We start from the raw sequence: 55014 nt of genomic DNA, 5'->3' as shown, positions 1-55014 counted from the left end.
GGTGTAGCGCAGTCCGGTTAGCGCACCTGGTTTGGGACCAGGGGGTCGGGAGTTCGAATCTCTCCACCCCGACGAAAGACTTCAATCAAACAGAAAAATACAAACACTTTTCGGGGTGTAGCGCAGTCCGGTTAGCGCACCTGGTTTGGGACCAGGGGGTCGGGAGTTCGAATCTCTCCACCCCGACGAAAAGTAGATACGGCACGTATCAAAAGCCTGTAAAACGTATGTTTTACAGGCTTTTTTGTTTTTATGTAATTCATAATATTCCAATATAATTTAAATTTCAGGTGAGTAATTCGGGAGTAAACTATTAATACTATATTTACTCACCAGAAAAGAACACAACTCCTAAACGTAGGAGTGCTTATTTCAGCGATAATTAGCGTATAAAAGGATATTTATTGCTTTTATACCTTAACATAACACTAGCGAGTCTGGTGAGTAGATCGGGAGTAAATGAAAAAAGTGGATTTTACTCACTGTAAAAGATCTAATTCATTATAAATACTGATTTGTATAGGTGTAGTAAAATGTTAATAAACCATTGGTTTTTGATTGATATTGATTGTTTTATTTCAAAATTTCATGACGCCAAACATGATATTTTGATTAGTAGTAATTATCAAAAACTATTGTATCATGACAACAAATCAACCATTCTCAGTCGCTCTTATTGCAAGAGCTGAAAAAAAAGAAAAAAAGAACGTAAGTATCTACGTTAGAATTACGGTTGGAGGAAAACGAGCTGAGTTTTCACTCATAAAATCTATTCCCAAAGAAGCATGGAATCCAATTCGGGAACGTATCGATAGTAAGTATAAAGATTTTCGTAATTCAAATGCCTACATTGACCAGGTAAGATCTAAGATTATTAATATCCACCGTGAGTTAACATTAAAACAAGAATTCATATCTGCGCTTATTATCAAAAATATCTTTTTCGGCAAACACGAACAAGGTAAAACCCTCATCGAGATTTTTGAATATCACAATACATCGCAGGTGAATATTCTTAGCCCTGGCACCCTAAAAAACTACTTTACTACTCAAAAATATATTTTGAAGTATTTAAAGGATATCAAGAAGGTTGATGACATCAGTCTAAGTTCATTGAATTATCAATTTATTACCGAATTTGATGCCTTTTTGCGTAATCATGTGCCTCTCGATCATCACAAGCCATTATCCAATAATGGGGTTATGAAACACCTTGAGCGTTTTAGGAAAGTCACATCAATGGCCATTAAATTAGATTGGCTTGAGAAAGATCCATTTGAAAAGTTTAAATTCTCCTTTGTAAAAGTAGAAAGGGAATATCTCAATGAGGATGAACTTGAGAAAATTAAGGCCAAATATTTTAGTATAGAAAGATTACAATACGTTAAGGATCTCTTTGTTTTTGCCTGTTATACCGGTTTATCTTATATAGATGTTCAGCAGTTAACAGATAAGAATATTACATTGGGTATTGATGGTGAGTATTGGATTCAAACAATAAGGCAAAAAACGGATATGAGTGTAAATATCCCTTTACTTCCAATTGCATTAAATATATTAAGTAAGTACCGGATGCACCCTAGAGCAATTCAGAAACAGCGATTGTTTCCAGCCATATCCAATCAAAAATTAAATAGTTATTTAAAAGAAGTTGGTGATCTATGCGGTATTGGAAAAAATATCACCTTTCATATGGCTCGGCATACTTTTGCAACCACAATTACGCTATCTAATGGCGTTCCAATCGAGACAGTTAGTAAAGTCTTGGGGCATTCAAATCTATCAACAACCATGATTTATGCGAGAGTGCTTAAAACTAAAATCAGTAGTGATATGCAGTCTTTAAAAGAGAAGTTACAAGATAGATCATCTGATAACCCAAATGAAAGAACAATAGCCGGCTAAATTAAGTAGATTAAAAATTTTATTATATTCAATATTGAATTTAAAAAATCTACACCCATATGTTTAGTCTTATTACTAAGATTGAAGACTTGGTTTGTAAAGATACCAAGTCTTCAAATTGCTTATTCTCCTTTCTATATTGCGAACTGAATAACACATCTAACATCAATAAAATTCAGTTTAAAGCTAAAAACGAACTCTTTCAAACGGTTAGCTTTGGTATAGCTCCTAAATTATTAAAAACACAAATTTGCACATTGCAAAAAAGACTCATTCGTATACTAAATCATTTTAATTCACTTACCCTTAGTTGTCAACATAATAGTAATTGTCAATTTCTGATTCACAAGTCTCTGATGGATATATTATATAATCTTTTGGAGTTCCTAGAGCATCAGTTCACCAAGTTCTTTGATAGTAAAGCCATTGCTCCGCAATTCTATGTTTGTAGAAAAAAAACTCACGATTTCGGAACAAGTTAAAAGTGTGATTGAGAACAGTAAACATATTCCCAATTTTCATTATGTAATGCAACCATTTACAGAGCTTGTTGAAAATAATAAGCTAACATATAGTTTTAATGACATTAAATATTTCCAATCATTCCTCTGTAAAATGTCCCAGGTAATTACGACTAAAAGCAGCTCCGCAGTGACTACCTATAGTCTTATTTCCCTGTTTGTTACCTATAATTACAATTCCCCATCTGCCTATACTTTTATTGTTCAATACATTAATAGTAAGGCTTTATCAAATGACAACAAGGGTATAGATGTAAGTATCCTTATTCAGTTTGAGAAGAATATCTCTCAAATGATGGAAAATAAACAATTTAGATACACAAAAGGTCACGATTCTTTGAAAGAAAATATTCTTAATTGGCTAAAAACTGAAATAACTTATTTTAAAGAACATGGCAACACACTAGCCATCAATATTGAACCTAACTTTAAACTCCCAAAAATAGAAACCAATTTATCAGTTCCCCAAATAGCTTGTTTTTTGCGTCAACTGATGGAGTCTAATATTATTCAATCCAAAACAAAGAAAGATACCCTTAATATATTTGCGCAAATACTTACCTCAACATCTAGTTCAGAAATATCTGGAAATAGCCTCTTAAAAAAGTACTACGATATTGATGATCATTCTGCAAAAGTGGTGAAAGAACTGCTCTTAAATTTGTATAATTCGTTTAATGCAGCCAAGCTGAAAAAATAATTACCGCATGTAAGTGGTTGATAATCATGGGGTGGTTTGGGGGTGGTGCCACCCCTTACCACTGTTTTCGTATTGTTTTTCTACTTTCCTTTGTATCAAATCAATATCAATCAAATATTATGGCACTAGAAGTATTAACAACAGACGATCTAAGAGAATTCAAAATCGAGCTTTTAGAAGACATCCAAAAGCTGCTAAAGAAAAACACTAACTCACCTGAAAAACGATGGCTCAAATCCTATGAGGTGCGAGAATTACTCAATATCTCTCCTGGCACTTTGCAGCATATGAGGGTGAGCGGTATATTACCCTTTACTAAAATTGGTGGCACCATCTATTACGATCACGGTGAGATAAATGAGCTCTTGCAGAAAAACAAACAATCATACTAGGGTATGAACTACATCAAGCATCAAACCACTGTTTTCGCTTTGATGGATGCGCATGCTAAGATAAAACCATTGCACATTAGTCTTTATTTAGCTTTGTTTAGAATATGGAATCGGAACCGTTTTGTGAACCCCATTATAATTACCCGTATGGAAATTATGAAAATGTCAAAGATCGGTTCACCAAATACCTATTCGAAGGCACTTAAAGCGCTTGAATTATATGGTTTCATACGCTATCATCCATCATTTGATCCTAATCAGGGAAGTAAGGTTGACCTGTACACTTTTGATACAGGTACCTGTACACCACCTGTATCAAAAGTGATACCTTTTAATAAACATATAAACAATACTCTCTCTATTATAGAAAATGAAGATTCTTTTTCTGATAAAAGAGAACCCCAAAAAAATACTGATATGAAAAATCTAAAATTCACACCCCCACCCATCGAACACATCAAAATCTATTTCCAACAAAAAGCACAATCCGATTCCGAGGCCGAACGCTTCTTCAACCATTACGAAAGTAACGGTTGGTTAGTAGGAGGCAAAACACCCATGAAAGATTGGAAAGCATCCGCACGCAATTGGATACTGAATATTCAAAAGTTCACCACCAAGGCAAGGGAAATATCGCAACAACGCTTTTTAAGCCAAAATAAAGCCCCAAATGGCTCTCAAAAAGCAAAACTCCGACCCATCTCCACTCCACCCTCATCCAACAACTACGATGAACCCCTCTGATAAATGCTATAATGCTAGTGCACGTGTCCCCACGTGTTAGCTACATCTGTTCTGAGCCACAATCCCACGCCATTGCGTCATTGCACGCATTAGCAATCTCAAGGCGACACGATCAATTAAAGCTGCAAATCATCTTTGTACTTTTGTCTTAATACTTGATACTAAAAAACTTCAGCCCTCAGTCTTCAGCCTAAAAACTAAAACACCATCTAATAATCTAAAAGTTATGTTCTACACCATCCAAAACAACACCATCATCTACGACTTCCAAAAGTCCCTTGCCCACATCTCCAATCAAGGCAAGCTCACCTACGGTTCACATTTCCGCTTGTACGATGAAGACATGCATATCATCAAAAAACTATTCGTCTATTTCATCAACGACCATAGTGGCTGTCAACAACACAATATGGATCCCCGCAAGGGAATCCTCCTCATCGGACCTGTAGGTTGTGGCAAAACCGCTTTGATGAAATTGATGCAAACCATATTACAAACACACCAACGCTATGCCCTCAAGGCTTGCCGCGATATCACCTTCGAATTCCAAAAAGATGGCTTCGAGGCCATTCACCGATACAGCAAAAAAAGCTTCACCATAAAACAAGGTAGCAGAATACCCAAAACACTTTGCTTGGATGACTTGGGAGCCGAATCTAACATCAAACACTTTGGCACCGAGTGCAATGTATTGGCCGAAGTCTTACTCAGTCGTTACGACCTCTTCATCAACAATCGCCTCATCACGCACGCCACCACCAACCTCAACGCCCAGGTCATCGAAAAACTCTACGGTCAAAGAGTCCGCAGCCGTATGCGCGAAATGATGAATGTGATTACTTTTCCAAAAGATGCTGTAGATAAAAGAAGATGATCTTTATTGATTCATCAATAGCTGAGTTTTCGATACATATTGAAAATGGAAGTTAATTTTTCATTTAAAAAAGGCGATTAATTTTTAATAAATTTGCTTTTATATTGATGTTTAAATTCATTGAGTTGCGATAAGTTTGTTTAATTTATATTTTTAAGTTGTGCTTAATTTTGCAATCTTGAACTAATTAAAAATATGAACGACATTTTAGATATATTTGACCTGGAGAGAATCTGTGATTATCGCGGAGAAACTTATCGCGTTCGAGACAATGGTTACATCTTTAGATGCAGAAAACAGGGGAAAAGAAAAAGACCTTTAGATGAAAAATGGACGTTAGGCAAACCAGATAGTCAAAAGGGATATTTGAACTTTTCATCTGAAACAGTTCATAGAATTGTAGCAACCGCTTTTCACGGTGATCAACCATCAGACAAACATATTGTTGACCACATTGATACGAATAAGAAAAATAATAGACCGGAAAATTTAAGGTGGATTACTAGATTGGAAAATATTTTACTGAATCCAATCACTCTTTCACGGATAATCTACAAATATGGAAGTATTGATAATTTCCTTTCTAATCCAGCAATACCAATAGATGGAGAACTGGAACAGGATTTTGCATGGATGCGAGCTGTCACAAAAGAAGAATCTGACAGTACTAGAAAAAATTTAATAAATTGGGCTAAAGAAGGCAAAGTGCCAGGTGGAGGACAATTAGGAGAATGGGTGTTTTTAAATACTGGTCATCAAAAAGAATCTCCCATAGAAGAAAATCAACTAACTGAATCACTTACAACAATCGCAATTCAAAAAAACTGGAAAACACAAAGTGAATTCCCAAATTGTCCAATTTCATTGTTAGAAGATTCAATTAAAACATATAAGGATAGTCTTTTAAAAGGAACCATATTTTCAAAAAATCAATACGGAGAATCTGTAGTTGAGAATTCAGAACTATCTGAAGATGAAAAAGAATTATTGGTTTTAACGACAAGTGATAATATGAAACCCTTTGCTCTTGCTAAAGTATATATTGAGAACGAAAAGCTCGTTCATGAAAGTTTAGGCGCATTTTTTACATTAATCGGCGGTCAAAAACAATTTAATTTAGCTTTAGGACTAGAATGGACTGGAGAAGATTCGATTGATGATTATTTATAAAAAAAACTAGGTCCATCGGTGTTCCTCATCCCTCGTCAGCAAAAGATCATGCCAGACTTCGCAGCATTATTTTAAACTTTAAACCCAAAAGCACTAAAATAACGCTGCTCACTAAAGTAGTTTTTCATTTGTTAGTTGTAAATCCCATTTATCATTTAACACTTATCACTATTGAAGGCTGTAAATCCTCATTAACAATTTATAATTAACAACTAACAATTAAAAACCTAGCCTGTCATGCCTTTTGCGTTCCCACGGTCTTCCTCACGGGTAGCTAACTCTATCCAGTAGGCACTTGCTTTGTCCGTAAACTCCCAAAACAAAAGCCTCCAGTTTATCGCTACCCCATATAGGCTCGCCTGCTAGTCGCTGCGGGCTTCGTGGCACAATAGTTTAAAATACATTCCTGCTATTCCACTGTACATGCCTCAAGTCGCTTCAAAACATTCCACTTCATGATAATCGTACTTTGCTACCGCAAGCACAATTACCATTACGTTTCACTTATTATCAGCAGCTTTCAGCATCCCAAAACAAAAGCGTGGAAAAACACACTTTTTTAAATTTTGGGCAGCTCCATTAGCCTCCATTGTATTTCAAACTATTGCACCCCTCGTGTGGCTCGCATTAGTTGTCATGGTTTTTGTGTAGAAAGCCTATTACAATAAGCAAGCTGTAAATTCCTAACAGCAAATAACTCCCAACCAACACCTATTCAAACAAAAACACACGCCAACTAACACGGCAACATATGCCATTTTCCATTCGCTTCGCTCTCTCCCAATCTGCCACCCTTGCTCCACTCGCAGCCGGCTCGACGCACAATTCCACCGCAAACCATTCCGCTTCCATTCCTTCCGCTAGCTGTAGGCACCTGGCCCTGCCGGGTAGCTCCGCAAACAAACAATTATTCAATTACTTAACCCTAACAACTAGCAACTAAAGCGTAGCGTCCTAAAAACTAACACCTAACAATTAAACTCAAATCCTCTCACAAAATTCTCCCAGTTTAGCAAAAAGTAAAGGTCAAGCCCTGCGGGTTCAATACCATTTTTTGATTATACGCTTACGATAACCAAGCTGTAAATCCCCTAATAGCTACTAGCTAATAACCAACCCCTGTTAGGGCATCAAAAAATAGCATCTAAACCTTGACTCATTTTGCCCAACTGTAAAAAGGGATGTTTAAGCCTTTAAGCTCAAATTTATATTTAAACAAACAAAAGTAGATCAATAGATTTCATGAGATACAACTTGAATATTTACATAATTTTAATACTTTTATTAACCACAGAAAAACCTGAATCATAAAAATATAATTTAGGTATTTCTAAAAACAAGTTAAGGGCAATAATAAAATGGAGCATGAGTGTTACAACTGATGGAATAAAAGGATATGAATATCAATACAAAATAACAGTATTGATTGCTTTAATAACTAATGCGGATAAAATAAATTTATTCGTTGAAAAAGAAGATTGTGAAGATGCTTTATTGGTTATTGAATTGGATGGAATTAAACTAAGGGTTGAAATACAGGTAAAAAGAGAGAATAAACCTATTGATATTCCCAAAATCGTTAGTTGGTTAAGTCACTTTCATGAACGTAAATCAGACAATAATTTATTACAAAAGTTGATTAGTGATACGCACTGCTATGCATTATTTGTAACACATTCACGATGCTCTGATTCAACAGTAAACCTAAAGACTAATTTTCTCAATATTAAGAAACATGATTCTATCACATTCTCTCAAGAATGGTGTGAAAAATTTAAAAATGCACTAAAGAATCTAAAATTTGGTAGTACCAAACTAATGAAACAACGAGAAGGTTTCTGTAAAATACAGGCTGATAAGTTTAAAAATAAAGCCGATATAAATAATGTACTTGCACAGTGTTTAGTACTTGAAGAGTTTACTGATGAAAAAGTAGATAATTATATTGCTACACTATTAAACACCAAATTTTCAATTGCTCAATCAAGAATAGATATTATCTATCTACAACTTTTAGAGATTGTGAAATACGGCAGAGATACAGGTGAGGAAATTTTTAAAAAAACGATTGAACACATTCAATTAAATATGATTGGCACGCCAATCATTGACTCTCATTATAAAAAAAGGATTGAGGAAAATACCCTAATTGAATTACTTGAAGCTAATGGTGCTCTATTCTTAACAGGTATATCTCAATGTGGTAAAACTGAATTAGCTAAAACCATCGCAACTCATTTTGTATCCAACGGGTTTGATTATCAAATCAAAGATGATATTTCAGAGCTTAAACGTTTTCTAAATACAAACATTTCAGATAATAAAATTGCAATATTTGAAGACCCTTTTGGTCATGTTTCATTAAAAGAAAATCATTTTGACATTTTACGTAAATTAAAAGAGTTACTTGCGAATAAAGAAAAGCATCACCTTATAATCGTTTCTTCAAGAATAGAATTATTGTTTGATATTTTTGATTCAAAAGATATTTCAGACTGTAAAATCAAAGAATATTATTGGCAAGACTTGACAATTAAGAATAGTGAAACCATAAAATCATTTTGGGAATTAATTGCTTGTGATAATTCATTACCAAATGAATTTATTAGCAAAGTAAGTAAAGGTATCCTTGAAACTAGTAGTGATAATTTATTGCAAATTGGTCAATTGGCATATCTCGCTAATGAAGAAATAGAGCAAATATCCAGTAAAGCTTTCAATGAACTCGAACATATTGCAAGGAGAGATTCTGTTGAGATTGCTAAAAACTTAAAGCATTCAAATGAATTCGCTTCGGATATTTTTTCTATAATAAGTATTTGTTCAACCCCTATTCATTGTGTAAGTTTTAAAGACTTAACCTATATCTACTCAGATAAATCCGATTTATTATCTATTACTAAAACGGATACTTTTACTAGGAGTTTTGGAGATGATAAAATACCAATCTTTCCAGAATATCCAGATGGCCTAATTTTACGAAAAGATTTATTAAGTGCCTTTAATTATCTTGAAGAGAGAGGATTTGTAATCATAACTAATGAGACACTATTAATAACACACCCTAATTATTATGAAGCAGGTAGATATCTTTTTTTCGAGAAAGGTTCTATTAAGCAAAAATCAAAACTTAAATTATATAAAAAGTGTATTGGTTGTCTAAATCCTGTGACTTCCTACATGGCTACAAGAAATTACTCATTTATCTTTAACAAAATAAAAAGTGATTATAGAGATGAAGTTATTGATATCGCATTTCTTAGTTTAGATTCAATATTTCCATCAGTTGAAGATAGCTCTATTATTTTCTTAACAAATTTTATTCAAAAGGTGGAAGGCGAACAACACAACAAATTGGTTGGTAAAATTCAAAATGGAGGTACTAGTAGTTCAAACATTTATTGGAAAAATAGTATTCCGTTTATTTCAAATGGAGGAGGTTTTAGGAATCTTTTTGTTGAATTAGATTTATCTATTGTTAAAAAAACAGAAGACCAATTATCAAAGGGGATATTGCCAAATACTCATGACGCATGGATATATATTGAAGGGTTAAAGGATGGGAAGCTAGTTTCTCTGGAAAAGATACGCTTGCTTTTACAATTCAATGAAGGATTTATTCGTCAAAAGGTAATATATCAGATTTTTCAAAGACCTAATATTCTTAATAATGAAATAATCGAAGAATTATTTAATGACGAGCATCCTTCAGTAGTGTTCTCTGCAATTAGGGCATCATTAATTAATTGGTTTTCTCTAACGTTTGAAAATAGAACTTTAATTATAAATTTAATCATTCAATCATTTAATAAGAAGCAAGTTGCGATTAGAGCCTTTAGTCTAATCTCCACATTTTCAATCGACTATGGCTACGAGTCTGTTTTTAGACGTGATTTTAGTGAACCTCAAAAAAAGGAACTGTGGCAAGTCTGGGGTAAACTTTACTCAGCATGTGTTAGGAATGTTCCATTAGGTGTCCATATAAATTCTGCACGATTTGGTGCTACCATGGATACTGCAATAAAATATCTTGATATAGAAATAGGACTTGATGTTTTAGAATCTTGGTTTGAAAGAATTGATTACCAGGTTATAAACAACAAAATACTTGATGAATATGAGATGGCGATTGCAGATAATTTAATGAAGTTATCTTCAACAAATTTTGAAGCAAGAACAAAGTTATTCTATAAACTCGTTAGTTATAATGATACTAGATTTTTACTATCTAACTTAAAATGGATAGTTGAATTTTGGAACAAACTAGATAATTCTGAAAAAGATATAATAATAGCTCTTATAAATTCTAGTAGAATTGATGTTAGATGGATTAAAGCAGTTTTATTAAATTCATATTCTCCTCCAAAAGAAATAATAAATGAGATTTTAGGTGAAAAGGATTTATTCGAGAAAGGTATAGAACATATTCTAGAAATATTTCCCGAAAATCTTCTTAAAGATTGTTTAAATGTATTCTGTGGGTTTCCTCAGCCGCTTTGGTGGTTGGCAGTTCATCATAAGAATGACAAATTTTGGTTAAATATCATTAAGCATATATTATTAAATGAGAATCGTGTAGGTTTTGATATTTGTCTGCAAGAATATGTAAGTGATGGGGTTAATGGTTTTTCATTGTTTCGAAAGGATGGTGTCGATTTTTGGATTAAGATATGTTCAACAACAACAAATAAAGATGTATTAACAACATCTCTGATTAATAATATGGCGGATTGTTCATGTAGTATAAATTCTACTAAAGAAATGTGGTCCATATTAATAAAATCATACGAAAATGATTCGAAAATTGAAACCCTTGTAAAATGTATTCAAGAAAATATTGAACTAATCTTATACAGTAATAAAGAGGATTTTATTGAAGTGATTGATAGAAATTTTTTAAAGGAAAAGTTAATTCCCGCACTAGACTCGCTTGAATTAACTAACATGAGAATTGAAAAGGTTGGTAAAAAAAGAAAAGAAGAAGTAAAAATGATTTTTAATTATAAATTAGATAATTGGATAGGAATAAATTAAAGCCTATAATAATGTATAAAAATAATAGCCAAAATAGCAGTAAATTAAGGGTTTGTAGTCCGATTCAACTTTCTTGTAATTTGACAGTAAAGTGCCACACAGTCGGCTACATATTCTTATACGAAATGCTACGATATATTCCTATATCTCATCAATATAAGTAATATAAACACTTTCCCCCTTAAGCAAAGCATCTCTAATAATTGGATATATTCTCAAGTAAGCAGCGGTGCTGCTGCCAATAAAACCATGCTTTACCTGGTTATTGTTGGCCACATTTCCCAGGAGCAAACAACCTGCTGTATCATCCGCATCATTTCCAATATGGATGAGGATATCAGAGAATAATGGTACATTCATTACTTGCAGCATTCCCTTATGAAAAGCTGCACCAAAACGTTTCAAGTATTTCCAATGATGGCCTCCAAAACAACGTAGCTGGATTAGATACCTGCCTGCAGCTATTCTTGTTTTGCCGTATTCCTTAACAGCCTTATACTCATCCTCCAAAGTATAACAAGCAAAAAAACCATCAATAAATAAAAGCCCCAATGTACTTCCCCTAGAATCACTATATCGTAAAACCTTTAACTCCATAACACACTATTTTTTCAATCCACTTTTGCCTTCAGTCTAAACTACTACTGACTCAACTCCAAGCTGCAAATCCCACGCTATTGCGTCATTGCGCGCACAGCAAAGCAATCTCAAGGCGTCATGCTCAATTAAAAACTGTAAATCATCTTTATACTTTTGTCTTTATACTTGATACTATATAACCAAGCTGCAAATCACTTCTGCCTTCAGTCTACAACCTAAACTACCACAGCCTAACCACTAGCTTTCCCCATCATCTTACTCACCAATGGCCCAACATTCTTCACGGCACGCTCTCCAAATAAAAAGCCCAGAACCAAGAAGTTGATAATCCAAAAAGCCGATTCCAATCGCTCATTAGCATTTAAACTCCAACGCCCGGCAAATACCATATAATCCATAAAAGCCACGAAGTAACCCCACATAGGTCGCTGTGCGCCTCGTAAAAAAAGAACAACTTTTCCCATCCAACCCGTTTGGCTTAAATCACTCGCAGTACCCTCCAAATCTTTTATTCGTTGGTTAAACTCCTGCTCGGTTTCCAAGGAAAGCTTCAAGGCTTCCATTTCCTGTTTGTGTTGCAGTTCCAAAAGCATCGCTTTCGCCTCTTGCTTTTCAGCACCCGTTGTCACAAATCGATCGATGAGGTCTCCAACGTCCTTCACCAATCCACCGCCCAACAAAGCACTTATCCTCTCAAATAATTTCATAATCAAACCTTAAAAACTCTAAAATCATACCTAACACCTAAAGCCTAGCGTCCTAAGAGCTAGAACAAAAAAGCCCCAAGCTGCAAATCCACGTTATTGCGTCATTGCGCGCGCAGCAAAGCAATCTCAAGGCGTCATGCACAATTAAAAGCTGTAAATCATCTTGATACTTGTGTCTTGATACCTGATACTAAATCCCAAGCTGTAAATCCCTTCAGCCCTCAGTCTTCAGCCTAGTATCTAATCTACTGCCCCCAGCCTAATAACTAAAAACAAAGCCCCCGGACTAAGAATCCAAGGGCTACACCAAACACCATCAGTAGTCATTACCACTGAATCAACCTAACCAAACAACCAAATCTTTAAGCCCCTCTTTTTAGATACCTTTTAACGATATATTTCAGAAGACAGGATACGCCAAAGCTCACCACAGTACCTAAAACGGTATACACAATAGTTTCCACCATGCCCCCAATCGAAACGCCATGCAACACACTCACAAAAGTGCCTCCTAAAAATCCCGCTTTCCCATTCCGTGAAATTGCCGTATCCTCCATCTCCCTATTCTAAAATCCAATCCCTAATATCTAAGCTGTAAAAACCAACACCTAAAGCGAAGCGTCCTAACGGCTAATAACTATACAGTATCCACCGCCACAATTGTTAAAGCTCTACACTCCTGGTTATTGATGAGGTACAATTCGTCATTCACCTTTTGGTAATACTCAATACCTAAAACAATAAAAACAGGAAGCGTACTATCTGCAGAAATACTTGCCGATACAGATGAAGTTAAAGCATCCTTTGAAGCAATATCAATAGCATCCGACTGTGCCACATTTACTTCAAATTCTGCGCTCTCAAAATCAACAGCTGCAATACCAACAGTCATGCGCGCCACATCAGCACCCTCAATGGCAATAAGCTCTAATTGAGGGTTTGTAAACTCCGTATCTACAGTAACAGCCCCAGTAGTTCTGTCAAAACTCACAGATGAACTTGCAGACATAATCTCATCAAGACTAGCTTGCCCATTAAACTCAAAACCAAGCAACAAACCTAAGGCACCCTTAGCAACTGTTCGTTCTCCTCTACCATTAGTAGTATCGGATTGAGCTACTTTCAACATCTGAGTAGTTAATCTACTCGCTACTTTTTTATCAGCAGTCATTGCTATTGGAGCCTTAAAAACACCACGCAATAATTTGCTGGCTTTACCTGCTCTTCCAAACTCGGCTCCATTTTCACGTGTACGTGCAAATGCCGGATCTTTCTTAATTCTGTCACCATCAACACCACCTTTAGTGCGTGCTAAATAATCGCCACCACTCTTGTAAAAAGACAAATCACCAACACGTCCTTCAAACTTAATAACTCCCTTTTGCCTTGCCATAATCCCTTTTTTTAATGAATAAGAACTAATGTAATAGCAGTTTCAGAGCATTTCAAATATCGCTGTCCCATATGACCATTTATCGTATTTTTGGACCCAAAAGTCCTAGAATAAACCTTGTATTTAGTATATTACAAAGTGTAATAAAGCATACTTTAAGTATGGATAAAGTATAGATATAGTAATAATGGTATTATGAAACTGACACGAGTGTGCATTTATCCCAAGGATGTACAACGCATCACAGGTAAAAGCGAAAAAGCAAGTAGGAGACTCTTGCAAAAGATTAAAGACAATATGGGTAAAGAACAACATCAGTTTATTACAACTGATGATTTTGCTAACTACACGGGTATTCAAAATAGCCTGGTGCAAGAATACCTTACAGAGTAGTTAATTGCCCTTTAGTTAGAGTTTTATGTTGCCCAAATTGCATTAAATACATGTGATTTTGTTGCCATTTATAATAGACTAGCAGTAATTTATTACTGTTTTGTCAAGAATCAATTAGTTATAACTATCCCTTAAAGCTTAATTCATGGATGGTAATGTTGTTGCAATATCATACAAATAGAGGTATAACTTAAACGCATGTTTTTATACGCTGATATAATTTTGTAATGATGTTGGAAACCTATTTAGAATAAAGGTGATGTTTTTTTTAAAATAAGGGAACCTAAAACTGGTTCCCTTATGTGTTTTTTTTGCTAAATATTCAGCAGCTTAGTGCTTGATGTTTATTTTTTTAACATTGGTAAAGTTATTACCTTTTACTTTAATAATGTAAAGGCCATTAACTAAGTTAGTTACATTTACTGACGCACTAGTACTTTCAATATTTTGTGTTAAATATAATTTACCATCTAAAGAATAGATCTCAATAGTTGTTGTACCGTAATCTAGTTCAGCTGGTAAAATAACTTTTACAACATCAGAAGCAGGGTTTGGGTATATGTTTATATCTTCTGAAATTGCTGAATTAACAGATGTTGCAGTTTCATCAGCTGTATAAATATGATCGACATATATTTTAACCTTTGAAGGTGATGTTAGGTCAAAACGAGTGGCTTTATCCCATGTAAAATTATTGCTAAATTCGTCCTTAGATACGGCAACTTCATGCCATTGGTCTGCAGCAAATGTGGTACCCTCAGGATACGAGTCTCCAAGTCCTTTCCATCCTGTGTCTGAGTAGATGCCATCATACCATCTAACTAGGTTGATTACTGGTAGATCAGCTGCTGTAATAGTTTCTGTGGGATATATATTAACAAAAACTGTATTTCCTGAAGATAGATCTGCAAAAGATTCTTGATTGATCTGTACTTCCCAATTTCCATCTGCTTGTATAGGCTCTATTTCAAGAGAAGTACCAGAAACTGCAAATTCGCTGCTTGCAGGGATTCCTCCTGATTCATTTTTGATTGAATTCTCGTGTATATAAACTCTTGAATGGTATGTGTCATTATCTGCATCTTGGAAAAAGAAAGATTGTGCACTTAGTGCCGATAATACGAAGGTAAAAGCTAATGTTAAAATGTAATTTTTTTTCATTCTGTTAGTTTTAAATATTAGAAATATATCCTTGTTAACTAACCATGGTCGTATTCATTAATATATTTTAAATGAATTATTTTTTAATTAACAAGAGGATGATTTAAGTGTGCTAGCTTTACAAATATATTTAATCAGATAAATAGCCTGCTATTATCATATACATAACAATTTCTTAAGCTTTTTTTTCTTGTTATTTAACTACTTAAACGCTACTCAACCTTATAGAGGTGCGTATGTAAGGTGTTTGTAGATAGGTTTTTATTGCGGATGCTGTAATTGTGTTGCGTTATGTTTTAATTTAGATGTTTAATGATGTGTCGCTGTTTGTAATCTAAAATTATATTTATATAACACTACTTTAAAAATGAATTTGCTTTGTAGATTAATAGATTAATATGTTTTGTGATGATTGTATCATCTTGCATAAATGAGCACATAATATCAACACGCGAGTTTTTTCGAAATACCCTTTTGAAGTAAATAATCAATTTGATATTATCTGGGTTAAACAGTTTCTGTCTGTACGGTAATAGACACTAATATTAATAAGTATGATAAAAGGGCTTCATATAATACCAATTTTGTTATGGCATTATATGAAGCCCTAAATTAATTTCATCTGTAACTAAAAAACTTTGTTTTGCCAATTACATTATAGAGATAGTAAAAATTCTGTTAGGTTAGTTTCTGAATCTAAGGATAATCTTTTTCTCAAACGATATCGATGATTTTCAACAGCTCTTACAGTAATACCTAGCATTGGTGCAATTTCTTTTGATGTGAGATTTATTCTTAAATAGGCACATAACCTAAGATCGCTTTGTGTTAACTCTGGGAATCTAATCATTAGATTTTTAAAAAACGACTCATGGGTTTGAGTAAAGTTAGTTTCGAATATTTTCCAATCGTCTTGACCAGATATATTCTCCTCAATTTTTTTAACAATATCATAATAATATTTGTCAGGATAGCGTGTGCCAAGTTGTTCCTTTTGTTTTTCTATTTTATCTTTTAAACTTAGGAGTAACTCGTTCTTTTTAATAATACCTAAAGTTGAATTGGCAAGTTGTTGACTCTTAAACGAAATTTCACCTTTTAACTTAGCATTTCGGAGTTCTATTATCTCTTTTTCTTTAATGAGTCTATTTTGTTTTTCTTTATTAATAATTTGCTTTGTTGATATAATCTTGATTAAGTATATGATGATGAGTATAAAAATTAAATAAGCAAACTTGGCATAGTTGGTTTCGTACCAAGGGGGTAATATTTTAATAGTGATCTGATTTATGTCAGATTCTTTTCCCCATCCGTTTATTGTTTTAATGTTAATTGTGTAAGTTCTAGGTGATAGTCGGTTTAATTCTATCTTGGGTTCATCTTGAGGCTCAGACCAAGCATTGCTTAGTCCTTCTACTTTGTATTTGTATTTTTTTGTATTATTCGAGTAATAGGGGGAACTATAAATTAATGATATATTGTTATTATTATGAGCTAGTTCATAATAGTTAGTGTCAATGTTTAATTTCTGGATGTTATTTTGATTATCATAAGTACTGAATGAACGTAGATATATTTTTTTACCAAGAATTTCACTACCCTCTTCTATTGTTGTTGTATTTAATATGGCATAACCATTTTCTAAACCAACCAAAGCGTTGTTTTTATCTAAAGCACTAATGTTCTTAAATCTAGGTATGAGTTGATTCTCAAATAATTCTACCGGAAATTCTTTAATTAATGAAACGTTTAATCCATTTATAGTAAAGCAAGCCACTCCATTTGTACCTATAAACCAGTAATGATTATTCGGAGCTTTTATAATTTGTGTGGCATTTTTATGTATCCCCAAATTCTCGTTTAAAGATGTGTAAGCAATAATCGAATCTTTTATATCATCATAAGTATACAATCCTTTATGGGATGTAAAAACAATTCGATTTTCTATTTTGTAAACATAGTTGCTACCTCCTTTCGAATTATATGTGTTGTTAGGGTTATAGTGCGTGATGCTTGTTGTTGAGTCGTATTTACTAGTCAAATTTATTTTAAATATACCTTTGTAGAAATGACTGGCCCATAGGTTCTGTACATGATCAAACTCAAGGTGGTTAATTAGATTGTAAAAACCTTTGTTTGTACCTATTTTTTCAAGTCCTATGGGTGTTTTTTTATACAAAACAAGATCAGAGTAGGTAGATTGAATATATGTGTAATCAGACTCAGGAATTTTTGTGAAGGCATTTCCACCTGTATTATCCGATATTTTTCGAATTTGATTATCCTTTATAACAAAAGTACTGTCTGTATGACCAACCACTAATTCGTCTCCCACTACTTTACAGTTCCAAACTTGGCCACCTTCGGTTCCCTTAAGTAATTTAAATTTCGGCTTACTCTCATTCCAAGGTGAATAAAAGAGCCCTTGATTTGTGCCTAAGTATAATTGCTTATTATGCAGAGCCGCACAATATACGGCACCGATATTTGCATTCTTAATTTTTCGATATGCTAATTTAGATTGATGGGACACAAAATCGATCCCTTTGTCCGAAGCTATCCAAAGATTACTGAAATTATCTATGCTAATATCATATACATTATTACTCTGTAATCCATCACTAGTGTTGATTTTATACATTAACTCTCCCGTTTTAGATAAAATCTCTAGTCCCCCAAGTATTGTTCCAATAGCTATGTCACCATTCTTAAGATCAAATCCTCTATTGATTTTGTTTTTTGAAAGAGCATCATTATTTGGGTTATGCCATTGGCTTATGTTCTGAGTTGCTTTATTAATTATAAATAAGCCATGCGATCGTGTACCTATGATTAACTCATTTTTGTTTTCCCCCGAGATTACAAATACAATAGATTTATTATTGAAAAATGACGATTCGATTAATGGTTCAAACTTGAGATCATTAATGGTATAAATTCCATGTCCGTGTATTGAAAAAATAACCGTATCATCAATTACTGTAGTGTAATTTACAAAACCAAATAAATTTATTTTATCAAATTTATTGTCTTTATATCTGAATAAATTAGAAAACGAATGAAAATATAAAGCATCATCGGATTGTAATATTGTCCAAAATTCTTCATTTTCTAATAATTGATCTTCAATAGAAGGTGTTAACGAAGTATAATGTAATTCACCCTTTACATCTTTCTCCCAATAACCAATTTCTCTAAAACCACAGGAGTAAATTCTACCATTCTCATTAATTGAGATGGCTCGCATAGTCGAATTATTAGGAGTTTCATTCAATGACCAATTTGACCCATCAAATGATAATAAACCGTAATCATTGGCAAAATATAGTTCATTCTGTTTTCCATGTGTTATCGACCAATTTTTACTTGCTCCATTGTATTGGTCTTTTTTAAAATTTGTTATCTGGATTGATTGTCCATTTAGATCAAAAATACCTAGTGTAATAAATAAGTAAACATATATATGCTGCAATTTGGAAGCAGTTATAAGGCTTTTTAAAATACGGAATATATATCCATTGGCCATAATAATATAGGTGTTAAATAATTATAATTGAAATTATCTTTTATGATCAGCAGGATTATAATAGGAATACACAAAACTAACAATAGAAACTATTTTTAGAAATAATTTGAGGTCTTATTTTGGGCTTTCTGATACCACTTCCTCTAATTTATTTTTAAATATAACACTTGTGGTGTTATGTGTTGTAATGCCTTTTATTACAGTGTTTAGTGTTTTTAAAAATATGTAATTGAGTAGTCTTTGAGTAGTGTGGTTTAATTTTTATCTATCCTTAAGAAGTTGTAGTGTAGGGTTTTCTTTTGTGGACATATAGACCTAAACTATTTTTAACACATCAAAACGATATTTAAATAATTACTTTATGAAAAAAGAAATCACATTAATATGGATTTGTCTAGTATTTAGTGTTTCAATTATTGCACAGAATAAGATAATTGTAAGCGGTAAAGTATCTGAAGAAGGAGGTGGAGCAATCCCTGGGGTTACTGTTATGACTGTAGGTGCAGGTAATGGAGGAATTACTGATTTCGACGGGAATTATTCAATTGAAGCAGGTGCTTCTGATACCCTACAGTTCTCATTTATTGGATTCGAAACTAAATTAGTACCTATTAATGGAAATATCCATCACAACGTAATCTTAGGAGAAAGTTTTTCGATGGTTGAAGAAGTTGTAGTAGTAGGTTATGGAGAAATGAAGGTCAAGGATCTAACCTCAGCCATTACTACAGTTAAATCGGACGTTATATCAAGCTCATCAACATCGCAAGCAATGCAATCATTACAAGGTAAAGTTGCTGGTTTGCAAATAACAAGTGCTGGTGCACCTGGTGAGAGTCCTAATGTGAGAATTAGGGGAGTTGGCTCGTTTCCTGGGGTAGGTGATGGGAATCCTTTGTATGTAGTAGATGGCGTGTTTTTCGATGATATTGGTTTCTTAAATACTAATGATATTGAATCAATGACTGTCCTTAAAGATGCTTCGGCTAGTGCTATATATGGTGTACGAGCGGCAAATGGTGTTGTTCTTGTGGAAACCAAATCAGGTACAAAAGGAAAAGGTCAAATTACTTACGATGGATACTATGGTATTCAGCGTGCCCAAAACGTTTTAGAAATGGCAAATACCGATCAGTATATATCTTTTATTGATGATGCTGGTTTGTTCGCACAAAAAGTGTCGATTAGAAATGCTATAAATAGATATGGAGCAAACCCAAATAATGCGAGTAGACCTAATGTAGATACAGATTGGTACAACGAATTATTAAGATTAGCTCCAATGCAAAATCATAGTTTGAGTTTTTCTGGAGGTAACGATAAGGCAACTTATTCTACAGGGATTAACTTTTTTAATCAAGAAGGTATATTAGATATGCCTAACAGCTTTCAGCGTGTTAACCTGAGAGGTAAATTTGATTTTGAAGTAAATAACTGGTTAAAAGTAGGTTCTAATGTTATGGCGAGTACTTCAAAACGTGAAAAGGATAATCCCTCAGCGTGGGATCAAGCGTATTATGCTGTACCTATTTTACCTGTATACGATGAACATTCATCCGATGCTTTTCCATTAAATCTTGGATCTGCTAGAAATATTGGTTACAGAAACGACCAAAACCCTTTTACTGCAACTAATTTTTATGAAGGTTTATTCGAAGAAAAGAAGTTTGTAGTGAGTACTTTTCTTGATGCTTCTATAATAAAAGATAAGTTGAAATTTAGAACAATGTATAGTATCGATCATGCTGCTCTAGAAGATCGAAATGCATCGCATAGTTATTCTTTAATTGATTTAACGGATGATAATAGAGATGATTTTTCAGCTCCATTAAATAGTCTTTCAAAATCGTTTCAAAATTTTGATAATACCACCTGGGATAATACGCTAACGTATACCGATAATGTTGGTAATAGTTCTTTCACTATTATGGCAGGTACTTCTTATCGTCAAGAAAAGAGATCATTATTGTTTGGCTCTGCATCTAATGTGCCACTTGACGATTTAGCCACTTGGTATTTAAATTTAGCAACAAATAAAAATGAATTAGGCTATGGCGATGATGGATATCGTTATGAGAACATGTCGTACTTCGGTCGTTTTTCATACTCATATAAAAGTAAATACTTATTGTATGGTACGGTAAGAGCTGATGGTACTAGTAAATTTCAAGAGCAATGGGGCTATTTCCCTACAGTTGGAGCAGGATGGGTGATCTCAGAAGAATCATTTATGAATAATATAAATGCTCTCGACTATTTAAAAATTAGAGGTAGCTGGGGACAATTAGGTAATAATAAAGTAAACCCTAGTGATGGAGCCCGATCATTAAGTGTTATACAAGGAATATTTGATGGCCAATTTATACCTGGATTTACTACCTCAAATACATTTGAGTGGCTCGATTGGGAGGTTAATGAGGTCTCAAACATAGGTATATCTGCTAATTTCTTACGAAATAGGTTGTCACTTGAGCTGGATTATTTTAAGCGTCTTACAAAAAATGCCATTATCCCTGTTTCATTACCTGTTATCGGAGGTTCGATTCGCAAAAATGTTGGTACTATTCAGAATAAAGGTTTAGAAGTGGTACTTAATTGGTCAGATAAAGTGAACGATAACTTTAGTTATTCAATTGGAGGTAATGTATCAACACTTGATAATCAGGTGACTGATTTGTACGGAGAGCCGTATTTAGATGGTGGTGAAACTGAGTTTCAACAAAGATCAGTTGTGGGTCAGCCTATAATGTCATTTTTTGGTTACCAAGTAGAAGGTGTTTACCAAACACAAGCTGAGATTAATAACGATCCAATTGCAAGAAGTAATGGTTTAGCTCCTGGTGATTTAAAGTTTAAAGATCAAGATAACAATGGAGTGATAGATGGTGATGATAGAGTTTTTCTTGGCTCTCCTATACCCACACTTACCTATGGTGTAGATCTTAGTATTCAATATAAAAGATGGGACTTAGCAGCTAGTGTTATCGGACAAATGGGTAATAAAATATTAAACAGAAAACGTGGTAATATTATATGGACAAGTGATGTAAATATTGATGCTGACTTAGCTAAAAATGTTTGGAATGGCGAAGGTACTTCTAATTCGTATCCTTCAGCAGCAGGTTTATACAGAGGATGGAATCAAAATATGAGTTCTTTCTTTGTTGAGGATGGCTCATTTTTCAGAATACAAAATGTAAGATTGGGATATGATTTTAATAATATGAACATAGGTGGTGTTGATTTACCTGATATGAAATTCACCTTATCTGCCGAGAGACCTCTTACCTTATTTGGTTATAACGGGTTTACTCCTGAGGTTGATAACGGTGTTGATAAAACCACCTACCCTGTGCCTGCAATCTATACCGTTGGAGTTAATATTAAATTTTAAGAGTATTTGTTTAATGCATTAATACTTGCGCATAATTACTGCGTTGGTTGTAAAATATTAAAGTATGAAAATTACAAAAGCTATAAAACAACTTGCAATAGCAATATTAATAGTTGTATCCATGGTTGCTTGCCATGATAATTTAAACGTACATCCAGAAAATACCGTTTTGGATTCTCAGGTTGATTATACAACTACTGAACAAATGGAAGGTTTGTTAGTTGGTGCCTATGCCGAATTTCAATATAGATGGGAAGGTTGGGTTTGGAAAGATTGGTCTGTTTATTTATTAACAACATTGCGGGGCGATGATGTTGAAAAAGGAGCTAAGGGAGATCAGAAGCCCTTAGGTGACACTGATTCCTTAAAATATAGTAATACTTTTTGGATGTATAACGATGTTTGGGAGCGTTTATACACTAAAGTATATGCTGTCGAAAATGCATTAGATCATTTCAATATATATAAAGAGTATGGTACTGGGCTTGATGTTGTAGATCAATATATTGCAGAAGTTAACGTATTAAAAGCATATTCATTATATCAATTGACTCAGGTGTGGGGTGATATTTTAATCCCTGAATCTAATGCTGTGTACGACCTTGTTGATACCAAACTTACCCAAAGAGAGGATGTACTTAAGTATATTTCTGAACTAATGGCGGTTTCTATTCCTAATTTACCAGATTTACATCCCGTTGATAGAAGCGATTTACGAGGAGGGGTTACAAAGCATACAGCTTATGCCATTAAAGCAAAAGTAGATCTTGATCTGAAAGATTTTGATGCTGTGGTCGAGTCAACAAACGAAATAATTAAATCGGGGTGGTTCCAGTTAGAAGAAGATTATCGTAATTTATTTTTGCTCCAAGGAAAATTAAATAAAGAGAACCTGTTCGAAATGCAATACTTTGCCAATGGTAATGATGATGCATCACCAGTTATGCAATTCGAAGCTTTTGGACCAAATAACTGGGAGCCTGCAAGAGCCGGTGTAACCTGGGGATGGGGATATTACGAGCCAACAACTAAGTTTATTAAGCATATGATAGATCGCGAAGATTCGGTTAGATTAGAAGCGAGTGTACTATTTACAAATGCGGGGATAAATGAAATTAGAAAAGACCCGAATTACGCTGTTATACCAGATTATATTTCTTCTACTACACGATATGGTGATAAAATTATAGATAACGCACGTTCTAAATTTAATAGTGGTAAGCATTACTTGCCATCTGTCCAAATTCCTGATGGTAATACAAAATATGGAGCAGGCAAAAACCTAATTATTATTAGATATGCCGAAGTATTACTAATGCATGCAGAGGCTATAACTCAAGGAGCAAGTTCTACAGAAATGTCAGCCCTTGAAGCCATTAATTTAGTGAGAAAAAGAGCAAAAATTGATCCATTACTGAGTGTAACTCTAAACGATGTTTTAGACGAAAAATATGCCGAATTAGCCATGGAATGGGGAATACGCTATGCCGATATGGTTAGGTACAAAAAGTACGATGAATTGAGTTACGACGGTAGAGAATTTTCGGATGATAAACTGTATTTACCTTATCCTCAAAAGCAGATGGATTTGCTAAATGGATTACAATAATTATTAAATTTTACAATTAAATCAAATTGACATGAAAATGAAAAACATTTTTAAATTTATGATGCTTGCACTAGCAACTAGTGTAATGTTTACTGCCTGTAATAAAGACGATGATAAAGGAAACGATAATGGCGTCGACGATAATGGCGTCGACGATAATAACAGCGCCGCTTATGGTGAAGTTTTATACCTTTCTTTTGATGAGGATTTTACTGAGCATATATCCGAGGGTACCGTTAATGTAGAAGGAAAGCCTACTATTTCTTCTGATGCTAAATTTGGTACTGGTTCGTATCAAGGTGCTGCAGATTCTTATTTAACAATCCCTTCTGAGGATTACATCTCTAAAGATGGTGGTGAGTTAACTGTCGCTTTTTGGTTCAAACCAGCCCCTAACTCTAATGCTAGAGCAGGTTTATTTCTATTCGGAGCCGCTGAATGGGATGGTAATGATAACAATAGAGCAGATGGTTGTAGAATTTTTCATGAAGAGTATTTTAACGAAGAGACGGAATTTGCTACAGATGCAAAGTTTGGTGCCAATGCGGGTTGGGATTTTGCCGCAGAGAATATGAAAGGTGATGAGTGGTTGTCATTAGACGATAAAGCTTGGTTTGTTGCTTCGGATGCGCCTGAATGGCAATTTGTTACGCTTACTATGAAAGAAGGATTCTATAGAACGTATATCAACGGTGAAATAGCTAAGGCTTCAGAAGGTTACGCTAATGGTGTTGATGAAAGTGATGGTTTTAGTCCAGATAGCCCAAACAAATTATTAGTGCCTAATTTCAAAAACTGCGAATTATTTACAATTGGTTCAGGAGAGCCTACATTCAATTACTGGGGAATGTTATCTGAGCTTGGTCAAATTGACGAATTCAGAATCTTTGACAAAGCATTAACTCAAGAGGAAATCAAAGTCGTAATGGACGACCTATTAAATTAATAAATCCCTTTTTTTTGGAGGATTGGCGTATGCCAATCTTCCTTCAATACCCTATGCCTACAATTGAAATACATCTCTTGTATATATAACATACCGTTATTTTAAATCATTAACTATGATTAATAGAATATTTATTACATTACTACTATGTTTTTTTATTAATGCTATAAATGCACAAGTAGTACATTTTTTTGAAGATGGTACAGATGATTTATATTATGATCAGGGTATCGTTGATGAAGACAACATTGGGGATAGCCAATTCGAAAGCACTCATGTTACAGGTCTGCCACAATTTGGTAATAAGATTCCTTGTTCGACCACTAGATACATGGGAAATACCTCCCTTCGATTTACCTACACATCTGCTGCCAACGGACAATGGCGTGCATTAGTCTTAAGAAATGATTGGGCTGCTATAAATATATCTACTATGGATTCATTATCCTTTTATATATATTCTGAAAATGCAATAAGCAATACATCACTTCCGTTAATAGGAGTAACAGCAATTAATGGTACTGGTGCTGAAGAATCTTCGCAAGCTTATGCTCTAAGTGCTCATCATTCTGAAAATATAAAAGCAAATACTTGGACCAAAATTAATTTTCCACTAAAAGAATTATTTGATGATTCTAATAACAATGGCTTAGATTTCACTCAAACTAAAGCGATCTTTTTTCAACAATCCGAATTTGATGGATCTACAAAAACAATTCTTGTTGATGAAGTCTGTGTTTTTAAACATTACGATAACCTACCAGCAATTGAAAATTTAGCGCTAACAGGATACGATAGTCATGTCGAATTAACCTGGGATGCCCCAATGGATAACCTTACCTATAACGTATATGCCTCTTTTGATGGCGGAGTTAACTATGAATTAAGAGCAAATCATATCGAAGAAAACTTTTATTACGATTTTGTACCAAGCACTGCTAAAAATTCAGATATTCACTACCAAGTAACCACTAGTTTACAAGATTTAGAATCGATTCCAATTAAAGATCATGTTTCGGTAAGTGACTTTAGCGAAGATCAATTACTCGAAATGGTACAAGAATATACATTTCGCTATTTTTGGGAGGGAGCCCATCAAAATAGTGGTATGGCATTAGAGCGCCAACACGGTAGTGATAAAACGGTTGCATCAGGAGCCAGTGGTATGAGTTTAATGACTATGATTGTTGCTCACGAAAGAAACTGGCGTGATAAAAACGATATTATAGATCGTGTTTTGCAAATGCTAAATTTTCTAGAGAATTGTGATCGCTTCCACGGTGCTTTTTCCCACTGGTACAACGGTAATACTGGTAAAACCATACAATTTGGTCCTAAAGATGATGGCGGCGATATAGTTGAAACGGCTTATGTTGCTGTGGGTTTGATTGCTGTTAAAAACTATTTTACTGATGATACTGATCATAGACAAACTCAAATAAGAGAAATTGCCGATAGATTATGGCGCGAAATTGAGTGGACTTGGTATCAAAATGGTGAAGATGTGCTATGGTGGCATTGGTCTCCAAATTATGGATGGGACTTAGCAATGAGAATTCAAGGCCGAAAAGGTAGCTATAGTGAAACAATGATTGCCTACTTAATAGCCGGATGTTCTCCTACTTATCCAATCAGTAGAGACGTTTACGTAAAAGGATGGACTGATAATGGTAATATAGTAAACCCTCGCAATTTTTATGGTTACGAAATAACACAAAACATCGATTGGGGTGGACAAGCTTTTTGGACACAATATTCGTTTTTAGGTGTTAATCCTAAAGGTTTAAAAGATCAATATGGCGATTACTGGAAAGAATTAAGTAATTGCGTAAACATACATGTAGAATATGCTAAGGATAATCCTAAAGACTTTAGAAACTATAACGAAAATTGTTGGGGTATAACCGCAAGTGCAGATCCATATGTGGGTTACTGCGGACATTGGCCTCGTCACGATCGATTGGATAATGGCACAATTTCCCCAACAGGAGCTATTGGTAATTACCCATATGCACCCGAGGCAGCATTAAAGGCTCTAAAGTATTTTTATCAAGAAAGAGGTTCTGAATTGTGGGGTCAATATGGATTCTTTGGTGGATTAAATGATAATATGGATCGTGTTGACGATTACCTTCCTTGGTACGAATCCAACCCTGATTTTGGTAATATCACCTATTACGATATTGAAATAAATAATAATACTTGGATAGAGAATGATTATATAGGTATAGATCAAGGACCTATGGTTATAATGACTGAGAACCATAGAACTGGTTTATTGTGGGATATTGTTTCTAAAGATGAAGATGTACAAAATGGTTTAGAAGCATTAGGCTTTGAATATATGACAGGGGTACATGATATCGCAGATGGTGAAATCTCTATATACCCAAATCCAAGTAGAGGTGTATTTCAAATAAACACAGATATACCCCAAGGTCAAATGTGGAATATGAATATTTACTCCATCAATGGTGAGTTGGTTAAAAGTATTCAGGCTAATGTATCTAATACAACTATTAATTGCGCTGATTTAGCCAATGGGATATACATTATTCACTTTATAAATAATAAGAAACAATATCAAACTAAACTGATTATAAGTAAGTAAACTAAAGATTAAATGAAGATATTAAAAGGAATAGCATTGAGTTTGATTGTTTTAACATCTTGCCATGTTAGCAATAAAAAAACGGATATGGATATATTTGTTGATGGCTTGATGGATAAAATGACACTTCAGGAAAAAATTGGGCAATTAAACCTAGTGACACCTGGTGGAGGAATACTAACAGGTTCTGTTGTCAGTACTGATGTAGAACAAAAAATAAAAGATGGACAAGTAGGAGGGATATTTGGTATTTACGGACCAGAAAAAGTACGTCAGGCTCAATCTATTGCTGTTAATAGCCGACTTGGTATACCTATGTTATTTGGTTCTGATGTCATTCATGGCTATAAAACAACATATCCTATTCCATTAGGGTTGGCTTCTAGTTGGGATACAACTTTAATAAGTCAAACCGCAACAATGGCTGCTAAAGAAGCTACTGCTGATGGAATTTTTTGGAACTTCTCGCCTATGGTCGATATCGCTAAGGATGCTCGATGGGGAAGAATTGCTGAAGGAGCTGGTGAAGACGTTTACCTTGGTTCACAAATTGCCAAAGCAATGGTGAAAGGATACCAAGGAAACGATTTGGCCGATCCTACTACTATGATGGCAACGGTAAAACATATGGCTCTTTACGGTGCAGCAGAAGCTGGGCGCGATTATAATACTGTTGATATGAGTAGAGTAAGAATGTATAACGAGTACTTACCTCCATATAAAGCAGCTATCGATGCCGGTGTTGGCTGTGTAATGTCAGCATTTAATGATGTTGATGGTGTGCCTGCTTCTGGAAATAAATGGTTGTTAACAGATTTGTTAAGAGATGAGTGGGGCTTTAATGGTTTTGTAGTGTCAGATTATACATCCGTTAACGAAATGATAGACCATGGAATGGGCGATCTACAAGCGGTATCGGCACAATGTATAAATGCTGGTTTAGATATGGATATGGTTGGCGAAGGCTTTTTAACTACTCTTGAAAAATCATTAAACGAAGGTAAAGTAACAGAGAAAAGTATTGATATGGCATGCCGTCGAATTCTAGAAGCCAAATATAAATTGGGTTTATTCGATGATCCATTTAGATATCTTGATGATTCGAGACCATCAACAGATATATTATCTGAACAAAATAGAGATTTAGCTAGAGTGGCTGCGCAACGTTCTTTTGTGTTATTAAAAAATAATAACAATACATTGCCATTAAAAAAGAATCAGAAAGTTGCTCTTATAGGACCTTTTGCTAACGATAAATCCAATATGCTCGGTACTTGGGCACCTACTGGTGATGTCAATTTATCGGTAACTATTTTAGATGGTTTTATAAATCAATTGGGTTCTGCTAATAATGTACGCTATGCAAAAGGGGCTAACGTATCCGACGATTCTGAATTGGCAGCAAAAGTGAATGTTTTTGGTACTCGTATCGATATTGACAAGCGATCTTCAAAACAAATGATTCAAGAAGCAAAATCTATTGCAGCATCTTCTGATGTGATTGTAGCCATAGTTGGCGAAGCTTCTGAAATGAGCGGTGAATCATCAAGTCGATCAGATATTGTCATTCCAGCATCTCAGAAATTATTAATAAAAGAACTTAAAAAAACAGGAAAACCATTAGTATTGCTTACCATGAGTGGTCGTCCATTGGCATTAGGAGAAGAGTTAGAGGCTGCAGATGCTCTAATGCAAATTTGGAACCCAGGTGTTGAGGCTGGTAACGCAGTTGCAGATGTTCTTTATGGCGTGTATAATCCATCAGGTAAATTACCAGTTAGCTTTCCGCGCAACGTCGGACAAGTACCAATTTACTATTCTCAAAAGATAACAGGTAGACCTCAAGAAGGTGAAGATTTTCAAAAATTTAAATCTAATTATTTAGATGTTGAAAACTCACCACTCTTTCCTTTTGGTTATGGTTTAAGCTATACAAGGTTTGAGTATTCAAATTTAAAACTGAGTACAAACAAACTAAACTTTAATAATACCATTGTAGCTACCATCGATGTTACTAATAGAGGAAAGCTTGATGGAGAAGAAACCGTTCAATTATATATTAGAGATATGGTTTCGAGCATTACACCAGCCATTAAAGAATTGAAAGGTTTTTCTAAAGTGTTTATTCCATCAGGTGAAACCAGAAGTGTTAAATTTAATATTGCTGCAGATGATCTCCGTTTTTATAATGCAGCTCTAGAATTTGTTGCCGAAAGAGGAGATTTTGAAGCGCAAATAGGAACCAATTCAAACGATGTATTAATAGCCCCATTTACTTTAGAGTAATTAATTCACGCTTATAACATTAAAAATATATAGGACCCATTCAATAATGGTCCCTAAAACAAAAGAACAACTATATGAAAAATACAATTAACATGCGATACATTTTTATACTAGCAGCGTGTATTAGTTTTTTATTGCAAAGTTGCGATAAATATGAATATCCATTTCGAAACCCTGATTTACCTTTAGAGGAGCGTTTAGATGATATAATTGGTAGATTAACTTTGCAGGAGAAAGCAATCCTAATGATTGATATGACTCAAAATATTGATCGTTTAGGTATACCAAGTTGGCCGCGTGGCGAAGCATTACACGGATTAGCATATCCGAGAGAAAACAACGCCACGGTTTTTCCAATTAATATTGGTATGGCGAGTTCTTTTAATCCTGCTTTAGTTGAACAAGCAGCACATTCTATGGCTATTGAAGCAAGAGCGCAATACCATGGAGGTCCAACCTTACCCGGTTTTAATGTGTCAGGTCCATTAACGTTTTATAGCCCCGATTTAAATATAGCACGTGATCCACGTTGGGGAAGAACTCAAGAGACATTTGGTGAAGACCCTTTCTTGGTTAGTAGAATGGGAGTAGGATTTATTAAAGGTTTACAAGGTTATGACGAAAATTACCTAATGACGGTGGCTACACCAAAGCATTATATTGCCAATAATAAGGAAGTTGGTAGATTCTCATTAAACGCCGAGATTCCTGAGAAATCATTGCGTGAGTATTATATGCCTGCTTTTAAAGCAGCAATTGTTGAGGCTAATGCGCAAAGTATCATGAGCTCTTATAACGCTATCAATGGCGATCCGGGTTGTGCTAATCCATTTTTATTGAAAGATGTATTACGCGGCGAGTGGGGTTTTGATGGTTATACTGTTTCTGATGGTGATGGAGTTCGTCTACTAAACAAAGGAACTATTGTTATGGACAGCGAAGGCCATGAGCTAACCAATACTTTTGAAGAGGCTGTTGCTTTGGCACTAAAGAGTGGTACAGATATGGAATTAGGACCTATTTACCGTGATCATATTCCTGCAGCTCTTGAACAAGGTTTAATTACTGAAGAATTAATTGATGAGCGTTTAAGAAATATATTAAGAGTTCGTTTTAAGACTGGTCAATTCGATCCTGTAGAAAGAATTCCATTTGCCAATATCCCATTTGAAAAAATGTGTAGTCCTGAACATGCTGAGCTTTCAGGCAAACTAGAGCGTGAATCATATGTGCTATTAGAGAATAAGACTTTAGCAAACGGTAAAAAACTACTTCCTTTAAATAAGGATGATATTAAATCGATTGCAGTTGTTGGCCCACATGCAACGGATACATATCATGGTATTTACTCAGGTACACCTAAAAGAGCCTACTCTGTATTAGAAGGAATAGAGTTAATGTGTGGTGACGATATTACAGTAAATCATATTCCTTGGGAAAAAAGTGAAAAAGGAACCATTTTAGGCGTTCAGCATACTGTAACCAGAGGTGCAGATGGTTTAGCTGGTTGGGATGCTGAATATTTTAACAATAGCAATCTTGAAGGAACTCCATTAAAAGTTAAGAAGGATAAGGAAATTAGCTTTAATTGGGGAGGGTATAGTCCTTTTGATGGCATGCCCTACGATCACTTTTCAGTTCGTTGGACTGCCTCAATTGTGCCACCTAAATCAGGTAATTATACATTTACAACAGTAAGTGACGATGGTGTTAGAATGTATATTAATGGTAAAATGATTATTGACGATTGGAATTCTCATGGAGCCAAAGCCAATAGCTATAAAGTAAATTTGGATGCCACTAAAAAGTATGAAGTGGTTGTTGAGTATTTTGATGGAACGGGTGATGCAGAGATTTCTCTTTTCTGGGACTATGAAGGCAGAGAAACTAGCAATGATTCAGAAACTGTTGCAGCGGCAAAGTCTGATATTGTAATTGCATCCTTAGGCTTAAATTATGAGCACGAACACGAGCATCATACAGATCGTGAGTTTGCTGGTATTCCTGCAAATCAGTTAGAGATATTAAAAGAAATTGCGAAAGTAAATTCTAATATTATTGTTATTCTTCAGAATGGTAGTCCGGTGGCAGTAAATTGGATTAAAGAAAATATTCCTGCTGTAATTGAAACATGGTATAGAGGACAAGAAGGTGGTTTGGCTGTGGCCGATATGCTTTTTGGAAAGTATAATCCAGGAGGTAAACTACCAATTACATTTGTAAAATCTTTCGACGATTTACCATCAATAGATGATTATGATGTAAGCAATGGTAGAACCTATATGTACTCTAAGAAAGAAGCTCTTTACCCATTTGGTTATGGTTTATCATATACCAAGTTTAACTTCTCAAATATTCGTATTTCTAAAGACTCTTTTAATACCGAAGAAGACGTAGAAGTAACATTTACTATCGAGAATGTTGGTGATTACGATGGAGACGAAGTAGTGCAATTATATGTTAGAGAATCAAAGCATAACAAAGATCAACCTAAACGTAGACTAAGAGCATTTAAACGTTTAAACCTGAAAAAAGGCGAATCGCTAACCGAAACTTTAAAATTTAACACTAAAGATTTAGGCTATTGGAATGTCGATAAACAAATGTTTGAGGTTAATAAAAATTCTTATGTTTTAGAAATAGGAACTTCTTCTGTTGATTTTGAAGGAGCACTGAATTTTGTGATTAAATAATATATTTATTAGCCCCTGAAATCTTAAGTTCAGGGGCCAATATAAAATTCTACACAATGAAAATAAGAATGTTGAAATATTTATTAATGTGTTTAGGCATTTGTTTGTTGTCTTCATCTTGTAAAGATAAGAACGAACAGAATCCTGTAGATGATATTAAGCCAATTGTTGAAGAGCCAACTCTCCCTCTGTTAAATCAAGAATTTATGACAGGTAGCACTATTGTTTACACTGGTGTATTCACAGATAATGAAAAGCTAAAAGAGGCGGTATTTAATCTATCAAAGCTTAAATCATCTAATGGTATTGGTGATCCAGCGTGGAGTCCAGAACAGTTTAAAGTAGCTCTTGACGGCAAATCATTTACTTTGGATAAAGAACCAATTTTCAGTGAGGATGTTCCCCCAGCAGAACCAGGATATTACTTGTTAAGTGTTTATTGTGAAGATTATGCAGGAAACAAATCAGAAGCAATAAGTGTACAAATTGTATTACTATAAATTATCACAAGACGTACAAAAATAATGTAGTTAAGCTAAATGTTTATCATCATAAATTTTGCGTCGAATTGGTTTACTAAAGCAATGTTTTTTTGTATCTTTGTAATAATCAAAGCATTAAAAAACAAACCAATATCAACCAAATTGATGGTGAGTTATTCGGGAGTAAGCCAAGTTGGTGTTCTTTAATTATATTGAAATATAAGCTTTTGCAGGCTTGGGGTCGAATCTCTCCACCCCGACGAAAAGTAAGAAAGCAGTTTCATTAATTTGAAGCTGCTTTTTTTGTTTTTATAGAGTTGAATAATCTTCCTTAATTAGAGTGTACTTCTAAAATATTTCAACACCGTAACCATTACTTTCAAATTAGTAACATCTGATTATTTGTATCATTTTGTGACCTTATATTGCATCTGAAAATTTTAAATATAAAATCAGATGAAATATAGCTTTGTATTACTGTGTTTAAATATTCCTCTTCTTTTTAATTCAATTTGGTGCTTCTCACCAATATTAGCACAATATTATCTTTCAGATCAGAGTAGTAGGTTACGACAATATTCTGGTACTTGGAATAGTTCAATACACCCAAACACAGATAGTATTTCAGTTAAGCCAAGTATAAGGATGTTTAATAATGTGAGCGGGGATAGTAAGTCCTTATTTGTTGTAGTAGAACAATTGAAAGATTCTTTGTATCAAAACCTATTGGTTGAAATGATTAGTTACGATAAAAACTCAGATACTATTATTGCTTTGGGGCAGCGGTCTGATGGAAGTTGCTTTATAGGCAAAGGAAAATATACTTCAGAAACAGATTGGGTGATGTCTGATAAAGACCTATTGGGTAATGACGTAATGAACGTGAGTTTTAAATTCAATAGCTATACAGATGTTTTGGTTCAGGGTTTTAACAATGAACAAAAAAGACTGTGGCAAACACGTTATATCAAGCAAAACCCAAAGGATAAAAAAATAGGAGTTCAATTAGTTTCTGTACATGATGAGATGTTGCTTGATGCGGAAAATACATTGTTACAATTGAGCAGAATGGGATACAGCTATGTAGAAACTTTTGTTTATAAAGAAGGGATGTTCTACGGTATGTCCCCCAATCATTTTAAAGAGAAAGTTGAGAGTGTAGGAATGAAATTTGTTGGTTCAATGACTTTTAAGGATCTGCCTACGGATGGGGGTTGGAAATCAACAATGGATTGGTGGTTGAAATGTATACAAGACCACAAAGAGGCAGGGGTTAAGTATATATCAACCTCAAATAACCAATTAAAACAAGTTAGTACTCAGGCAGAACTACAGCTTTTTTGCGATTATTACAATGCTATCGGTGATATGTGTAAGAAGAATGGAATTCAGTTTGTTTTCCACAATCATTCCGATGAGTTTAGGTATGTTCAAGGTGTTTGTATCTATAATTATTTTCTAGAGCATACCAATCCTGAATTGGTAGCTTTTCAGCCTGATTTATATTGGATGCATATCGGTGGAGCCAATCCCGTTAATTACTTTCACGTACCCTGGGCGTTTTTTTAGTTGGCATATAAAAGATTATAAAGAGTTAGGAGAGAGTGGTAAGATTCCATTTAGAGAGTATGTTGAATATGCAGAGAAGTCTGGTGTACAATATTTAATTGCAGAGGTGGAAGATTATAGTTATCCGCCACTTTATAGTACCTCATTGGCATGGGAATATATATACCATACCTTATTAAATAACTAGATAAAATTGAAACAATGAAATATCTAGTACTCATTTTAATTATTGCAATGTCCACTTTCATAAATGCACAGGATCAATTTAAACTCTTACTTTATACCCAACCAGATCGGTGGCACTCAGAGAGTATCCCTGCTGCAGTAGAAGCTTTTAAATTGTTATCAAAGAAGCATCAATTTCAATTGTTGTGGGCTGATGAACCAGCTAAGTTAATGGACTATTTAGGAGAGGTGTCTGTAGTTGTTTTTGTTAATTCAAATACAGATTTATTAAATACAGAGCAAATTCATCAATTCAGGGAATTTATTAATAAAGGAGTAGGTTTTGTGGGGATTCACAGTACTTCGGATAGTAAGGTGAAGAACAAGTGGTTTACACAACTAATTGGCGGTTCATTTACCGATCATCCTAGGTTTCAATCGGCAATTGTTGATGTACATAACGACAAATTTCCTGCAGTGTTGCATTTGACGAAAAGATTTGTTTGGAGTGATGAATGGTATAATTTTAATGAATTCCATCCTGATAAAGTAAATGTGGTTTTAACTGTTGATGAAGATTCTTACAATTACACTTTAGGTTATGATGATATCCCATTAAAAGGAATGGGCAAAAGCCACCCTGTTGCTTGGTATCATCAGTTTGATGGAGCTAGGGTTTTTTATACCGCCCTCGGTCATAAGCCCGAGAGTTACAAAAACGATGATTTTATGAAAATGATATTTGGCGGTATTTATTGGGTTTTGCAACCTTAATCATTTGTAAAATCCAGGCTATCTAGGTTGTTAGATTGCTTATTTTGTAAAGCAACGTATTCCTTAGGAGATACTCCATAGTATGCCTTGAATGAAGATGAAAAGTGTGATAAACTTGAAAAACCAATGGCATAGGCCACCTCGCTTACATTCATTTTTTTATTGGTTAAAATGTACGAGGCTTGTTTCATTCTTATGTTTCGTATTAGATCACGAGCAGATTGGTTGGTTAATTCTTTTAGTTTTCGATGTAAGTGTACACGGCTAATGCCCACGCTATCGGCTAACATTTCAACATTAAGTTCACTATTTGAGATATTATCTTTTATGATGGTCATTATTTTTTGCATTAAAATTTCATCGTGAGTTTTAATATTGGGAGCTTCAACCGTATACTGTTCTGCTTTTTTCTCAATTTTAGTTGCAATGCGCCTTCTGTTTTCAAGTAAGTTAGTTAATGATTTTTTTAAGAATGAAGTGTTAAAAGGTTTACTCATATACATATCGGCACCGGTTTCAATACCTTCAGCTTTATCCTCTTCTTTGGTTAAGGCGGTCAGCAGAATAATAGGTATGTGACTCGTATCGATATTGTTTTTCACCTTTTTACAAAAGCTAATGCCATCCATCTCAGGCATCATTATATCACTAATTATAATATCTGGTTTATCGTTTAATATATTGATGTGCGCTTGTTTCCCATTTTCGTATGCAATTACGGTATATCGTTCAGAAAACTCATTAATTAGGTAGTTTCTAATCTCCAATTCATCTTCCACAATCATTAATTTGTAATTCGTTTTAGCTTTGGTATCGCTAGTTCTGTCATCAACTAGTTTGCTAGGCATATGTTGGTGTATGGGAGTTGGAATTATATTATCATCAATAAGTAAATCTTTTTTTGGTAAATGTGCATTGCCCAATGGAATTTCTATAATAAATTCAGAACCGATATTATTTTCGCCATGCTGCATGTAAAGTCTACCTTTGTGCAGCTCAACCAATGATCTGGAAAGGTGCAGCCCTATGCCTGTGCCCGCATTATTACGGGTTTCTTGCGAATCAACCTGGTAGAATCGCTCAAATATTTTTTCATGTTGAGATTTATTTATCCCAATACCATTGTCGAGTATCGATATTTTTGCAAAGCTTCTTTCGTTTGCTTTAAATTGCGAAATTGTTAGACTTATCTTACCATCGTTGGGGGTAAATTTAAAGGCATTTGAGAGTAGGTTAATAATTACTTTTTCAAAATTAAGAGGATCAATCCAAACCTCAATATTTTCAGAATCGTTCAATACCGACAATTTAATATTCTTACTCGTTGCTAAATAATTGTAGGAAGATGTAATATTTTCGATGTAAGTTTTTAATTCTGTTTTTTGAAACTTAGTCAGCATTTGCGATTTATCCAATTTTCTAACATCAAGCAATTGATTTATCAAACGAAGAATACGATTTGAATTTTGCTGCATAATACTATAAAGTCGCATAGTTTCTGCATTGCTTTTTTGCGCTAATAATTTATCTAAAGGATCAATAATTAAGCTTAAGGGCGTGCGTATTTCATGTGACACATTAATGAAAAATTGCATTTTTTTATCATTCAATTTTTCAATCTCGATGTGTCTAAATTTATCTTTATACAAGCCAATAATCAACCACAGAAGCGTTGCTGTTATTACAAACCATAATAGTTTTGCCCAAGTAGTTTTGTACCATGGGGGATGAATTATAATGGTAAGTGCACGAGGCTCAGAGTAAGCATCTTTGTTGATACTGCGCACTTTAAAAATATAGGTGTTGTGTGGTAAATTAGTATAGCTTGCTTTTCTACTTTGTGCATCACTTTGGTTCCATTCCTTATCAAATCCTTCCATCATATATTCATATGATATACTTGATTGGCCGGCTAAGTTTTCAGAGGTAAATTCTATGGAAAATATATTATCCTTTTCATTTAAATGGATGGTGTCTTCTAATATGATAGATTCTGATAGAATTTTGTATTTGCCTGATTTGTCACCAATATTGACCGCTTTATTGTTTTTATTAAAATCGGTTAAAATCACATTAGGGGCTTTGTTTTTATAGGTATTATAATCTTTCTTAATTTCGGTAATGCCGTTAATTCCTCCAAAAAACAATTCGTTTATTGCTGTTTTGTATACGGCATTTCTAGAGAATTCGTTGGACTGTAAACCATCAGAAGCATAATAATTCACAAATGCTTCTTTGCCAGTATCCAACCTACTTAAACCTTTGTGGGTACTCATCCAAAGCTGAAAATATTCATCTTCTTCTATGGCACATATTACATTGCTAGCAAGGCCATCAATGGTAGTGTAGGTTTTACAATCTAAAGTATTCGGATTAATTTTAACCAAACCGCCATAAGTACCCGTCCAAATATTCCCTTTGTAATCCTCCTTAATACAATAAACCACATTGTTGGGTATGTTTTCATTATCCACATTAAAAAACGTGGCCTTATCGGTTTTGGGTTCTACTAATACTAAGCCATCATATGTGCCAACCCAAAAACGACCTTTATTATCAAGATGTACATCGTTTACCCATTTGGGTATAATATTATTTAGAGAGTCAGATACTGGAAGCTTATTTGTGAATGTTTCATTTTTAGGATTGAAGTTTATAACGCCAGCGCCAAAAGTTGCCAACCAAAAGTCCTCATTATTTCCATCTTTTATTACTGTTATAATGTCAGCTGGTATACTTTTAGGATTATTTGTATCGTGCTTAAAATATTTGGTTTGTTTTGTTTCCTTATTAAGTCTTATTAGACCACTAGAATAGGTTCCTATCCAAAGGAATTTTGCTGCATCTTTAAAACTAAAAATGTTATTGCCTTCAAGCTTACCTTTATTTCTTAATAGTATATTGGTTACTTTTTCTTTTGTTAAATCATAATGGTAAACGCCGTCGCCATCTGTTCCAATCCAAATGTTGTTTTTGTCTCCTGTAATTGCCGAAATACAATTTGAACCAATACTGTTCTCCCCAAACGCTTTATAGCCATAATTACTAAAAATATTCTGAGACTCGGGAAATAGAAATAAGCCCTTTTGAAAAATAGCAGTCCAAATATTGCCGTTGTTATCTTCTAATATGCTATGAACCTTACTTTTTGAGAAGTCGAATGGCGAACTAGGCGGCGAGTAGGGTACCAGTTTATTGTTTTTATAATTTAGGTGGTATAAACCCATTCCGTCACTAGCTACCCATAACTGATTTTTCGAGTCGAGGTAAACTGTTTTTACCGCTATGTCCGATGCTTTATCTAAATATTGAACTGTTAAGTTTTGCTTATCTATTTTAAGTAATCCGTTCTTTAAACTTCCGGCATATATATTGCCATCCTCACCTTCGCATATAGATGTGATATCATGCTTTAAAACTTTACCAGATTGTTTATCCACAACGGTACCGTTCTCATCGGTTTTCGGATTAAAATTAACAAGACCATCATTATCTGTTCCTATCCATAATATACCTTCACTATCTTCGAATAATGAGCGCATTAATAGACTAGGAAAACGGTTGTTAAATCGAGTAGAATATCTAGGTCGACCTAACTGAGTGGGTATTCGAATTAAACCATATCCAGAAGTAGCAATCCAAATATCTTGTGTTTCACTTATAATGATATCGGTAATAAATGGATGTATTTGTTGGTCATCAATATAAATTTTTACTTCAGAAAAAGATTGGTTGAGATGATTGTATTTTAATAGACCATTAAATAAGCCTACCCACAAATTTCCCTTTGTATCCTCTTTAACTTTTGTGATATAGTTGGCTTTTAGATTATTGCTCTCTTTAGTGAAGGTTGTGAATTTAATACCATCAAATCTATTTAATCCATCTTCAGTGGCTATCCAAATAAATCCTAAATGATCTTGATGAATATCGTTTATTAAACTATTTGATAAGCCCTGATTGTAATCGAAAAAACGCTTATTCTGACTCGTTATTGAGCAGGTAAAAAATAGACTAATGATTATGAATATAGATTTTAAGTGCAAGCGCATAGGTAGCGTTTTTTGTTAACGAATCTAAAATATAAAAAAACGCTTGGTTTGAGATTTTTAATTCTCATAATATTCCCAATTACCCTCAAATGTTACATTCCATAAAGCTTATGTAACAAATAGTAAAGTGGTGTTACAAATTTGAAAGCTTATGTAACCCCTGTAAATAGTGGTTAGTGCTGCCTAGTATAAATTTGTGGTATGAGTTTTTGTTAAGAGATGTGAAACAAAAAACTTCATTGTAAAATAAATGAAAGATATTAAAACCATCATAAATTTTGTGAATATGGGAATAGCATTCAGTACAAAAAGTAGTATAAACTTATTTCTAATTCTTATTATAATAGGGATTAGTTCATGTGTAAATAACAACACTTCCTTGTCTTTTGAAGAAAGAGCAGATCTGTTAATTGAAGAGATGACTCTTGAAGAAAAAGTTTCTCAACTATCTTATACTTCGGCAGCAATTCCTCGTTTAAATATACCTGAATATAATTGGTGGAATGAGTGCCTACATGGTGTTGGTAGAGCAGGTGTATCTACTGTTTTTCCGCAAGCTATTGGAATGGCTGCCATGTTCGACGATAGTACCATGTTTAAGGTTGCTGATGTGGTTTCAGATGAAGCCCGTGCCAAATACCATCATTTTCAGCGACAAAACAAACGTGGTATATATCAAGGTTTAAGTTTTTGGACTCCTAATATTAATATTTTTCGCGATCCAAGATGGGGGCGTGGCATGGAGACCTATGGTGAAGATCCTTATTTAACAGGTAAATTAGGGGTTGCTTACATCAATGGTTTGCAAGGGAACGATCCTAACTATTATAAGTTGATTGCCACCGCCAAGCACTTTGCTGTGCACAGTGGACCCGAGGCAACGCGACATAGCTTTAATGCAACACCATCGTCATACGATTTTAAAGAAACTTACAGCCCTCAGTTTAAAATGGCAATTGACGAGGCAAAAGTATATTCCGTAATGTGTGCCTATAATAGATACGAAGGCATGCCATGCTGTGGAAATACAGAGTTGAGTGGCTTGTTACGTAACGATTGGGGATTTGATGGTTACATTGTTTCTGACTGTTGGGCTGTTCGCGATTTTTATGATAAAGATGCACACGAGATTGTGAATACCAAAGCTGAGGCTGCTGCCATTTCGTTAAAGGCCGGTACCGATTTAAACTGTGGCGATTCATACCCAGCACTGGTTGAAGCTGTTAAGCAAGGTTATGTAACAGAAGCACAAATTGATATTTCGCTAAAGCGTATTTTGCTTGCTCGTTTTAAGTTAGGCATGTTTGATGAGGATGAAAAGGTAGTTTATTCAAAAATATCTACAGATGTAATTGACTCAGAAAAGCATCAGCAGATGGCCTTAGATGTAGCACAAAAGTCAATTGTGTTGCTAAAAAATGAAGTACAAACCTTACCATTTTCTAAGGAAGTTAAAAGCGTTGCCGTAATTGGTCCAAATGCCAACGAAGTAGATGTTTTATTGGGGAATTATCATGGCTATGCTTCCAATCCCGTTACCCCGTATAAAGGTATCAAAGCTAAGCTACCAACTGCCACAGTTAAGTATGCATCGGGTTGTCAATTAGCAGAGGGATTACCAGTACTAACCCCAATGTCGTCTGATGTTTTATTTACGAATAAGGATAAAAAGTCGAATGGACTAATCGGTTCATATTACAATAATAAAACCTTTAGCGGTAATGCTGAGGTAACAAAAATAGAAACCAATATAGATTTTAATTGGTGGGATAAAGCGCCTTATACAGCCTTAAGTGCAGATACTTTTAGTGTGCGATTTGAAGGCGTAATTATTCCTGAGTTTACAGGTAAGTATGCCATTGGAGTTGAAGGGTTTCCGACCATTAGTTTAACCATTGATGAGGAAGAATTGATTTCTTACAATAGTGAGCATCATCCGCAAAAGCGATATGAATATATTCAGCTTGAAAAAGGGAAGAGTTATGCCATAAAGGTTGACTATGTGCAAGATAAAACAGAATCGGCCATTGCACGTTTGTTATGGGAAAAGCCTAGTACAACTTTAAAAGAGGAGGCTATTCAATTGGCGAGTCAGTCGGATGTTGTTGTGCTGTGTATGGGCCTAAGTCCTTTGCTCGAAGGAGAGGAAATGCCCGTTAAGGTAGATGGTTTTGTACAGGGCGATAGAACTGATATTAGTTTACCAAAGAATCAGACAGAGCTTATAAAAGAAATTCAGAAGATTGGGAAACCGACAGTACTTGTTTTAATGAATGGCAGTGCATTAGCGTTTAACTGGGAAGCCGATAATGTACCTGCTATTCTTGAAGCTTGGTATCCAGGGCAGGCTGGAGGAACGGCATTGGCTAATATCATATTTGGAGATTGTAATCCATCCGGACGATTACCAGTTACATTTTATAAATCAGTTACAGATCTACCAGCTTTCGATGATTACAATATGGAAGGTCGTACTTATCGTTACTTCAATGGCGAAGCTTTATATCCTTTTGGTTATGGCTTGAGTTATACCTCTTTTAAATATTCAAACTTAAAAGTGCCAACCCAGGTAGAACCTTGTAATTCTATTCCAATTAGTGTGGATGTAACAAACACAGGCAAGTATAATGGCGAGGAAGTTATACAGCTGTACGTTAGTCACCCTAATTTCTCAGGAAAAAAGGCTATCCGAAGTTTAAAAGGATTTAAGCGTATTGCTCTAAAAAAAGGAGAAACCAAAAATGTCAAGTTCAGCCTTCAGCCAAAGGATATTGCCATTTTAAACGACGATAACGAATATTACATCGATTCTGGAGCAATTCAGATTTCAGTAGGAGGCCAGCAAGCCAACCCAAAGGCCTTAAAACAGCAAAATGTATTGCAGCAAAAAGTGGCTATTGCTCTTGCAGAGGGAGAGTTGTATCCAATAAATAAAAAGTAAAAAGCACCTTATAATCACATTATTATTAAATCCAAAATCATGAAAATTTTAGAATCTAGTGCGTAACTAAATGTGCAATGAAGTGCTGAAGATTATGAGTTAATACTCATGTAAACAATTAATTTAAACTACAAATCACTATTGTTGAGCCATTTTTATCTCAATCATCATCACACAAAGAGTGCGGCTTAAAAGTGAATTTCAAACTAAAATTAATCAAATGAAAAAAAAGATTAAGTTTTTGAAAAAAGGCATTATTCTCTCTTTTTTTATCTGCATGCAGATGTCCCTTTTCGCACAAAATATGCGAATTACAGGTACAGTTGTTGATAAAACAGGAGAACCTGTGCCAGGTGTGAATGTTTCTATTAAAGGAACAACCACAGGTACTATTACAACTATTGATGGGGTATATAATATTGAAGCGCCATCCACAAGTCAATTGCTATTTAGTTTTGTTGGTTTCCTTTCGCAAACCATTGATATCAATAATCAAACAACCATTAATGTTACTTTACGCGAAGACCTTAAAGATTTAGATGAGGTTGTGGTTGTGGGGTACGGTTCAACTAAAGCACGCGATTTAACGGGTGCTGTTAGCTCAATTAAGGCCGATGAATTAGGAGAGCAACCAGCGGTTTCTATCGATCAGGCCTTGCAGGGTAAAGTGTCGGGTGTAACCATTTCACAAAACTCTGGAGCACCGGGTGGAGGTATCTCTGTTCGTGTACGTGGTATTACTTCTTTAACAGGGAGTAATGAGCCATTATATGTTGTGGATGGTGTGCCAATCGACGGTAATTCAGGTAACGATAGTTTCAATTTTTCTTCAATGGGAGGAGAAAGTGGACAAACTAAAGTGAGTGCCTTATCTACCATAAACCCTTCGGATATTGCTTCAATCGAAGTGCTAAAAGATGCATCGGCAACAGCCATTTATGGTTCACGTGCGTCAAACGGAGTAATATTAATTACAACCAAAAGTGGTAAAGATGGAAAATCTACAATTAGTTACGATGGATATTATGGTATCCAAGAAGTTACTAAAACCATCGATGTAATGGACCTTCCGCAGTACGCACAATATTTAAACGAAATTGCGGTACAAGAAGGCGGAGAGCCAAAAGCCTCTTTTCTACGACCAGAGTTATTAGGCCCTGGAACCAACTGGCAAAACGAAGTGTTTAGAGTGGCTCCTATTACCAACCACCAATTGTCTATTGCCGGAGGAAACGGAAAAACAAAGGTGTATTCATCCTTGAATTATTTTAATCAGGATGGGATATTGATAAATACTAATTACGAGCGTTTTGCAATGCGTTTAAATATTGACCACCAAGTAAACGATTGGTTTAAATTCGGGAATAGTTTAACGGCTAGTATGAGTGATGAGTTAATTGCTTATAACGATTCGGAAGACGGTGTTATTATGGCTGCCTTACGTCAATCACCAGAAGTACCAGTTAAATATTCCGATGGAAGCTGGGGTGGACCTAGTGCCGAGGATGGAGTTGGATCGGGGAGTGGTTATAACCCTGTAGCTTGGTCTAAAATTCGTTCGTCGCAACTACAAAGACACAAGGTTTTAGGAAATATATTCTCTGATATCAGCTTTACTAAAAATCTGAAATTAAGAACTGAGTTGGGTTACGATTTCAATTTTAATAAAATGTCATCGTACAATCCAGTATATAAATTGGGCGATCAGGTAAACGATTTAGGAACATCGTTTAAAACCAATACCAATAGTTTTTATTGGATATTTAAAAACTTCTTAACCTACAGCAACCAGTTTGGTAAAAATAACTTAACAGTTATGGGAGGTCATGAGGCACAGCATTCTACTTGGGAGCAATTGCAAGGTAGTCGCGGTGGTTTTATTCAAAACGACTTAACAGAGTTGGCTTTGGGTGATTCAGAAACTGCCGGAGCATCAAGCTTAAGAAACCAATGGGCCATGCAATCGTTTTTTGCTAGAGCCAATTATGGTTTCAATAACCGTTATTTATTAACTGCAACGTTTAGGGCTGATGCTTCATCGAACTTCGGACCGAATAACAAGTGGGGTTATTTTCCATCATTCTCTGGAGGATGGGTAATGAGTGAAGAAAACTTCATGCAAGGCCTGCAAGGTACGCTCGATTGGGTTAAAATACGTGCCGGTTATGGTGAGGTAGGAAACCAAAATATTGGTGCCTATGCTTACGGGCAGTCCTTAAATACTATCACATCAGCATATGGGCCTGCATTTATTCCCGGAAATATTGCCAATCCTGATGTAAAATGGGAAACCACAACATCATCGAATATTGGTATTGAGTTGGGCTTTTTCAACAACCGTATTAATATGGATGCTGATTTCTATATTAAAAAATCGAAGGATTTCTTATACCAGTTACCAATGGCTTATTATTATGGTCGCGAGGCATTTTCTGCACCATATGTAAACCTTGGTGAGATGCAAAATACAGGTATCGATTTCTCTTTAAATACAGTTAATATCGATAACCCTGGTGGTTTTAAATGGACATCGGCAATTGTATTGTCAACTTATAAAAATGAGTTAACAAAGTTAGCCGATGAAAATGCCACAATAACTCAGGTTATTCAATTTAACCAAACAGTTACACAAACATCAGTAGGTAATCCTGTAGGTCAATTCTACGGTTATGTAACCGATGGTTTATTCCAAAGCGAAGAGGAAATTCAGAATTCTCCTTACCAAGGTGATATGGATGAACGAAACGGTGTTTGGATGGGAGATATTAAGTTTAAGGATATGAACGATGATGGTGAAATTAATGACGACGACCGCACTATAATTGGTAGTCCACATCCTGATTTTACTTTCAGTTTCAGTAATAACCTATCGTATAAAAACTGGGATTTTGCCCTGTCTTTTTACGGGTCTTATGGTAACGACATCATAAACTGGACTCGAAAAATTACCGAAGGTATGACGGATCAGTTTGGGAACCAATCAGTAAATGTAGCTGATAGATACACACCGAGTAATACTGACACGGATATGCCACGCTATATTGCTGGTGACCCAAATGCTAATGCTAGGGTATCTGACCGATACGTTGAGGATGGATCATTTCTTCGTATTCAAAACATAACGTTAGGTTACTCATTACCAAAGTCTTTATTAAAACGCACTGGCTTTATCTCTAATTTAAGAGCTTATGCTACAGTTCAAAACCTGTATACATTTACTAAATACACAGGTTACGATCCTGATATTGGCGGACAAAGTAATAACGCATTATTAGCAGGTATAGATAACGGACGTTACCCAGTGCCACGTACCTATATGATAGGATTAAAACTTGATTTTTAATCATTGGATAACTTTTAAAAAATCTTAGAAATGAATAAAAATAAGATATTAGGAATACTGATGCTGTTGTTTATTACTACAGCTTGCTCAGATAGTTTTCTTGAGATTGCACCAGAAGATAGGTTAACTACTGATAATTACTACAATGATGATACGCAAATGCTAACCGGAGGGGCTAGTCTTTACAATAGACCATGGTTCCTGTTTAACGAAAAGTTCGTTATCTGTTTAGATGTGTATGCCGGAAATGCTTCGGGCGATTACGTTGATATTGCACAGTTTAATAAGTTTGCTGTTTTCGCGGCCAACCAGTTTACAACAGAGGGTTATCAATCATTATTTTCGGTCATAGCCTATTCAAATAGTTTGCTCGATATTGTTGAAAATAAAGCAGGCCCGGCAGTTACTACTGAAGTAAAAGAGTGGTCGAGAGGCGAGGGTTTATTTATGCGTTCGTTGGCTTATTTTTACTTGGTTCGAACCTTTGGCGCTGTGCCTATTTTAGAGGATATCAATCAATACGGTACCGATGTTGTGGTACGTAAAAATAATGTTGAGGATATCTATACCTTAATTAAACGCGACTTAGCAGAGGCGGCTCAGTTACTACCTATTAAATGGTCTGATGCCAACCTTGGTAGAGCCACAAAAGGTGCAACACATGGCTTGTTAGCCGAGGTTTATTTAACACTAGGCGAATACGCTAAGGCAAAAGAGCACGCTGATTTAGTAATTAACAGCGGATTATATTCTTTAATGCCTGAATACTCCGATAATTTTCAGCCTAAAAATGGAGTTACTCCAGATAATAATAACGAATCGGTTTTTGAGTTACAGTGGGTTTCTCCTCCACAAGGTCAGCATTGGTATTATACCAACACGCACCAAGCTTATTTAGCAGCAGCTAGTAAGTTAACAGGTGTTGGCGATGGTTGGGCAACCTTTATTCCTTGCTTAGATTTCATTAGAGCCTACGAGGAAGGTGATTTAAGACGTCAGCCAACTATTATGGAAAAAGGAAATTTTTATCCTGAGTTGGTAACCAAAGAAGGTGGATTTTTAGTAGAAAATGCACTTACAAATAACTACGCAGGTTACCGTAAATATGTGGTTGGTTCTCCTGAGGAGTGGCCATCGGTTAACTTTATGAATACCGATGTAAATACGCATATTATGCGTTATGCCGAGGTGCTTTTAATAAGAGCAGAAGCCATATTAGGAACAGCTACTTCTACCACTGATGCCATTGCCTTGGGCGATATTAATAAGGTTAGAGCCAGAGCGGGTTTACCTGCTTTAACCGAAATTACTTTAGATGATATTTTGCAAGAGCGCAGAATGGAGTTGGCCATTGAAAGTGGCGACCGTTGGTTCGATTTGGCTCGTATTGACAGGGCTAAGGCCATTGAAATTTTATCAAATACCGATAGAGCTTATCTAGCAGATAGAAATGACCCAGAGAGTGGGAGTGCCGATGGTGGTCGTTTTGTAGTGCCTAAAGAAAGCGACTTTTTATTACCGCTTCCTCAGGTTGAAACGGATATTAATCCACTGTTGTTAGATGAGGCAGTACCATACGATTTTAACAAATAAACTTCAGAGCAATGATAAGATATATGAATAAATATTTAATTGTAGCCCTTGTTACTTCAATGTTCTTGGCTACTTCATGTACCAAAGAAGAGGTTTACAATCCAGAGATATCGGTGGTTAATTCTACCAATAAGGATGTATCAACAGCTTCGCAAGGTTATCCCGGTGATTTAATAGTTGCCGAAGGTATTGAGTTAGATAAAATGGATAGCGTTCTTTTTGTAACGGATGCCGATTCAATTAACGTAGTTTTTAATCCAGCACTCAATTCATCAATAGCCATAATGTTTGAAGTGCCCTATGATGAAACCAAGGGTAGTAAGCTAGGTATGCAGAAAATCTATTTCATCAATAAAAATGGAAAAGAAGTGATGCAAGACTTTGAGATATTACAACCCGATCCTGAAATCTCAGGTTTTTTACCAGAGCGACCCAAAGCTGGTGGTAGTACTGTTATTGTAGGGAAATGGTTTATGGGTCTTGAGAGCGTTACTTTTGCTGGCGAGCCTGCCGATTACGAGTATATTTCTTCAACACAAATATTGTTACGTGTACCCGAAGGAGCAGAACCTGCTGATGTTGTGGTAACTACTAATATTGGCTCATCAACTAAAAACTTAGATGTTGATTTGGGCTATAATGTGTATCGTTACAACGATTTTGATGGCGGTGGAATGTATGCTACTAACGATTGGCGAAACAATGGGGATATTACCGATGCTGTTGTGTTTAGTGATGCTGATGGTTTTGATGGTAATTATGCCGAGTTTACTTGGAGTGGTTCTACCTCAAACGGATGGGGTAATGCAGAGCCTACTTCAGGTATGAATCCTGGTATAACAGAAACAAATCAGGAGAAAGTGAAATTTGTTTTCGAAGTATACTGCTCCAGTCCTGCTGGAAGCACAATGCAAATTCAGATTGATGATGGAACCACCGTTTGGGCGCATAACTACGATTTTACTGCTGAAGAAGTGGGTAAATGGATTACGGTAGAAATGCTTAGTTACGACTTTGGTGCAGGATACGATCCAGGTAATGTTACCCATAGTATGGACTGTCCTAATATTAATTATGTGAAAGTTGCTATTAACCAATGGGGACCAGTTCCTACAATAGTTCGCATTGATAACATGCGTTTTTACGAATACTATTAATTCAATACCCCTCTTGCAGTAACGATTGCGAGGGGGTTCAACTATAATCTACGTGCTTACAACCTTATGATCCTGAAAAACATTGTGATAATGTAAGTGCGTAGATTATATTTTTATAACTGTTTAGTAATAAGACAAAAGTATAAAGACATAAGACAAATAGGTAATTATCATTTGGCTTTTTAGTTCCGTTAATTAGGATGTAAGCAAAGTTGAATAATTAAGAATACTACAAATGTTTGTTTTGTAAGGGTCTATTGTCTTTATACTTAAGTCTTAATACTTTATACTGAAGAGTTATTATTTTTCATCAAACAAGAATCTCAAAAGTTATAATTATGGCTCTATTCAAAAATATAATCGGCTTAATATTTTTGCTTCTCATGCAAGTGTCATGCAGTAGTGACGACAATGCAACACCTAGTTTGTCAGCTCCTCTGGCATTAAATCCGAGTGATATTACCCAAAACTCCTTTGTGGCCAACTGGGCCGGAGTAAAAGATGCACAATCGTATGTGCTTGATGTTTCAAGCGATATTGATTTTACAAGTTTTGTTGAAGGTTATCAGGCCTTAAGCGTTAACGGTATTTACACTGTTGTGGATAACTTGAGTCCTAGCACCAGTTATTATTACCGCGTACGTGCAGTAAACGGAACTGCTGAATCGAGCAATTCAATGGTGATTTCACTTACTACTGAGATTCCTGATGGCTCGGTATTAAAAGAGCTTACTCAAGATTTTTTCATAGGTACAATTGTTCAGTCAAACCGAATGACGGGCATGCATCACGAAGTGATTAATCGCGAATTTAGCAGTATTACTGCCGAGTACGAAATGAAAATGAACATCATGTATCCTAGCGAAGGAGTATACGATTGGACTGCTTCGGATGCAATTGTTAATTATGCTGTTGAGAATAAATTAAACATACATGGCCATGCCCTAGTTTGGCACAATGCAACACCCAATTGGGTTGAGAATTTTTCGGGAACGGATGCCGAATTTGAAACCATGCTCGAAGAGTATGTGAAAACGGTTGTAACAAGATATAAAGGAAAAATAACATCGTGGGATGTGGTAAACGAAGCCTTTAACGATGGTTCGGGTACTTACCGAAATTCAGTTTTTTATCAACGTATGGGAGCTTCTTTTATTTCTAAATGTTTTCAGTGGGCACGCGAGGCCGATCCTGATGTATTGTTGTTTTACAACGATTACAATATGTGCAGCGATCAAACCAAACGCGATGCTGTTTTTACTATGGTTGATGATTTAATTAGCAACTCTGTAGCTATTGATGGAGTAGGTTATCAAATGCACATCGCCTACAATTGGCCAGCTAAAAAAGATATTCAGGATGCCACACAAGATATTCTCGATAGAAATTTAAAAGTACATTATGCCGAGCTTGATATACGTGCCAATCCTAACAACGACCAAAGTACACTTACAGATGCACGTTCTTTAGAGTTGAAAGCAAAATATAAAGAGATTGCTGAGCTTTATACCGCATTACCAACTGTAAACAAATATGCTTTAACCATTTGGGGTTTAAAAGATAATGAATCGTGGCTCTTAGATTTTCATGGGCAAATAGATTGGCCATTGTTATACAACAATAATTTTGAAGAGAAAGACGCCTATTACGGTGTACTAGAAGGATTAGTGAAATGATGGTAGGTATCTTATGTGGTCGGCCTCTTTTTCTCAAAGTTTTCTTTTTGCCACAAGGTTTAGTAAGACCGAGAAGTTGAGAGCTTCGCTCGAAAATCACTCGGCCGCACTTAACCTTGTTGTGAATAAGAAAGCTTTGAGAAAAGCAGCCTTGATTTTCTTTGCTTACTTTCTTTCATTAAGGAAAGAAAAGTAAGTCAGGGTTTGGGATGAAATCCCAATGCAATATTGCAATACAGCATACTATATAATATGAAATTCTATATCGCTGTTTATCAGAAATATTCAATTTTGGAATAATTCACTCTTTATGAATACAACGCAAAAAATATCTGTAATAGAAAAAATAGGTTATAGCCTTGGCGACTTGGCAGCTAACCTAATTTTTCAAACACTAATGACCTTTCTGGCATTCTTTTATACCGATGTATATAGAATTCCGCCAGCATCAGCATCAGCTATTATTTTTGCTGGCGGAATGATTGGAGCTTTCTTCAATCCTGTAATGGGCGCTATTGCCGATAGAACCAATACCCGTTGGGGTAAGTTTCGGCCATGGATTTTATGGACAGCAGTTCCCTTTGGCGTATTTGCCTTATTAGCTTTTAGTACGCCTAATTTTAGTCCTTCGGGTAAAATAGCCTATGCATTAATCACCTACATTTTATTGGTGTTAATATATTCGGCCAGTAACCTACCTTACTCAGCCTTAAGTGGAGTTATAACCGGCAGTATGAGCGAGCGAAATAGCATTTCATCGTACCGATTTGTAGCTGTTATGATCGCCCAGTTTACTATTCAAGCGCTACTATTACCCTTGGTTCTGATATTTGGCGATGGAGATAAAGCCCTCGGTTTTGAGAAGGTAATGGGCGTTTTTGCTGTGGTTGGAGTTGTGTTTTTAATCATCACTTTTCTCACCACAAAAGAACGTGTTGTTGCCACGGAAGAACAGAAATCATCGCTCAAAGAAGATCTCAAGGATTTGAGTAAAAATAAACCGTGGTTGGTGATGTTATTTGTTACCATTCTTATTTTTATTACCCTATCCTTAAAGGGAGGAATGTATGTGTATTACTTCGATAACTATTTAGATACAGCCTCTCTAAATACATTTTTAAATGATATTGGTTTCAATGGCATGATAGCCGGATTAAAAACGAGTATGCCCGGTTTTGATTGGCCCGATGATGCAGTTACATCTGCCTTCAGTTTGTTTAATGCAGGCGGTATCATTTTTATGATTGTAGGCATAGGTTTTTCTAAACCGCTGGCCGATAAATATGGCAAGCGCGATGTTTTTATTGTGGGATTAATATTGGCTACTCTTTGCGTGTTCGCCTTTTGGTTTTTTCCACCCAAAGCCATCGCCATAACCTTTATCAGTCAAATATTACACGGCTTTTTCTATGGGATAACTATTCCACTATTGTGGGCAATGATTGCTGATGTTGCCGACTTTTCGGAATGGAAAAACAACCGTAGAGCCACCGCTATTATATTCTCAGCCATGATTTTCGGATTAAAAGCAGGTTTGAGTATTGGCGGTGCCTTAGTAGCCGGAATTTTAGCCGCCTTTGGTTATCAAGAAGGCTTGGCTGTACAAGTGGATAGTGCTATTTCAGGAATACAGTTATCCGTTAGCCTTTTTCCAACCATCACCTTTGCCTTAGCTATTGCTTGTTTGTTTTTTTATGAGATTGACAAAGCCAAAGAAGTTGAGATAGAAAAGGATTTGGCAGCCCGTCGGAATGAGTAAACTATTCAATAATATCTATAAACAGAAAATACAATGAATACTATAAAACATATATCATTAGCCTTAATTGCCGCATGCAGTTTTACTGCGTGTGACCAAAATACAGAGAATACCAAAAAATTTAGAGAATTATCTTTAGCAAAAGCATATGAAAGTAAATTTTTAATAGGAACGGCACTTAACTCCGAGCAAATTGAAGGTTCTGACACTAGCGCTTTAAAAGTGGTTAAAACTCAATTTAATTCAATAGTTGCTGAGAACTGCATGAAACCAGAAGTAGTGCAGCCAAACCAAGGCAAATTCGATTTCGCTTTGGCGGATAAGCTTGTTCAGCTAGCTGCAGATAACAATGCTTTTATGGTGGGACATACCTTAGTGTGGCACTCCCAAACTTCTGATTGGATGTTTCATGATGCAGATGGGAAACTAACTACCAGAGATACGCTAATTCAACGTATGAAAACGCATATTCAAACCGTAGTTTCGCGCTATAAAGGCAAGGTAAAAGGATGGGATGTGGTTAACGAAGCAGTGCTTGATGAGGGCGGTTTAAGAAAGAGTTTGTGGCATCAAATTGTAGGTCCTGACTTTATTGAATTAGCTTTCCAGTTTGCGCACGAAGCCGATCCTAATGCCGAGTTATACTATAATGATTACAATATGTACTTACCTGCAAAACGAGCAGAGGTAGTAAAGTTAGTGAAGCGTTTGCAAGAAAAGGGCATTAGAATTGATGCCGTAGGAATGCAAGCTCACTATGGTTTGGGTGCCGATTATTTTGAGGAAATAGAAAACAGTATCAACACATTTGCAAGCCTAGGTATTAAGGTAATGGTTACTGAATTAGATGTTTCTGTATTGCCTTTCCCTAGCGAAGAGTTAACAGCAGACGTAAGCACATCGTATGCCAATAAACCTGAGTACAACCCATATATCAATGGTTTGCCCGATGATCTTGAAACGGAACTAGGCGATTATTATGCCAAGTTATTTAAGATTTATAACAGACATTCAGACCATATTTCTAGAATCACTTTTTGGGGAGTGAACGATGCGCAAACTTGGCGTAACTACTGGCCAATAAACGGACGAACAGATTATCCTTTATTATTCAACAGAGAAAACGAGCCAAAGCCTGCTTATGCTGCAGTAATGCGTTTGGCTTATTAAGTAAGAGAAATACATACAAAAAATACAATAATGAAAGAAGCCAAATATTTAGTATCAGACTTATTTACAGCCGATCCATCAGCGCATGTTTTCAATAACAAGTTATTTATTTACCCCTCTCACGATTTTGAATCGGGCGTAGCCGAAAATGATAATGGAGATCATTTTAATATGCGCGATTATCATGCTTACTCAATGGATACCATTGATGGAGAAATTACCGATCATGGTGTGATATTGGATGTGGATGATGTAGATTGGGCTAGTCGCCAGATGTGGGATTCTGATGTGGCGCATAAAAACGGCAAGTACTACCTTTATTTTTCGGCCAAAGACCACAATGATATTTTTAAAATAGGAGTAGCGGTAAGCGAAACACCTGAAGGGCCTTTTATTCCACAAGAATACCCTATGAAAGGTAGCTATAGCATAGATCCTTGTGTTTTTGAAGAGGGTAATGAACGTTATATTTTATTTGGGGGTATCTGGGGCGGACAATTACAGCGTTATCGCGATAACAAGGCCATTGAAGTTGGTGCTGAACCAAAGGATGCGGAGGATAGTTTGTGCCCAAAAGTGGCCAAGCTCAGTGATGATATGCTTGAATTTGCAGAAGCACCTAAGGATTTATTGATCCTCGATGAAAATGGGAATCCGCTTACAGCAGGAGATCATGATCGACGTTTCTTTGAGGCCTCGTGGTTACACACCTATAAGGGCAAGTATTACTTTTCATATTCAACAGGTAATACACACAAATTGTGTTACGCAACAAGCGATAGCTTATATGGGCCATATCGTTACCAAGGCGTTATTTTAACACCTGTGGTTGGTTGGACTACCCACCATTCCATTTGCGAATTTCAAGGTAAATGGTATTTGTTTCACCACGATTGTGTGCCATCGAATGGAAAAACATGGCTTAGAAGCATGAAGGTAGTTGAGTTAGAATATGATGAAGCAGGAAAAATAATTACAATAGAGGGAACGGCACCTGAACAATAGTTTTTTCATAAGTAGGTAGATTTTTAGGAATGGCAACCTTCGATCAGCTAAGCGTTTCGTTGTTATCATCAGGCCTCTGGCCGCATAAAAGCACAATGCCTTGCAATAATATTGCAGGGCATTTTTTTTGCTAAGCATTGTATTGTTATCAATAATAAAAAAAACTATTATGATGAATAATAAAGTTGTGTTTTATAACGTTAGGTATGCTAGCAAAGAGGCGTTAGTTTATTACAAATGCCTGGGCATAATAGTTATTATATCATTTTGCTAAGCGTTTAGTGATTTTAGGTATTGTGCCAAGTTATTTAACAAGTAAACTTTACAAACATTTAAAAACACAAATTATGGGAGTGAAATACAAATCAGTAGCTAAAAAAAATCCTCGTAATGCTGAGGATATTAAGTATTACATACAACAAGTTAGAAACGAAACCATTGGTCGTCGCGAATTCGAAGTGGCAATAATTGAAAAAACAGCTTTGAGTAAGGCTGAAGCCCGAGGCGTTTTAGTAACAATAGCCGACGTTATTAGAGAAGAGTTACTGCGCGGTAATGCGGTAAAACTAGAAGATTTAGGCACATTTTCCTTACGCCTAAAAAGCGAAGGCGCTGAAACACCAGAAGAAGTAACAGCAAATAAACTTAAAAATGTTAGTGTTGGTTACC

At 35.3% G+C, this 55014-nt stretch carries 33 protein-coding genes and 1 tRNA gene (1 of these 34 running past the window's edge); 28 read left to right on the top strand and 6 right to left on the bottom strand.

The genetic code is table 11. From position 1 onward, the window contains the following. The first annotated feature begins 111 nt into the window (after positions 1-111). The 8 genes from QMO11_RS13340 (at position 112) to QMO11_RS13305 (ending at position 11340) form a co-directional block, all read left to right on the top strand. A tRNA-Pro gene (locus QMO11_RS13340) sits at positions 112-186 on the top strand. Between the two features lie 456 nt (positions 187-642). Then, positions 643-1905, top strand: coding sequence for a site-specific integrase (locus QMO11_RS13335; protein ID WP_282037738.1), 1263 nt, complete (start codon positions 643-645; stop codon positions 1903-1905). A gap of 651 nt (positions 1906-2556) precedes the next feature. After that, the gene (locus QMO11_RS13330) at positions 2557-3126 is read left to right on the top strand and encodes a hypothetical protein (protein ID WP_282037737.1); all 570 of its coding nucleotides are present in this window, start codon (positions 2557-2559) and stop codon (positions 3124-3126) included. A 119-nt stretch (positions 3127-3245) separates the two neighbouring features. After that, positions 3246-3518 (top strand): helix-turn-helix domain-containing protein, encoded by a 273-nt coding sequence (locus QMO11_RS13325; protein ID WP_282037736.1) that lies wholly within the window; start codon positions 3246-3248, stop codon positions 3516-3518. A 3-nt stretch (positions 3519-3521) separates the two neighbouring features. Continuing rightward, a complete protein-coding gene (locus QMO11_RS13320) occupies positions 3522-4262 on the top strand; it encodes a hypothetical protein (RefSeq protein ID WP_282037735.1) in 741 nt (246 codons plus the stop codon). 226 nt (positions 4263-4488) lie between these two features. Further along, on the top strand, positions 4489-5136 hold the full coding sequence (locus tag QMO11_RS13315) for an AAA family ATPase (protein ID WP_282037734.1): 648 nt from the start codon (positions 4489-4491) through the stop codon (positions 5134-5136). A gap of 195 nt (positions 5137-5331) precedes the next feature. Then, positions 5332-6306 carry an HNH endonuclease signature motif containing protein gene (locus tag QMO11_RS13310; RefSeq protein WP_282037733.1) on the top strand — a complete coding sequence of 325 codons (975 nt, stop codon included), beginning with the start codon at positions 5332-5334 and terminating at the stop codon, positions 6304-6306. A 1365-nt stretch (positions 6307-7671) separates the two neighbouring features. Next, entirely contained in the window at positions 7672-11340 is a 3669-nt protein-coding gene (locus QMO11_RS13305) for an nSTAND3 domain-containing NTPase (RefSeq protein ID WP_282037732.1), read from the top strand. A 141-nt stretch (positions 11341-11481) separates the two neighbouring features. On the opposite strand, the gene QMO11_RS13300 is transcribed toward QMO11_RS13305, so the two are convergent. From QMO11_RS13300 to QMO11_RS13290, 3 genes are all read right to left on the bottom strand, one after another. Beyond that, complete coding sequence (locus tag QMO11_RS13300) at positions 11482-11937, bottom strand: DUF5675 family protein (RefSeq protein ID WP_282037731.1); 456 nt, start codon at positions 11935-11937, stop codon at positions 11482-11484. A gap of 233 nt (positions 11938-12170) precedes the next feature. Then, positions 12171-12647 (bottom strand): hypothetical protein, encoded by a 477-nt coding sequence (locus QMO11_RS13295; RefSeq protein WP_282037730.1) that lies wholly within the window; start codon positions 12645-12647, stop codon positions 12171-12173. A gap of 637 nt (positions 12648-13284) precedes the next feature. Continuing rightward, a complete protein-coding gene (locus QMO11_RS13290) occupies positions 13285-14040 on the bottom strand; it encodes a hypothetical protein (RefSeq protein WP_282037729.1) in 756 nt (251 codons plus the stop codon). 195 nt (positions 14041-14235) lie between these two features. Between QMO11_RS13290 and QMO11_RS13285 the strand changes: the two genes are divergently transcribed. Next, the gene (locus tag QMO11_RS13285) at positions 14236-14433 is read left to right on the top strand and encodes a hypothetical protein (RefSeq protein ID WP_282037728.1); all 198 of its coding nucleotides are present in this window, start codon (positions 14236-14238) and stop codon (positions 14431-14433) included. Between the two features lie 330 nt (positions 14434-14763). On the opposite strand, the gene QMO11_RS13280 is transcribed toward QMO11_RS13285, so the two are convergent. Continuing rightward, positions 14764-15594 (bottom strand): T9SS type A sorting domain-containing protein, encoded by an 831-nt coding sequence (locus tag QMO11_RS13280; RefSeq protein WP_282037727.1) that lies wholly within the window; start codon positions 15592-15594, stop codon positions 14764-14766. A 655-nt stretch (positions 15595-16249) separates the two neighbouring features. Next, entirely contained in the window at positions 16250-19120 is a 2871-nt protein-coding gene (locus tag QMO11_RS13275) for a helix-turn-helix and ligand-binding sensor domain-containing protein (protein ID WP_282037726.1), read from the bottom strand. A gap of 361 nt (positions 19121-19481) precedes the next feature. Here QMO11_RS13275 and QMO11_RS13270 point away from each other — a divergent pair, with 361 nt between their 5' ends. The 10 genes from QMO11_RS13270 (at position 19482) to QMO11_RS13225 (ending at position 35649) form a co-directional block, all read left to right on the top strand. Further along, positions 19482-22514, top strand: coding sequence for a SusC/RagA family TonB-linked outer membrane protein (locus QMO11_RS13270; protein WP_282037725.1), 3033 nt, complete (start codon positions 19482-19484; stop codon positions 22512-22514). A gap of 64 nt (positions 22515-22578) precedes the next feature. After that, entirely contained in the window at positions 22579-24123 is a 1545-nt protein-coding gene (locus QMO11_RS13265; protein ID WP_282037724.1) for a RagB/SusD family nutrient uptake outer membrane protein, read from the top strand. Positions 24124-24160: 37 nt separating this feature from the next. Next, positions 24161-25069, top strand: coding sequence for a LamG-like jellyroll fold domain-containing protein (locus QMO11_RS13260; RefSeq protein ID WP_282037723.1), 909 nt, complete (start codon positions 24161-24163; stop codon positions 25067-25069). Positions 25070-25184: 115 nt separating this feature from the next. Further along, complete coding sequence (locus QMO11_RS13255; RefSeq protein ID WP_282037722.1) at positions 25185-27680, top strand: glucoamylase family protein; 2496 nt, start codon at positions 25185-25187, stop codon at positions 27678-27680. A 12-nt stretch (positions 27681-27692) separates the two neighbouring features. Then, positions 27693-29966, top strand: a complete 2274-nt coding sequence (gene bglX / locus QMO11_RS13250; protein ID WP_282037721.1) for a beta-glucosidase BglX — start codon at positions 27693-27695, stop codon at positions 29964-29966. A 74-nt stretch (positions 29967-30040) separates the two neighbouring features. After that, positions 30041-32659, top strand: coding sequence for a glycoside hydrolase family 3 protein (locus QMO11_RS13245; RefSeq protein ID WP_282037720.1), 2619 nt, complete (start codon positions 30041-30043; stop codon positions 32657-32659). A 56-nt stretch (positions 32660-32715) separates the two neighbouring features. After that, the gene (locus tag QMO11_RS13240; RefSeq protein ID WP_282037719.1) at positions 32716-33159 is read left to right on the top strand and encodes a hypothetical protein; all 444 of its coding nucleotides are present in this window, start codon (positions 32716-32718) and stop codon (positions 33157-33159) included. 438 nt (positions 33160-33597) lie between these two features. Further along, a complete protein-coding gene (locus QMO11_RS13235; RefSeq protein WP_282037718.1) occupies positions 33598-34710 on the top strand; it encodes a sugar phosphate isomerase/epimerase family protein in 1113 nt (370 codons plus the stop codon). Beyond that, positions 34661-34897 carry a hypothetical protein gene (locus tag QMO11_RS13230; RefSeq protein WP_282037740.1) on the top strand — a complete coding sequence of 79 codons (237 nt, stop codon included), beginning with the start codon at positions 34661-34663 and terminating at the stop codon, positions 34895-34897. Before QMO11_RS13235 ends, QMO11_RS13230 begins: the two co-directional genes overlap by 50 nt. Positions 34898-34911: 14 nt before the next feature. Next, on the top strand, positions 34912-35649 hold the full coding sequence (locus tag QMO11_RS13225; protein WP_282037717.1) for a ThuA domain-containing protein: 738 nt from the start codon (positions 34912-34914) through the stop codon (positions 35647-35649). Here the strand turns inward: QMO11_RS13225 and QMO11_RS13220 are convergent. Continuing rightward, positions 35646-39701 (bottom strand): hybrid sensor histidine kinase/response regulator, encoded by a 4056-nt coding sequence (locus tag QMO11_RS13220; RefSeq protein WP_282037716.1) that lies wholly within the window; start codon positions 39699-39701, stop codon positions 35646-35648. The two genes, QMO11_RS13225 and QMO11_RS13220, sit on opposite strands and share 4 nt — an antisense overlap. Before the next feature lie 250 nt (positions 39702-39951). Here QMO11_RS13220 and QMO11_RS13215 point away from each other — a divergent pair, with 250 nt between their 5' ends. The 9 genes from QMO11_RS13215 to QMO11_RS13175 all read left to right on the top strand — a co-directional run. Beyond that, positions 39952-42642, top strand: a complete 2691-nt coding sequence (locus QMO11_RS13215) for a glycoside hydrolase family 3 C-terminal domain-containing protein (protein ID WP_282037715.1) — start codon at positions 39952-39954, stop codon at positions 42640-42642. A gap of 220 nt (positions 42643-42862) precedes the next feature. After that, positions 42863-45985, top strand: a complete 3123-nt coding sequence (locus QMO11_RS13210; protein WP_282037714.1) for a SusC/RagA family TonB-linked outer membrane protein — start codon at positions 42863-42865, stop codon at positions 45983-45985. A 30-nt stretch (positions 45986-46015) separates the two neighbouring features. Further along, entirely contained in the window at positions 46016-47578 is a 1563-nt protein-coding gene (locus QMO11_RS13205) for a RagB/SusD family nutrient uptake outer membrane protein (protein WP_282037713.1), read from the top strand. 23 nt (positions 47579-47601) lie between these two features. Continuing rightward, entirely contained in the window at positions 47602-48735 is a 1134-nt protein-coding gene (locus QMO11_RS13200) for a hypothetical protein (RefSeq protein WP_282037712.1), read from the top strand. 338 nt (positions 48736-49073) lie between these two features. Further along, positions 49074-50411, top strand: a complete 1338-nt coding sequence (locus QMO11_RS13195) for an endo-1,4-beta-xylanase (protein ID WP_282037711.1) — start codon at positions 49074-49076, stop codon at positions 50409-50411. Positions 50412-50721: 310 nt separating this feature from the next. Continuing rightward, positions 50722-52170 (top strand): MFS transporter, encoded by a 1449-nt coding sequence (locus QMO11_RS13190; protein ID WP_075602017.1) that lies wholly within the window; start codon positions 50722-50724, stop codon positions 52168-52170. A 33-nt stretch (positions 52171-52203) separates the two neighbouring features. Further along, the gene (locus tag QMO11_RS13185) at positions 52204-53340 is read left to right on the top strand and encodes an endo-1,4-beta-xylanase (protein ID WP_282037710.1); all 1137 of its coding nucleotides are present in this window, start codon (positions 52204-52206) and stop codon (positions 53338-53340) included. 30 nt (positions 53341-53370) lie between these two features. Beyond that, a complete protein-coding gene (locus tag QMO11_RS13180; protein ID WP_282037709.1) occupies positions 53371-54345 on the top strand; it encodes a glycoside hydrolase family 43 protein in 975 nt (324 codons plus the stop codon). A 347-nt stretch (positions 54346-54692) separates the two neighbouring features. Further along, positions 54693-55014: the 5' portion of an HU family DNA-binding protein gene (locus QMO11_RS13175; protein ID WP_282037708.1), read on the top strand. The gene runs 59 nt beyond the window's last position; 322 of the gene's 381 nt are visible here — the first part of the coding sequence; it begins with the start codon at positions 54693-54695; its stop codon lies beyond the right edge, outside the window.

The organism is Saccharicrinis aurantiacus, from assembly GCF_947489045.1.
GTDB classification, from domain to species: domain Bacteria; phylum Bacteroidota; class Bacteroidia; order Bacteroidales; family Marinilabiliaceae; genus Saccharicrinis; species Saccharicrinis aurantiacus.
The sequence above is the reverse complement of the archived record's forward strand: the minus strand, read 5'-3'. Positions and strand labels throughout refer to the sequence as shown.

What these genes read in the sequence shown, in the direction of transcription:
- QMO11_RS13220 (WP_282037716.1), bottom strand. Translation starts at nt 39,701, where the DNA reads ATGCGCTTGCACTTAAAATCTATATTCATAATCATTAGTCTATTTTTT.
- QMO11_RS13205 (WP_282037713.1), top strand. Translation starts at nt 46,016, where the DNA reads ATGAATAAAAATAAGATATTAGGAATACTGATGCTGTTGTTTATTACT.
- QMO11_RS13235 (WP_282037718.1), top strand. Translation starts at nt 33,598, where the DNA reads ATGAAATATAGCTTTGTATTACTGTGTTTAAATATTCCTCTTCTTTTT.
- QMO11_RS13310 (WP_282037733.1), top strand. Translation starts at nt 5,332, where the DNA reads ATGAACGACATTTTAGATATATTTGACCTGGAGAGAATCTGTGATTAT.
- QMO11_RS13295 (WP_282037730.1), bottom strand. Translation starts at nt 12,647, where the DNA reads ATGAAATTATTTGAGAGGATAAGTGCTTTGTTGGGCGGTGGATTGGTG.
- QMO11_RS13185 (WP_282037710.1), top strand. Translation starts at nt 52,204, where the DNA reads ATGAATACTATAAAACATATATCATTAGCCTTAATTGCCGCATGCAGT.
- QMO11_RS13335 (WP_282037738.1), top strand. Translation starts at nt 643, where the DNA reads ATGACAACAAATCAACCATTCTCAGTCGCTCTTATTGCAAGAGCTGAA.
- QMO11_RS13270 (WP_282037725.1), top strand. Translation starts at nt 19,482, where the DNA reads ATGAAAAAAGAAATCACATTAATATGGATTTGTCTAGTATTTAGTGTT.
- QMO11_RS13275 (WP_282037726.1), bottom strand. Translation starts at nt 19,120, where the DNA reads ATGGCCAATGGATATATATTCCGTATTTTAAAAAGCCTTATAACTGCT.
- QMO11_RS13215 (WP_282037715.1), top strand. Translation starts at nt 39,952, where the DNA reads ATGAAAGATATTAAAACCATCATAAATTTTGTGAATATGGGAATAGCA.
- QMO11_RS13315 (WP_282037734.1), top strand. Translation starts at nt 4,489, where the DNA reads ATGTTCTACACCATCCAAAACAACACCATCATCTACGACTTCCAAAAG.
- QMO11_RS13290 (WP_282037729.1), bottom strand. Translation starts at nt 14,040, where the DNA reads ATGGCAAGGCAAAAGGGAGTTATTAAGTTTGAAGGACGTGTTGGTGAT.
- QMO11_RS13320 (WP_282037735.1), top strand. Translation starts at nt 3,522, where the DNA reads ATGAACTACATCAAGCATCAAACCACTGTTTTCGCTTTGATGGATGCG.
- QMO11_RS13305 (WP_282037732.1), top strand. Translation starts at nt 7,672, where the DNA reads ATGAGTGTTACAACTGATGGAATAAAAGGATATGAATATCAATACAAA.
- QMO11_RS13245 (WP_282037720.1), top strand. Translation starts at nt 30,041, where the DNA reads ATGAAAAATACAATTAACATGCGATACATTTTTATACTAGCAGCGTGT.
- QMO11_RS13325 (WP_282037736.1), top strand. Translation starts at nt 3,246, where the DNA reads ATGGCACTAGAAGTATTAACAACAGACGATCTAAGAGAATTCAAAATC.
- QMO11_RS13300 (WP_282037731.1), bottom strand. Translation starts at nt 11,937, where the DNA reads ATGGAGTTAAAGGTTTTACGATATAGTGATTCTAGGGGAAGTACATTG.
- bglX (WP_282037721.1), top strand. Translation starts at nt 27,693, where the DNA reads ATGAAGATATTAAAAGGAATAGCATTGAGTTTGATTGTTTTAACATCT.
- QMO11_RS13210 (WP_282037714.1), top strand. Translation starts at nt 42,863, where the DNA reads ATGAAAAAAAAGATTAAGTTTTTGAAAAAAGGCATTATTCTCTCTTTT.
- QMO11_RS13280 (WP_282037727.1), bottom strand. Translation starts at nt 15,594, where the DNA reads ATGAAAAAAAATTACATTTTAACATTAGCTTTTACCTTCGTATTATCG.
- QMO11_RS13225 (WP_282037717.1), top strand. Translation starts at nt 34,912, where the DNA reads ATGAAATATCTAGTACTCATTTTAATTATTGCAATGTCCACTTTCATA.
- QMO11_RS13260 (WP_282037723.1), top strand. Translation starts at nt 24,161, where the DNA reads ATGAAAAACATTTTTAAATTTATGATGCTTGCACTAGCAACTAGTGTA.
- QMO11_RS13180 (WP_282037709.1), top strand. Translation starts at nt 53,371, where the DNA reads ATGAAAGAAGCCAAATATTTAGTATCAGACTTATTTACAGCCGATCCA.
- QMO11_RS13255 (WP_282037722.1), top strand. Translation starts at nt 25,185, where the DNA reads ATGATTAATAGAATATTTATTACATTACTACTATGTTTTTTTATTAAT.
- QMO11_RS13265 (WP_282037724.1), top strand. Translation starts at nt 22,579, where the DNA reads ATGAAAATTACAAAAGCTATAAAACAACTTGCAATAGCAATATTAATA.
- QMO11_RS13285 (WP_282037728.1), top strand. Translation starts at nt 14,236, where the DNA reads ATGAAACTGACACGAGTGTGCATTTATCCCAAGGATGTACAACGCATC.
- QMO11_RS13200 (WP_282037712.1), top strand. Translation starts at nt 47,602, where the DNA reads ATGAATAAATATTTAATTGTAGCCCTTGTTACTTCAATGTTCTTGGCT.
- QMO11_RS13195 (WP_282037711.1), top strand. Translation starts at nt 49,074, where the DNA reads ATGGCTCTATTCAAAAATATAATCGGCTTAATATTTTTGCTTCTCATG.
- QMO11_RS13240 (WP_282037719.1), top strand. Translation starts at nt 32,716, where the DNA reads ATGAAAATAAGAATGTTGAAATATTTATTAATGTGTTTAGGCATTTGT.
- QMO11_RS13190 (WP_075602017.1), top strand. Translation starts at nt 50,722, where the DNA reads ATGAATACAACGCAAAAAATATCTGTAATAGAAAAAATAGGTTATAGC.